The following is a 57671-nucleotide window of genomic DNA, read 5'->3' on the forward strand; positions in this document are numbered from 1 at the left end:
GTTATTAATGCTCATATACAGAAAATAATCGGTTAGATATTGAAAATGTTGGCTGCGAATTTCATCTTCGTCAAAACTAGCGGGTTTGGAGTTAATCTCCAGTATTGCTATCTGTCCAGCTTTATTAACAGCAACATCCAAAGAAAGTATTCCAAGCTGCAAATTCAGCTCTTTCTCCAGGGTTTGAGCTGCATAAATTAATGTTGTTTTTAAATAGTTATCAAACATAGTAAACTCTTCTTTATTCCATCTAAATACCTTGTACATAGTGTCTTTATATGAGGCTGCCTGGCCTCCATTAGGTATATGAGTTACGAAATGGTTGCGAGCCGCTATTCTTATGCCGCTCCGGTGAAAACCCATTCACCCTGCCCATTTTTTGTACCTGGCAGCGGATATCAAAAACCCGATCATCATCCCTGGCCATATCTATACCCTCTTGAATCAGATAATGGCCCGGTCTGACTTTCAAAGCCATTAAATGCGGAAACAAAGCTTCAGATGATTTTACGTATCTCCAGGTCCGGTTTTTGCCTTCCGCACGTGCATAAAGGAATCCACTATGGCTTTTTACTACCTTAACTATACCTACGCCTTTACTGCCTGATCGTGGTTTCAAAAAAACTTCATCATACTTATTTATGAACTTACGCAGGCTTTCTTTAGTAAATAAAGCGCTTTCCGGCATGTTTATAGGATGATTTTCACTCTTACTTAGAGCTTGATATACTTCCCATTTATCCAGGTAGCGGGTGTTAAATAATTTAACTCTATTGTCATTGATAAACTGCTGCAATATATGCGATACCAATTGCTGTTTTTCTATTCCCCGGTACATTACCCGGTTGTAAACGATATCGGGGAAAGGATAAATGCTGCGAACCCAACTGCGCGTTCCCGTGGGCGTGAACCCTGTAATGCGCCGCTTTTTCAAATCTACATCTTCGGGATAAAAGAAAAATAGTAGAATTCCTTTAGCATGAGCATGGGATGTAAGTTCTCTGAATATCCGGCTTTTTTGCCGCTTGGTATACCGTGGTTGATATGTTTACCGGTGGTCATTATTCCCACCTGGGGAAAGGAAAGCTTTGGAGGTGAAGGCACTTCTTCAATAGCGGGATCATTATATGGCATTTGCAGACTCCTTTTGAACCTTATTTAATGCCATAATATGAGTAAATGTATTAGCACGTGTCAGTAAAAATAAAAAGCAACAGTGGGACGTTCTTTTCTCTTCCCGCATAGCAGAAACCAAAAAGAACGTCCCACTGCTTCGCCTGTAGCTGCTTACTAATTAAACATTGAATCTAAAGTGAACGATATCCCCGTCTTTTACTGTATATTCCTTACCTTCAAGTCTAAACAGGCCCTTTTCCTTAACTGCAGTCATAGAACCCAATTCTTTAAGATCCTTGTATTCAACCACTTCAGCTCTTATAAAACCTCTTTCTATGTCTGAATGTATCTTGCCAGCAGCCCGGCGGGCAATGGCGCCTTTCTCAACCGTCCAGGCTTTTACCTCATCTTCACCTACGGTAAAGAAGGAAATCAATCCTAAGCGTTCATACATGGACCGGCTGATTTTTATTATCCCTGCTTCGTCTATGTTCATATCCTCAAGGAACAGTTGTTTTTCTTCTTCATCTAATTCAGCAATCTCTCTTTCGATAGCCGCAGACATTTCAATCACCGGAAGATTGCGTTGTTTACAATATGATAAGACTTCATCTCTTTGCGGAAAATCGTGACTGTGCATGTGTTCCTCAGACATATTGAGGCACACCAAAACAGGCTTTATGGTTAGGAATTGATAACTGAGCAGCAGTTCTTTTTGTTTATCATTCAGCTCAACACTGGATAAGGGTTTTTCATCTTCCAGGGCTGCCTGCAGTCTTTCCAGAACCTCCAATTCTTCCTGCATCTGATTTTTCTTTTTATTTCCGTTAATCCTTTCAATTCTTCTTTCAATCAAATCCAAATCGGATAATAATAATTCATAGTTTATCGTTTCAATACTTTTAATAGGGTTGATACTGTCACCAAATATGGGCACGCTGGGATTATCAAATACCCTTATTACCATAAGCAAAGCATCAGCCCGGCGTACGTTATCCAGAAATACTGATGAACTGCGTTCAGCTCCGGGGGATAGGCCGGGAATGTCCACTACTTCCATCTGGGCATAAGTAGTCTTTTTAGGTTTATACATTTTAGATAGATAATCAATGCGTTCATCAGGAATGCGCGCCATGGCTGTATTAGCTTTGCCGCCTCCTGCATGAGCCTTTGAAGCGCCTTCTGTCAGCAACTCAAATATAGTGGTTTTACCCACCATAGGCATACCTATTATTCCCAGCTGCAAAATTATCCCATTCCTTTCTTTATAATTGACTATAGGCAAGATACGTTAGTTAACATAATCTTTATTATTGATAACCTTAATATCGTATTTCAAAAAACCACTGACTATCTGTGTAAATCTGTGGCTATTTCCTTATCTTCACTTCAAATGAATCTCAGATAAAGCCAGAATCATGAAAATTCCTGTTACCGCTATACCTATGACCAATAGTATATGTGCACCGGTAGCGCTGAATTGAAACAACCGTCCTGCGTTCCCCATATTAAAGAAAAATAGTGCCACAGCCAGAACCAGCAGCAAAACAGTAAAGGGCGGCGCGCCCGAACCAGGAAAAAATACGGCCAGATACAGGGCAAAGATAGTCAGGAAGGCCAGGTTCAGCCGGTAAATGATGCGGTAGAAATCATCTTCGTACATATTCTCCCCCTTAATTTCGGGTCCATTTTATCCATATTCAATAATTTAACCTCTTTGCCCGATTTATTTGATATCATATCAAGCATCTTCTGGTAGTCATCTTTCTTGGGGGTTAGTCCATAAAACCCTTTACTGCTCTTAACATAAATAAATCCCTGCCAGGGATTCGCAGCGTACATTCTAATTGAACCAACGCCTTTGGCCATATAAAGTCCTACCATATAACCCGGCCAACTGGCTCCGAAAATGGAATATAGATTGCTCTGACCCTGAACATCAATTAGCTCTTCTATATCGTTCCAAGGAATATTTATTTTTCTAATTCCCCAATTTATATGCAGCCCGTCATCATCGATGCGGTATCCCATGTTTAGGGAGCTTAAAAAGATATAACCGAAAATTAACAGGAACAGATAGGCGGGGATTAAGAGCATAAGTTTTAGAGTGTGAAACTGAGCGTCTTGCAGTGAGAAATTGATTCCCCAGAAGCTAAATCCAAAGATCAGCGCCCCCCCAATTAAAGCAGTAAGGATTCCGCGTGTTTTTTCTAATTTAAATTCCATTCTTATACTCCCCCCAAATTATTAATAATTATATTCATAGAAACCGCGCCCGCTCTTTTTGCCAAAATACCCGGCACGAATCATGGTGGTAAACAGCGGGTGGGGACGATACTTAGAATCTCTGAATTCGCTGCAGAACACATCTATAATGGAATATAGGGTATCCAATCCGAAAAAATCTGCTATTTCCAGAGGTCCATATTTCATGCCGGCTCCCAATTTCATTGCCATATCAATATCATCGCGGCCGGCCATTCCATCACCCAGGACATGGATAGCTTCATTTATATAACACATTAAAATGCGGTTTACTATAAAACCCGGGCTTTCTCTTTTTACTACCACGCTTTGTTTGCTCATGCGATCGGCAAATTCGCTGGCTAATTCGAGAGTATTATCCGAAGTGTCCATACCTTTAACCAGTTCTACCAGTCGAGTTGACGGAACGGGATAAAAGAAATGCATGCCGATAACCTTGTCACGCCGATGGGTAGCGGCGGCTATTTCACTTATTGACAATGATGAAGTGTTGGTAGCCAGGATGGTATGTGACGGACATATACTGTCTAATTCGGCAAATATTTGCCTCTTAACCGCCATGTTTTCTACCACCGCTTCCAGAACTAAATCTACCTCTCTTACTTCGGCCAGATCTGTAGTTCCATGAATACGCCCCAGAATGCGATTCTTTTCATCTTGTTCTATGACCCCGTTTTGAACAGATTTTTCAAGACTTGCATCTATGGAGTCCAGGCCATCTTTAACCAGGCTCATCTGCAGGTCGCGCAGTATAACCAGGTATCCTGCCTGAGCTGCTTCCTGGGCAATCCCTGCACCCATAATCCCTGCTCCCAGAACTGCAATCTTCTCCACAATCAATCCCCTTCCCGGACTCAATTAATCTGGTGCTTGCTAAGTTTTTTGTATAATAGTGAACGGTGTATTTTAAGCAGACGAGCAGCCTCGTTACGGTTGCCATTTGAGCGTTCCAATGCCTCTATTATGGCGCTTTTTTCGGCCATAGAGACCATTTCCGCCAAACTGACATTCTCAAAACCACTATGGGTGCTTTCCATGATATTATCCCGAACTGATATACTATTGTACAATGACAAGTGTTCCGCCTTAATAATACCCATATCCTCTCCCAGGAAGTTGATAGCTCGTTCTAATATGTTTTCCAGTTCCCGCACGTTCCCGGGAAAATTGTAATTTATCAGTAATCGCCTGGCTTCATCGCTGATACCCCCTACCCTGATACCCAATCTGGACGATATTTTTTCAATAAGGTAATCAGTCATATAGGCTATATCTTCTTTGCGTTCTCTCAGCGGCGGCGTGTTTATGGTCACTACATTCAAACGGTAGTAAAGGTCCTCTCTGAATTTACCCCTTTTGACCAGTTCCATCAAGTCCTGGTTGGTCGCGGCGATAACCCTTACATCAACTTTGATGGTTTTGGTTCCGCCCAGCCGTTCGAATTCAAACTCTTGCAATACTCTGAGCAGTTTAGCCTGAACATTCATGTGCAGGTCGCCTACTTCATCGAGAAATATGGAGCCGCCGTCAGCAAGTTCAAATTTTCCTGGTTTTCCGGCTTTATCAGCTCCTGTAAAAGCCCCTTCGCAATAACCAAAAAGTTCGGATTCTATTAGGGATTCGGGAATAGCAGCGCAGTTTACTTTAATCAAAGGTTCCTTACAGCGGGGACTGGCATTATGAATAGCATGGGCCAGCAATTCCTTTCCGGTGCCGCTTTCGCCTTGAATCAGAACCGTGGAGGAGGTTTTGGCCGCCCGAGAAGCGGTATTTCTCAGCTGTTTCATCTGAGGCGACATGCCGATAATCTCGTTAAAGGTGTATTTACTGTCGCGGATAGTCTCTAATTCAGTGCGGTAGTATTCAATTCTCTTTTGAGCTATACCAAGCTGACGCGAAACTTCCTGAGCGCGGCGCGCGTCTGATAAAAGTTCACGCCCCAGGTTCTCCATCAAGGGTACGGTTTCTATGACATGTTTGCCCAGGATGATTTCAATTTCATCACCTAATATTTCATGTGCTGTTTTACTGACAGAAGAAATGTAACCCTTTTCGTCAATACCAATCATTGCGTTGCCGCGGCTGTCGAAGTTATATACTCCGTACAGCTTGTAGCATTCCTTGGACAGGGCGTTCAATAAGTCGGTGGCCAGAACCAATCCGATTAAAACCCCCTCATCGTTAATAACCGGATAATGATGGTAACCGGTATCAACAAAAAGCTTTATAGCTTCGGAAAGATCACGGTCAGGTTCAATGGTTACGATATTAGTCTGCATTAATTCTCCTACCGGTGTACTAAACAGATGCTGTTTTAGCAGGGCTCTGATAAGATGGGGCCGGGTAAATAAACCCCGTAATATTCTATTATCATCCACCACTGGAGCTCCGTAGAGTCTATGCTTTTCAATAAGGTAACAAACCCGCTGCAGGCTGTCATTAATATTAAACGCGCACACATCCCGCCGCATAATTTCACTGACGATCATAAAAACCAACCTTCCCTACTTGACCCAAAATACCCATTAAAACTTTATTCTATTTTATCTGTCGCCAAAACTTACTCCCACAGACCTGGCTACTCTAATCATGGAACCATTAGGGTCTACTTTGCGCAGGTCTTTTATGGCCTCCACAATAGGTACGTTTATTATTTCGTTGCCGCGCAGGCTTACCATAGTGCCATATTTTCCTGCCATGAGAGCATCCACTGCCGCTACTCCATAGCGAGTAGCCAGTATCCGGTCATAAGGAATTGGTGAACCGCCTCGCTGCAGATGTCCCAGCACCGTTACCCTAATCTCAATTTGACTTAACCGGCCGCCGATCTCTTCGGCTACTTTTTGTCCTATACCTCCCAAACGAATTGGGTCATGACTGGTAGGCACCAGGTTTTGTACCACCATTTCACCATTTTCAGGCGCTGCCCCTTCAGCAACTACTATAATACTGAACTTTTTACCCTGGCGGTATCTTTGGGTAATCTTTGCCACCACCGCATCAATGTTATAGGGTATTTCTGGTATTAATATGACATCGGCGCTCCCTGATAAACCGGCATGTAAAGCTATCCAACCGGCATAACGTCCCATTACTTCGAGGATCATAACCCGGTGATGGGACTCGGCTGTGGTGTGAAGTTTGTCCAGGGCATCGGAAGCGGTATCTACAGCGGTATTAAAACCAAAAGTAACATCTGTAGCCGCCAGATCATTATCTATTGTTTTAGGCACTCCTACGACTTTTACCCCTTTTTGTGCAAACTGATTGGCAATGTGCAGACTGCCGTCACCGCCTATTACGATTAATCCATCCAAACCAAGATTCCTCATATTATTCATGGCGCGTTCTGATTGATCGCTGGACTGGGGCTGTCCGGCTATATCGGTATAATAGTTGAACGGGTTGTCGCGGTTGGTTGTACCCAATATAGTGCCGCCGATGTGACTTATACCGGAAACCCGCCGCAGGTCAAGCTGTATATAGTTGTCTTCCACCAGGCCTTTGAAGCCATCAAGAAATCCAATTACCTCCAGTCCGTAATTTAAAATAGCCGATTTTGTTACTGCTCTGATTACCGAGTTAAGACCGGGACAATCACCGCCTCCGGTTATCAGTCCAATTTGATTTATTTCCTTCATCTATCTTACCTCCGTGATCATTTAATCAGCCATTTATAATATTATTTACATACCAGCGCGAAATAACAAGGTGGGATTCCCCACCTTGCAATACATATATTTATTTTCGGCATATGCTTCCGTATTCCTGCAAACTTGTAATGTATGGCTTACTATCTGCGGCTGTTTCAAAACCCCGCCAGGAAGACGCCATATTCGAGAGGACGTTTAAAGGTATTACGCATAACCCCGCGTGAAAACTCCGTTTCGGTTGTTTTGCGCGGTTTGGAGTTTACTTCAATTAAATAGGGGTTTCCGTTTTTATCGATGCCAATATCCAGTCCCAGTTCACCGAATATACTGCCGCTGGTTTTCTCCAGGGTCGTGGCTACCATGTGACATAGGTTCTTAATCAAGTGATTTTTTTCTTCAATAATATCTTTGCGTTGATACAAGTAGCGAAAAACCCTTTTGCTGGTTTCCGCCCTGCCGCCGCTATACAGATTTGAAATGCTGCTGCCTACAGGCGCTACCCGCACAAATTTCTTGCTGATTTGCCATTCACCTTTGCCGTCTTTTTGATATATGATGCGCAGGTCAAAGGGAGACCCACGATAAGTAGCCAGATTAAGTCCCTGCTGTACAATATAGGGTTTGTCTGCTCTTTGTTTCCTGGTTTTCTTCATAAAGTCTGCCGCATTGTCTGCCTGGCTTCTAAAACGTTTCTTTAGATGCAGCACATAATGCACACTTTTGTTTTCACCCAGGCTGGCCTTATATATTCCTAAACCCAGACTGCCGTTGCTAGGTTTTATAAAAACGCTTTTGTACTTATGAAGCATGTCATCTAAATTATCCGTTGTCAGCTCTCTGGTTTCAGGCAAATAATCGTGCAAGCGAATATTACTGTTCAGCATCTGATGCACCTTCCACTTGTTCAAGAAGTAAGGATTGAAATATTTCAAATGCGGCAGGGCGCATAGTTTTTGTTTGGTGCTTTTTATCCGGTTTTTGGCCTCGCTGACTCTGGTGGATACCCGGTCATAGACTACATCAGGCAAAGGATAGACAGCAGATACCCATACTCCGCGGTCAGGACTGGTTTGTTTATATACATAGCCACGGGTGGTAAGGTTAGACCAGTTTATCCCGTCGGGTGTGAATATATACACCTGTCCGGGCATGGTTTTGCCGGTATTGCTGAGAAATATTATATCGGCCTGAACGCTTGTAGGATCGAATTCCTCCCGATTAGGAACAAAGGTAGACAAAATGCCTATGGTAGGTCCAAGATGGATGTGCTGGTGGTAGTGATCATAACGAATTTTTAATGTCTTGCCTTTTTTTATATACAGGGCTTCAGCCAGTTCAGGTGATACTATATATAAACTCTTCTCCATATCATGGATTAGCAGCTGAGTATTTACTATTACGCTGCCAACCCTCACGTGTATATATCTTTCGTATGGTAAACCTAGTTTTTGGGCCAGAGCACTGGATACCGATATCTTTCCGATAGTTTCCATTGAATAGCAACACCTCAGTTTAATTATTTATGACCGGATTATTATTGGCCGCTGTTGGAGAAACCTGCCAGGTAGCGGCTGTACAGCATTGGTTTATCAATAGATAACTGACGGGTTTCTTTGTCCCCAATCAGGCTGAATACATGCCGGGCCGGTCTGGGGTTGGCCTCAATAAACCAAGCCTTGCCGTACTTATCAACACCGATGTCTATTCCCATCTCACCGCAGCGTCCCAAAGCAGCCTCCAAAAGACGTGCCGCCATAAGAGAAACCTCACTGATATTGCGCTGTATGAGGGCGGCTTTTTCATAATCGTTGAAACAGACCGCCAACATTTCCAGAACCTCTCGCCCATATCCTCCCCCAGAAATGTTACTGGTAATGGATCCGGTTCTCCCAACCCGGCAGGCCATACCCGTGGTTCCCCATGCGCCGCTATGGTCTTTTTGCACCATAACCCTCACATCAATTATGTTGCCATCACTGCGAATCAAGTCTATTTGATTTTGTACTATATAGAGCCTATTACCCATCAATGGGCGTAAACTGGACTGGAGAGCGCCGATTGTTGACACCTGGTGTTTTACATGGTTATTTTTGTTGGACTGCAGGTATTCATACCCCGCTCCGTTGCCTTTTCGGCTTACTTTTATAATATTTTTACCTTGAGCCCCATTAACGGGTTTCAAGTATATCGCCCGGTATCTGGAGAGCATATTCTCTATCTGGCGAAAACTGTTGACCAGTCTGGTTTCAGGCAAATATTGTGAAAATTCAGCGTTACGTTCTAGTATTCTATGGGTTTGCCACTTCCCCCCCATTCCGGCATTTATAAATTGAACACCTTGAGATTCCAGCTTCTTTCGAACTGTTGTTCTGACAGGTGAATGAAACTGCCCGCGTACATATACTACATTTGGTATGGGAAAAATCCCTTTGATCCATCCATTCTTACTATGACTGAAGCCAGTAATATTTAGATTATGCCAGTTAATACCTGAAGGACTAAAAACGTAGGCTATTTCACCAAATTTACGTGCGCTGGCCAAAAGCTGGGCCATAAAACCGGTTTGATTCCCGAAAGGCCGCTCCGCATTTTTCCGGTGATCAACCATTATTCCAACTACCGGACCCAGACGAAGCCCTTCGCAATCATTTTGCATTCCATAATTCCTGCCGCTATGCAGAAATAACCTGGTAATAGCAGCAGGATTCATGGTTATGACAAATTGATTCCTGGCGTTATCTGATACCCGGGCTTTCATTTTACGGTGATGTTTTCCCACAAAAATTTTTATACTTTCCATCTTTTCTATATCCAGGATCTCAGCTAAATCATAGCTGAAGTAAACATAATCAGCATCGATATTAACATTGCTTCGTATATTCACCATGGGGAAATCATACATTGGCGGTTCTCCTGGCATAATAAATTTGTATGATATCATATGAAAACAGTTCATTCTTTGCTAATATAAATACGAATTATGGGCTTTAAACAGAGAGGTATAGCCATGCTTCTTGTCAGCGCGTGTCTGTGCGGAATAAACTGTAAATATAATGGCGGCAACAACCGCCATCCCTTGTTTGTGGAATTAATGCAAAAAGGCGAATTGCTGCTGATATGTCCTGAACAGCTTGGCGGGCTGCCCATCCCCAGAAGCCCAAGTGAAATATGCAAAGGCACGGGTGAGGATGTTTTAAATGGCAATGCCAGGGTAATAAATAAAGAAGGACAGGATGTTAGCCAGGAATTTATCCATGGAGCCGAGTTAAGTCTGGAGATAGCTTTAAGAGAAGGCTTAAAAGCTGCCGTTTTGCGCGACCGCAGTCCTTCATGCGGCTGTGGTCTGGTATATGACGGCACATTCAGCTCTACCCTGCGTGAAGGTGATGGGGTAACTGCAGCCTTACTAAAAAAACATGGCATAGACGTGATCAGTGACGAGGAATTTCTGAAGCAGTTGAAAGAGAGGGATAAAAATGAAGGCGATAAGCTTTTTTCGGGAGGACTTGATTCACAGCTAGCGGTTTGTGTAATTAAGGAACAGAACATAGATGTGATAGCAATAAATTTTGTGACCCCTTTTTTTGGCGCCAGTGATCGGACTCGTAAGGCAGCCCAAGCCCTGGGGGTGGAATTCTATAACATAGATATTAGTGAGGAATATATTCCCGGGGTTTTAAAAAATCCCGTCTATGGTTATGGCAAGAATATGAATCCCTGCATTGACTGCCATGGTTTTATGTTGAAAAAGGCCGGAGATATGATGCCGACTTTCGGAGCCTCATTTCTTATTACCGGCGAGGTCCTAGGACAAAGACCAATGAGTCAGAACAAATCTTCCATGAATGCCGTGGAGAAAATTTCGGGCTACCGGGGGTACATAGTAAGACCTCTTTCAGGAAAATTGCTTCCTGCTACTGAACCTGAACTGCAAGGCTGGATCGACCGTGAGATGCTGCTTGATTTAAGCGGACGAGGACGAGGCCGACAGATGGAGCTGGCAGAACAATATGGGATAACAGACTATCCGTCACCTGCGGGAGGATGTTTGCTTACTGATGCCAATTACAGCGGGCGTCTCAGACAATATCTGCAGGTTTGCGGGAAACCAGGACGGCAGGAATTGGAAATACTCAAATATGGCAGGCATTTTTACCGTGATAATCTGCTGCTGGTAATAGGCAGAAACCATAGTGAAAACGAACGTATCCAAGAAAACACTCTGGATAGTGATACCTTATTAAAGGTTGCGGATCGTCCCGGTCCATTGGGATTAATTAGGCCTTTTGGAGCGATGAATACCAGCAATCTTGAATGGGCGGCCTCGTTAGTAGCGCGCTACAGTGATGCCAAAACCATGAATATAGCCCGGGTTAAAGTCTTTTCTCCTGTATGTGATGATGAACAGATATTAAATGTAGTACCGGCCAAGGATTGAAACGTGTCATGGTGCATTTTGACACATGACAAGACATCCGTTCCCTGTCATGCTCCTGCAAAGTGAAAAGTTTTGTCAGTCACAAGTGTCTATGTCTGAAAAATGCTTAGATCAATTTGCTTAAACATTTCCTGGTAGCCTTCGATATCAGGATGGCCCCCATCAGCCAGAAGCAGTTCTTTTTTTATATTTCCGTTGGCGTCGAAAAAGGCTGCCGCAAAATCAATTATCGGAATACCTTTTTCCGCTGCTAGTTCCCGCATCCAGGTACGAATTCTATGTACCATTTTTTCCCAGTATTCATTGTCTATTGCGGTTGGCAGTCCTAAAACCACTTTTATACCTGCATCCAGGGCTTTATTCACCATAATCCTAAGGTTATAGGTGATGCGGTCAAAAGACTCTCCGCATATAACATCATTGATTCCCCCCATTATAATTACATGAGTGGGATTATACTTTAACACTGCCCTGTCGAAGCGGTTCATCATATCCCATGTGGTATTGCCATTTATACCTTTGTTAATAATCTCGGCGTCTAATGCTTGACCAAGCATTTTAACCCATGATGCTTCTGGACCCCAGGGAAAACCATAAGTAATACTATCCCCCAGGCAAACGATCCTAAGTTTACTTTTACTATCGCTCATATTCACTGCTCCTAAAATTGGCGTTGATAAAAATCTGGCGTTTTCCACGTCCAATATTCATACACTGTAGTAAAGACCAGGTTCTGCTTCGTATACGCGTCCAACCTTCTGAAGTCTTTCCAGGTGTTTGATCAGCATCAGTTTTTCCCAGAATACCACAAAAGGCGTAGGATGCTGGATATATATGAGGTGGTGTTCAGCCATATCATGTATAGTAGCGGGTTTGTTTTTTAAAAATTCATAAATACGTTCATCGCGCCGGAAGATGCGATTTTTATACTCGGTAAGACGCGGCGCCGTGTCATTATATATTTTATTTACGTGACAAGATGTCAGACGAGGCGGATTAAGTTCAATAATCCTATCAATTGAATCTATCATTTGATCAGGATTAGCATAAATTTCTCCATACCATGGTCCAGCTTTGGTCAGGCACACGTCACCGGCAAACAGCAGTTCTTCTTCAGGAAAGAAAAAGACACAGTGCCCGGCGGAATGACCTGGAGTATGCATAACTAACGCTTTGGTGGAGCCGAAATCTATTATTTCTCCATCTTTTAATGTACCGTCTATATCACCGAGATGATCCATGCTTTCCGCGCTCAGTCCCAGCATATTTCCGGCTTGTACAAATTCATCACCGGGCATAATATCCATCCACATATCTATGGAATTGTAGTGAATAAAAGCCTCCGGACTTGCCAGGGCAGGGGCATCAAAGGGATGTATGTAAAACCTGGCATTGCAAAAAAGAGCATTTCCTCGGGTATGGTCATAATGATGGTGGGTATTTAGAACCATATCCACCTGTTCAGGATTGATTTCGGCCAAAGACCTGGGGTTTGCCCCCGTATCTATAATGGCTCGTATATCATCATTGATATAAATACAATTGCAGTAGGTAAAGCCTGTTTCGCTGATAACCATGCTGATTTTATCAGTAATTTTCCGCAGCATTAACCTCTCCCCCAAAAACAAAGCATATCTCTACATAGTCTTTATTTTTTCTCTCTAAAAACACAAGCCATTAACGAGCTTCTTCCAACCTCCTTATAACATCATCCAATTTTGAAATGTTCTCTCCATAGCCTGACCAGTCTCCTACTTTCAAACGCTGGTTAGCCTGATCATAATACTGCCGGGCCAGTTTTATGAGTTCATTTACGGTTTCTGTACCTGCTTCCACCCCTTCAGGAACATTTAAATTACCCTGTCCAGCAGTAATAGGAGAGCCTGATTGGAACAATCTTTGTAAGGCGCGGTCCAAGGTTGTTTCCATGACGATTTCATTACCGAACCCGGCAATAACCCGTTTTAGTTCCGGCAGTCTGCTGTTTTCAGCCTGCAGGTACAAAGGTTCAATATATAATATAGAATTATCCATAGGAATGACCAGCAGATTGCCGCGATATACCCTGGACCCGCGTTGATCCCAAAGACTTAGCTGTTGCGAGATTTCAGTGTTCTGATTAATGCGGGCTTCGACCTGTTCAGGCCCGTATATGGTTTCCTGCTTGGGGAAATCATATACCAGCAATTTACCATAGTTGTTTCCATCCATACGCGCGCACATCCAGGCAATCATGTTAGGCCGGTTTTTAGGTGTAAAGGGCAGCATTAATACGTATTCGGATTTATCCGAGCCAGGAAGACGCGTGACAATGTAATAGGGCTCAACTTCTTTCCTGTCCTTGCCCACAACCTCCACAGGCGTCAACCACGGGTCTTCTTTGTTATAGAATACATATGGATCTGTCATATGGTAGGTTTTATAAATATCGGTTTGAACCTTGTACATATCTTCAGGGTAGCGAATATGAGAGCGCAGCCCTTCAGGCATTCCGCTCAAGGGGTGGAAAAAGCCAGGGAATATTTTTTCGTAGCTTTTTATGATCGGATCACTGTTATCAGCTATATAGAAATTCATTTCGCCGGTATAAGCATCGCAGGTAATCTTCACAGCATTGCGCAGATAGTTGTTGCCATAGTCATCAAATGGCTGCGAGTAAGGATATTTATCGGTCACGGTATAGGCGTCCAGCATCCAGAACAGCCTGCCTTCCGGGCTGATTACGATATAAGGATCACCATCATAACTAAGATAGGGAGCAATTTTCTGCGCACGTTTCGTAATGTTTCTGAACATTAAAACCTGACTGCTGTTGTTTAAATCTGAGGAAAGCAACATCTTATAGTCTTTTAATGCCCAGGCTAACAACAAACGCCGCCCGAACGAATCGATTTTTATACCGTTTTTGCCTTTATAAAAGCTGTAAACATTCTTATCTCCCAGCGGATAATTAAATTCCTTTTGAGCGGTATTTACGAAAACATAAGAATTAGCAACCTCTCCAAAGTAAATTTCCGGACGGGTTACTTTCAGATCAGCGGAAAACCGCGGGGGTATGTCTTTTATATAGTATTGCGGAAACCCTTCTTCCGCGACTTCGGTTACCGGACTGGCTACAATGCCATAACCGTGGGTATACATCAATTTCTCATTTATCCAGGTTCGAGCTGTTGCAGGCAAACCATCCTGGTCTATCTCTCGAGCGGATAACATAACCTGACGATAACGTCCCTCAATGTTATAGCGGTCAATATCAACATCTTCAAATACATAGTACGGTCTTAATTCCTGCAGGTTTTTATAAGTAGTCCGGAGAGGTTCCCAATCCCATAAACGGATGTTTTGCACCGTGTCCTGGTTTCTGGCGCTGGTTATATCAAGCGAGTAATCGATATTAAAATGGCGCGTTTCAGCCTTATCGAGAGCATAAGCCTGGCGGGTAAACTTGATGGCATTTTCAATGTAAGGCTTTTCCTTATTGAATTCGTTAGGCTGCACAACCAGTTTTTGCAGTATAGCCGGGTAAAATCCGTTTAAAACCACTGCCAAAACCAGCCAGGCGCCCAGGCTGATCAAGATCCAACTCAAGCGTTTAATAAACAGATTAGCCAGAACAATCAAAGCTACCAGCAGTGACACTGCCATAAGAACCTTATAGGCAAGAAGACGGCCGTAAATATCTGAATAGGTTGCGCCATAGACTAGACCAGATGACGAAAACAGAATATCGTAAGCCGCCAGTTTATATCCCCAGGCTTTAAGCCCCAGTATGGCGGTTATCAGTAAAGCACATGACCCTTGGCGAAGGAGAACTGATTCCACTCCCCGAAAAAACCTCCAGTGAAGCATCAATAAGATATACTACCACCACTGCAACCGTTAATAAGAGTAATAAAGACATTAGAGTATCGTATATAAAATGGTAGAAAGATAAATTAAAGAAATAGAAGGATAGATTCTTGTTGAAAATGGGGTCGATGATTCCGGTGGTTACCCGATTGAAATACTGCTGAACTACAATCCATTTATCAGCTGCCGCAGAACTCAGAATTAAAGCGGCTAATAGACTAATTCCCAGGAAAACCAGGGTGGAGTTACGTCCCTGCATAAAGCTGCGCCAGGGTGTTCTTTCTTCTTCCAGGTATATTATTTCCCGGCCTTCTTCGGTTTCAGCCGGACGTTCGTCCTTTTGGGCGTGATGCCTGCGGGTCAAATTGAGGTTGATATAGAAGATTATAAAGGTAACTACAAATATCAGAAGGTATAATCCTACTTTATTAAATATGATGGTAGTGAATATCTGCCCGTAGTTTAAGGAATCAAACCATAACCATTCAGTATATAACCCTACCAAAACCGATAATATGCTTAATACAATTATAATTATTGCTATCCTGGCCAGGCCTCGATTACTCTTTTGTTCCTTCGCCATGCAGGCACCCCCACTATTCGTATACTTTCTTTAATAGTGTATCTTTACGCAGTTCCTGGCAAGTACAAATTCCCTCAGCTGGCAATATTCTCAGGCACTCCATAATTAAGCTGGCCATATTAAGCGCTTCATTATTAAATATATCAGTCAACTCTTCATGTTGCCAGGGACTTACTATGCCTTCGGCATAATTTACCACCATATATAGTCCAGCATAGCAAGCTCCAATTTCCCGAGCCAGATAAACCTCGGGACAAAGACTCTGCCCCACCAGATCTCCTCCGGCCATCTTGAACATATTTACTTCAGCTGGACTCTCAAAATGCCTGCCATCGGTATTAACATATATTCCCCGATCAAAGACCCGCTTATTCCAATATTTTTCCGCAGTATCCAGGATAATCTTTCTGATACGCGGGCACAGCGCTTCACGCATGATCATCAGGTAGCGTTCTCCCAAACCCACATCTTTGCGCATGGATACATCAATATAATCATGTGGTATAACTAAATCACGGGGTCTGAGCAAGTGGTTAATAGCTCCAACCCCGCCTTCGGCGATTATTTTTTTCACTCCTGCTGACTGCAATACCCAGAAAACCTGGCGGGAAGCATCGGCCCGGCTTACACCCCTGCGCCAGCCATGCATTCGACAGGTCAGGATTTTTCGCGGCTCTGCTTCTGTTTCTAAACTAAGCAATATAAATTCTGGGCTGTCGCCAAAAGGGGTTTGAAAGATCATTCCTGCCTTCTCGGTCTTAACCCAGTCCAAACCCAGGTCTTTTGTAATATCCAGACTTAAGGTGCTCGACCCGCCAATAAAAGCAAAGTCGCAACGTGGAATTTCCATAACCAGTCCCCCTGAAAGATAGTAGCCGCTGATAACATTGATAACACTGATTTACAAAGATTTCTTTTTAGGATTTCAACTTTCGCCGTTAATATATTTTGCGGCATAACCGAAAGGGTGATTACGAACGCAGCGAAGCGCTGTTTCTCTTCGCTTTTAGACTGCCGCGTCGCTGACGCATCACGCAATGATAAGAACGTGAATCATTGCTAATCTGTGTAAATCTGTGATTAATTTATCCGTACACTTCAATAATTCCGTATTCGGTGTCGCGCAGGGCGGGGATGCGACCGGCACCCCTGATCAGGCTGATCATTTCCTCGCGGCTCATTTTATAGACCAGCCCTGCAGACCGTACCACATTTTCCTCGATCATAATACTGCCCAAATCATCACCACCAAATAATAACGAAAGCTGACCGATGGCTTTACCCTGAGTAAGCCATGAACACTGTATATGATCAAAATTATCCAGATACAAACGTGCCAGCGATAAAAACCTTAAGTATTCCAGGGAAGAAATCTTAGTGCCTAATAATTCATTATTTCTGGGCTGATAAGTCCAAGGAATAAATGCCCTGAATCCCCCTGTTTCATCCTGTAAATCGCGAATAACTTTAAGATGGTGCAAGCGATGTTCCAATTTGTCAACGCTGCCCATCATCATAGTGGCAGTAGTTTTCATCCCAATTTGGTGGGCAGTTCGCATTACTTCCAGCCATTCCGCCACCTTGATTTTTTGGGGGCTTATGTAGCTGCGCACATCATCATGCAAAACCTCGGCGCCGCCTCCGGGCAGGGAATCCAGCCCTGCGTCCTGCAGTTTCAGCAAGGTTTCACGAATAGATAAACTTGATATTTTGGCTATATTAACGATTTCGGGTGCGGTCAATGAATGGATACATATATCGAACCTGGCCTTTATGCTGCTGAACATTTCTATAAAGTAATCAATCTTGAGGTCTTCATTCAAGCCGCCCTGGATCATCAGCTGGGATGCTCCCAGTTGCAGCGCTTCTTCTATCTTTGCAAACATGCTCTCTTTATCCAGCACATAAGCGTCAGCATCTTCTCTGGAACGGTAGAAGGCGCAGAACTTGCATTTACATGAACAAATATTCGTGTAGTTTATATTGCGGTCAATGACAAAAGTGGCTATGTTATTGGAAAACCGTTGTTCTCTGATCAGATTCGCCGCCCTGCCCAGGGCCAAAATGTCAGCTTCCAAATAAAGTTGGATAAACTCGGTTTCACTCATGCGTTGACCATTGATTATCCGCTGCAGTATATCTTCGTAACGCAATGCGTCCTCCCTATTCTATAGTTCCAATACTTGCAGGGGCGGAACCTCATCAATAATGCCTTGATTTTCAGCCTGTTTATAATATTCTAAGAGACCGTCCTGTTTGCGCTGGTCAAAATCAAAACTCAAATGGCGGAAATAATCGACCAGATAATCTGCCCCGAAATCCTCCCACTGGGATGCTTTACGGGCTACGTCCTCAATATTGTCGAGGCTGAATTGTATGGAATCCACAAATGTCTGCCTAATCATTCTAAGTTCTTCCATATGATTGACCGCCCATTCTTTTCGAATAGCCCAAACCGCAAATACCATGGGCAAACCCGTAAATTCTTTCCAAACCTGACCCAGGTCGTAAATATGCAGGCGGTCTTCATTTTTATACCTGGCCCTGAGAGCATCATCCCCAATTAACAGCGCCGCATCGGCTTCCATCAGCATGGCACGCAATTCGGGGGCAGAATTAAAGTATTCTGGTACTATTTTGTAAAAACGCGACATGATGATGCGCAGCAAGGCTTTAGAAGTGGCAGATATGTTCGTCAAGGCAATCTTTTTTTGGTGCAGGTCTTCAATAGGTAATTTGGAAAAGAGGTAGATGCTTTTAACTTCTCCATCTGCACTGATAGAAATATCCGGCATCAACACGTAATCTTGATAACTTCTGGCATAAGCAATAGACGGCACTGGCGCCAAATCTAGCAGGTTTTGCCGCAGCATCCGGTTCAGGTCGGTAGGATTGCCCTTGATGAGATCAATTTCCAGCAGGAATTTCTTTTCTATCAAACCATAGAACAATGGAAAACAATTAATAAACTGAATATGTCCAACTCTGGGCCGCATGGTCTGTCTCCTTTAAATAATTATTTTTGCTCAGATTTTCCAGCTGACCAGTTATAGGCAGCAAACGGGTTGTCATTGCCAGCCCTCTTTTATGTGGTTGCGAGCATAGCGATGTATTCTTCCCCTCGCCACGACATATCAGATTTCTTGGCTATCTGTGCAGCTGTCTGTATCTGTCTAATATGTCCTAATCACATTATAAAGCGTATCTCTTTCAGTGGGTATATAGCCGGATTCCTTGATAAGAGCTACTATTTCTTCCTTGGTGATTCCTTTCTGAGTCTGGGCTCCGGCTGCGTGCATAATCCTTTCCTCGATTACCGTGCCGTCAATATCATCGGCCCCAAAATCCAGAGCTAATTGCGCAATGGGCAGTCCAAGCATTATCCAGAAGGCTTTAATATGATCAATATTGTCCAGCATTAAACGGGAAATAGCCAGTGTCTTTAAATCATCAATAGCGCTGGTTCTTTTCATGTGAGCCAAATTAGTGTTTTCCGGCAGGAAAGGCAAGGGAATGAATGATTGAAAACCCGGAGCCGTATCTTGCAATTCGCGCAGCTTAATAAGATGATCAATACGATCTTCCAGGGTTTCTATATGACCAAACAGCATGGTACAGTTTGTTTTGATGCCTAATTCATGAGCAGTCAGGTGAACTTGCAGCCATTCATCACTATTGGCCTTGCGCGGACATAATTGGCTGCGTATTTTGTCATTTAGTATTTCCGCGCCTCCGCCAGGCAGGGAACCCAAACCGGCTGCTTTTAGTGTCGAAAGCACTTCACGGATGCTGAGACCGCTAATCTGTGTAAAGTAGAATATCTCTACCGCCGTAAAACCTTGAATATGAATCTGGGGGAATTCCTCATGGAATTTACGTACTATATCCACGTAATATGAAAATGGCATAGTAGGATGAAGGGAACTAACGATATGAAACTCCGTTATTCCGTAATCAACCGCCTCGGCCCCATAAGCAAAAGCCTCTTCTGCGTTCATTACATAGGGGTCTCCCGATCCGTTTTCATCAACTCCAAAGGCACAGAATTCACAGCGAGATACACAGATATTACTTAGATTGATATGGCGGTTTACATTGAAATAAACATTCCTGCCCGACACCTCATGTTTTTTCCTTCGAGCCAGACCTGCCAGCCATAGAATATCATCGCACGCATATAGAGCCAGTCCATCCTCACGAGTCAGGCGCTGTTTATTATTAACCTTTTCCTCAATGTCAGTCAGAATTTTATCCATTCCGCATCTCCTCTTAGTAACATAGGACAATTATAGCAAATTAACCGCAAATACTTAATTGCGTTTTAGGGTTATTGTCATTTATAAAACCCCATCTTCTGTTTAGATTGATTAACATTTGTTTAATAGAATGCCAATATAAAAAGCCCCGGTATCCAACCAGGGCTTGAAATATAATATACAGGTTTTATTCCATGGCCAAATTTATCAGCATTTCCACCAAATCATCGTATTCTATCCCTTGAGCCTTTGCGGCATCAGGTACCAGACTCATGTCAGTCATACCAGGAATCGTGTTGACTTCAAGTACGAAAGGATTGCCCTGTTTATCAACAATAATATCTATGCGTGAAAAGCCGCGGCATCCCATAGCTTTATAGGTTGCCGCCGTAATCTGTTTTACCTTTTCACATACATCCTGGCTTATACGAGCCGGAATAATGTGCTCGCACATACCCGGGGTATATTTGGATTCATAATCATAGAAATCGTTTTTAGAGATGATTTCTATTACCGGCAGTACCTGAGCTCATCATTACCTATCACCGCCACTGTAAGCAAATCGCCATCGATAAATTTTTCCACCAATATTTCATTATCAAGTCTAAAAGCATCCTCTACTGCCTCCTGCAAACCGCTTTCCAGCTTTACGATATGAGTGCCGATACTCGAACCCTGCGTGGCCGGTTTTACAACTAGAGGAAGGCCAAATTTTTCTATAAGTGATTTTAATACCAAACCATCACGTGTAAATGCCTTTTTGCTGAGTATGACAAAGTCAGGAGTAGGAAGCCCTTCATAAATAAACATCTTCTTGCTGATGATTTTATTCATACATATAGCGCTGCATGCTACCCCCGAACCTGTGTAGGGAATACCCAGCAGTTCCAAATACCCCTGCACTGTACCATCTTCCCCGTTCTTCCCATGCAGGGCAATAAAAACTACATCCGGTGATATTCTTTCGATTTCACTCAGTTTATTTTCGGCAAGATCCAATTTTTCAGCTTCAAATCCCTTTCTAAGCAACGCCTGGTATACGCCTTCACCGCTCTTGAGAGATACCTCTCTTTCTTCTGAAGTACCACCCAGAAGAACCAGTACCCGGGTCATTGTCTTCACCGCCCCTTATTATTGCTATATAATTATTACTCCTAAAAACATTATTCCTTACAGTCTCGTGATATACCAAATCAAAAACATAAGCATTTCGTAACAAATTAAATAATACTCCTAATACCAAACCGCTTCAAGAGTAGCAGCCGCAGGATGAAATATTATCGTTGTCGCATTATAGCTCAACTGCGAGAGTTATGTTGCTGAATTATCTTGCTGCAACTACTATGCTCAGTTAAAAGGCTACCCTGTCTGGCATTAAATTATTTCCAAACCCTAAAATAACCTTGTTAAACTATTGCAATTTTGCTACAATAGTTTGGCAGGCAAATTCCGTCTCCTGGAGCGGCGATATAATTACTATCTCTGGTCTCAGCCGCCCAAATGCGCTGGTATTATGCGGAATGCCTAAAACTCAGGGGAGTAGCTCAATTGGCAGAGCATCGGTCTCCAAAACCGAGGGCTGGGGGTTCGAGACCTCTCTCCCCTGCCATAAGAAATATAGCAACCGCGCAGACGCGCGGTTATCTTATAAATCCCGGAGCAAATGTCTGGGATTATATTTTTTCTGTAATATAACAATATATAACGAATATAACGATTAGCCCTTAGTTTTGATTTAATAATGAAAAAACCCATTGCGGTATGAGTTCCAGAGGCAGTTGTTTTTCGACGGCGCCTATATCAAATGCCACCTTGGGCATACCATAAACCACACAGGTTTCTTCATTTTGGCCGATCGTTCTGGCTCCCTTTTGCCGCATAGCCAACAGTCCTTTAGCGCCATCACTTCCCATACCGGTAAGGATTATCCCTATCGCGCTGCTGCCCACATTATCAGCTGCGGAATTAAACAGTACATCCACAGATGGGCAATGACCATTAACCTTTTCTCCGCTTTTACATTCCACCTTGTATTTGCTTCCCGATTTTCTTATCCTCATATGATAATCACCCGCAGCGATAAGAGCTCGGCCCGAATACACTTCGTCCCCGTTCTGCGCCTCTTTCACTTCCATTGAACATGAATCATGCAGCCTTTTGGCATACATATTAGTAAACCGAGCCGGCATATGTTGTACAATAACAATACCGGGTGTATCTGCCGGGAATGTTTTCATCAGCTGAAAAATGGCTTCTGTTCCGCCAGTAGAAGCGCCAATAGCAATAATCTTTTCTGTGTTCCCCAGGTTTAATCGTCCCATTGGTTTAACAACATTTAAATCTTTTTTCCAGTGTCCGACTTTAGCCGTTGAGGCTATCTTGATTTTTATTATCAATTCATTAATCATGGCTTCCCAACTTTGATTTTTAGACATATCCGGCTTGGACACAAAATCAACCGCCCCGGCGTTCAAGGCTTCGAATACTTTTTCGCTTAAGCCGCTAATCATCACTACCGGGATGGGAAATTGGGGCATCAGCCTACGCAGAAATTCTATGCCGTTCATTCTGGGCATTTCCACGTCCAGCGTCATGACATCAGGTTCATATTGCAAAATTTTATCCCGAGCGGTAAAAGGGTTCGAGGCTGCAGCTACTACTTCCAAAGCCGGATCGCTGGATATTCCCCGAACCAGTATTTCCCGGAAGAAAAATGAGTCGTCTACAACCAATACTTTTATTTTCTTACAATTTTGCAAACGCCCTACTCCTTCCTGTAAACATCCGGCATTACATACCGGTAATTGCTTTCACCACGGTTAATGGGCTCCGTAGTAATTTACACATAAATTGAGTTAACAACCTGCGAGATCTGACATGACTATCAAATAAAACTCCTGCTTATAGCTATTCGATTATAACTACGGTTTTTTATTATCCCAGATTACCTTACGCCCCAGTGACTCTGCGAGCGGCCTCACCGGTACCCACGAGGTGTTATTATAAATAACCCCTGGTATTATGCTGCTTCCCGTAACAATATTAACAGATCCTGGAGGGGCCGCCGGTATAGTTGTATTTATCGGCGGGATAATTACAGCCCGCATATCCTCATGCCACTCTACTTCTTTTTCAAGAGCCTCGGCCAGCTTGCGTACTGGCGCATAAACCTGGTTATTAATCAACAATCCGTGTATTTCCGGTTTTGTTATCTTAATTTTAATTGCCGGGTACTGAGAAGCAGGGTCGGCAAGATCTTTAAACAACCTTTCCCATGAAAATCCGGGGCCGGGATCATGTTGGCGATTTACCGAATCTATGCGGTAATGTCCTATGATGTGGTCTCTATCTGCTGGTATATTATATTTTTCAATAATATGTCGGTGCAGCCAGAGGCTGGCCTGATACTGAGCCTCGGTCAGCGCCTGCCCGCCCAGAGCCTCATGTTCAATTCCCACAGTATAATAATTGGGATTGCTGCCATCGTATAAAGTCCAGTCAGGTTTATTGACTATGCCGGCATGCCAAGCCGTATCCTCATCTTTAACCATCTGAAATATTTCGCCCTTGCGTGTAACAAGGTAATGGGCTGATGCTTTAGATATCGGATTGCATAACCAGGAGAGTGCGCCTTCAGCTGATCCCGCGGTAATATGGTCTACGATGGCTAAAATTCTTCTATTGTGTCTTCCGCGGCTATAATTAGGAGATTGAATAAATGTTACCTCCACATTAAACATCCTTTCTATGTGTTTAAAATGTGTTATAACGAGTAAATGTTTTCTTCCATTTTCATTTACGTAGCAAAGAGAAGAACGTGGGGGAAGATTGTGAAAGTTGAGCTATATTCTGATAGAAGATTGACCTTTTTATGGGTAAACATAAAACAGGCATTTATTGTATTCGCAGCACAATAAACGAATGGTTAATCTGGTGCAAATAATATTACCTGCTACCATAATATGGCCTTATACCTTTTTCTGCAACTCGGGATTTTTCGTTTTATTTTGGTGTGCGTGTTGATGTGCAAGTAATAATTCTATTTTATATTTGCAGTGCTTGCTGCCATAGTGAGGTTTTCCTGGCGTAGAATTTCAATAATTCCCAGATTGATAATCTGCCGGTTAGCGAGGTAGTCTTCTCCCTGATTGCCAACCGTAAAACAACTAACCAGAATATCTATACTTGATGCTGAAAGTATCTCCAGATTGACTTTAATGCCGTCTTCCTGCAAACCAGGTGTATTCAGTAATAATTGCCTTATCTTGTCCATACATGATAGTATTTTTTCTGCCGGTGTATCTGCAGCCAGACTGACATAGAAGCTGATTTTGCGTTTGTCCATTCGCGACAGGTTGGTAATGGGCTCATTAGCCAGAGTGGCATTAGGAACCGTCACCAGTGATTGGTCCCCGGCGCGTATTTTGGTGCTGCGAAACGAAATGTCCTCTACTTTTCCCTGCACTCTGGGAGTAGAGATGTTCTCGCCCAGAATAAAAGGTTTTTCCATAATCAGGACTATGCCGGCAAAAAGGTTAGCCAACATTTCCCGGGCCGCCAGGGCCACCGCGAGCCCCCCAGACCGAGACCAGCAATGAAACCGTTTACTTCGTATCCCCATTCGTTGGCTACCAGTACAATCACCAGGGCTATGATTATAAAACGCAGTAGCTTTGAAAAGAACGGCAGCAAAATAATATCAAGGTGTAGATTGTTCCTTATTTCTTCAGAAAAAAGGGAATCGATAGCGCACAGATCGTAAAAACCCATCCCTAAAATAATAATTAATAATGAACGGCATATTTGACCCGTCATTATATCTGCCGATTGGGTCAACGGCAGATAACGAATGGCTAAATAAATACCTAAAAGATAAACTAAATAACGCAGGGGTTTTACAAATGCGGCCAGGAAATTTCCTAGTCCGGCTATACCCCTATTCTCAGCTTCTCTGATAAATCTGCGCAGTACAAAAGTACAGATTTTTTCTGCTACGGCAGTAATCAGTAAAATTGCTGCCGCACCTAACAAATAACCCAGTAGGGGATACAGGCTAATTTCTAATTGTAAACCTGTAAGCAACTCATTCACGATAACTTCCTGCCCTTTAATCAGTTCTTGACTTTGAAAGTATTAATAGTAACTACCCGGGTAAGAATTATATTAATACTAACCGGGGGGTCGTATTTTGCATAAAGTTCGTTCACTGTTTGCCTTGCTGCTTATGTCTGTCTTTTTGCTGGTACTTTCTTGTTGCGGATTGCTGATTAGTGATAATTCATTATATATTATGGCAATATTTCTAACCAGTCTTGCTGCAACTTATATTTGTTATACCCTCTATGATTTAAGGGTATTGCCCAAGTCAGAAACTCGCCAGGAGTATTACTTCTATTTTATTGACAGCAGCCCCCAGTCACAAGACGTACTATATCAACAATTAAAAAGAAGGGCATAAAAAGAGAGCTTTTCAGCTCTCTTTTTTAAATCAGTTTATTTGTCCTTTTCTTCTCTCTCCTGACGGGCTTTCTCTATTATCTTTTCGGCATTCTGAGCCGGTACTTCTTCATAGTGGGAAAATTCCATTCTGAACTTGCCGCGTCCCTGAGTCATGGATTTAAGATCAATGGTATATCGGGCCATTTCTCCCTGGGGAACCTGCGCTTTGATAACCTGTTTCTTCCCTGCCGGTTCCATACCCATAACCCGTCCGCGTTTGCTGTTCAAGTCACCGATAATGTCGCCCATATAAGCCTCGGGTACTTCTATTTCTACATTCATAATAGGTTCTAAAAGCACCGGTTTGGCCATTTCCACGCCTTTACGGAAGGCCAGCCTGGCTGCCAGCTTGAAAGCCATTTCCGAAGAATCTACGGAATGATATGAACCATCATATAGAGTTGCTTTTAAGTTGGTTACGGGATATCCAGCCAGCACGCCTTCTTCCATGGCTTCAATCAAGCCTTTTTCGACCGCGGGGAAGTAGTTGCGCGGCACGGATCCACCGAAAACATTTTCTTCGAAAATAAATTCTCCTTCATCAGTCGGTTCGAATTTAATCCATACATGGCCGTACTGTCCATGACCACCGGTCTGTTTTTTGTGTTTGCCTTCGCATTCAACAGTGCCGCGAATAGTTTCACGATAGGGAATGCGCATTTCCCGACTGACCACATCCACACCAAATTTACGACTCAACTTGTCAATAATGATATCAACATGAGTATCACCCATGCTCTTAAGAATAGTCTGTTTGGTTTCCGTATTCTTTTCAACCTTAATGGTGGGGTCTTCTTCCAGAATTCTCTGCAAAGCTCCGCTTAATTTATCTTCGTCACCTTTACTCTTGGGTTCAATAGCCATATTTAGAGTTGGTTCCGGGAAAACAATTGGATCAAAGATTACGGGGTTAGTTTTTACTGTCAACGTATCACCGGTGCTTGTTACAGCCAGTTTTGCTACCGCAGCAATATCCCCGGCAAAAATCTCCGGCACCGCAGCCTGTTCCTTGCCGGTCATAATAAGTATTTGCCCGATTTTTTCTTCTTTTTCTTTATTAGCATTATACACAGGGGTGTCGCTCTTCATTTGTCCGGTATAGAGACGGAACATAGTCAAACGGCGATATACGGATCGGCAATAGTCTTAAAAACCTGGGCTGCCATGGGTTCGGTTTCAATATTTTTTCCCTTGATCATAATATTGGTATCTGGAGCAGCCGCGCAATCTACCACAAAATCCAGCAGGGGTTTTACTGCCATATTGTTTGTAGCACAACCGCAGAATACGAATACGGCTGAGCCGCTGGCAGCAGCCTTTTGAATTCCTGCTCTAACTTCATCGTCAGTCAGTTCTTCCCCTTCGAGGTATTTATTGATAAGGTCATCATCAGCTTCGGCTGCTGCTTCTACCAAGGCCTCTTTATAGAGCGCTACATCATCTGTCATATCCGCAGGAATTTCTTGAACCGTTACCTTACCGGAACCAGCTTCGAAAATCAAAGCCTTCATGCTTATCAGGTCAACTACACCTTTAAAAGTATCTGCGGATCCTATAGGCAGTTGAACAGGCACAATCTGACCCGACAGCTTGTTCTTCATGTCATCAATAACCTTATAAAAATCTGCATTTTCACGATCCATGCGATTAATAAACGCCATTTTGGGAATATCCGGGAAATCATCCCAGATTACTTCAGTCTGTACTTCCACACCGGCTGTAGCTGATAGCACCATAACCAGAGAATCAACAACCCTGGAAGCGGCTATTACCTCAAAGTAGAAATCGGCATAACCAGGGGTATCCAGAACATTTATCTTATGGTCCCTGTATTCGCAGGGAACCAGAGCTGTGCTGATGGTAATCTTCTTTTTTATCTCTTCGGGCAGAAAGTCAGCCACGGTGTTTCCGTCATCAGTCCTTCCCAGCCTCTTGGTAGCCCCTGTATTAAAAAGCATAGCTTCAGCCAGTGAAGTCTTTCCTGTTCCTCCATGTCCCACAAGGGCAATATTACGAATCTTGCTGGTAGGGTATACCTTCATCAAACAACCTCCTCAAAAAATTCTATACCGTAAAAATGGTACTATACTTTGCTTAAAGTAGCAAAACCTTTTTAACCTCAAAACACCGGTATTTTTACTTCTTATTTTTTCCCATCATATAGAAGAGCCAGTAGAGTATTCCGGCTGATACTGCAAATATTAGAATCTGGTAAATAAACAAGCCTTTAAAAACATCAAATAACAGTGTAAATACCAGGGCCAGAGCCAGCGGAAATATAAACGCCTGGCTAATGGATTTATCCGGATAAGATGGGTTCATCCTTTTGTTGCGAATATATCCAATGTTCAGGAGCAAAAAAAAGATAACCGCGTTAATCAGGAAACTAAAAATGGTCATAATTTATCTCCCGGCAGATCAAGATAGGAAGCAAAAGAGGTTCGATATTCCTTGATCAGCTTGTAATCAGTTAAATCCAGGTGAATAGGAGTTATACTGATATATTCCTGCCTAACTGCCAGTACATCCGAATCCTCTTCCTGTGGTTCATCTACCACGCCGCCTCCAAGCCAATAGTAGGTATTGCCGCGAGGATCCTTACGTTCATCAAAGAGATTGTCATAGTTTCTAACCCCCAGCCTTGTAATCCTGCTGCCTTTGATTTGTGCCGGTTCAAGGGCGGGTATATTAATATTAATAAGAGTTTTCCTTTCCAATCCATGTTTCATAACCAGATTTATAAATTCCCTGCAAAAATGAGCGGCAAACGTAAAATCCATTTCCGCTTGATAGGAATTAAGAGACACAGCTATGGAAGGGATGCCCAATAACACTCCTTCGGCGGCGGCGGATACAGTACCGGAATAGAGGACATCCGTGCCAGATTGGGCCCATGGTTAATCCCGGATACAACTAAATCCACTGGCTCATCGATCAAACGATTAACCGCCAGCTTTACACAGTCGACCGGTGTTCCCCCTACGGTCCAGGAAGCCTTAATGCCGGGAAAATTGTTAGGCACAACTTTAATCGGTTCAAAAACGGTTATAGAATGCCCGGTACCGCTTCTTTCACGATCAGGCGCCACCATATAAATCTCGCAATAGGACCCAGGGCCTTAGCCAGGGCATGAATCCCCCGGCATAAATGCCATCATCATTGGTTAATAGTATTCTCATTCAAAACTAACCCCCCGGGGCAATAGCTTAATATGACCCGGAGGCCAGTAGGTTACAAAGGCTTTGCCTTTTAAACGGTCCTGTGTGAGCCAGGCGTTCCAGTAGTGACTGTCAAAACTGTGGTTACGATTATCCCCCATTACGAACAAACCGTTGGGAGGCACAATTACCGGTCCGTATTCATAATTGAGAGCTTCATCAACATATGGCTCTTTCAGTGGTTTATCGTTTATATAAACCTTACCGTTTTTCATTTCCACCTTTTCCCCGGGTAACCCTATCACCCTTTTTATGTAATCGTTGGTAGCATTGATCGCTGCAGGAGGTTCAAAAACCACAATATCTCCTTTGGGGCTTTTTAAAATAGTAAACAAATTTGCATACCATTACCCTATCTTGTTCAACTATAGTGGGAATCATAGAACCCGTAGGAATAATGCGGCCTTCAATTACAAATGTACGTAAAATCATGGCCAAAACAAACGCAATAACTACTATGCTGACTATTTCCTTAATAAAATCTCGAAATTCTTTGCTCATATTAATCTCACCATCAGACCTCATACACTGTTAAGGTCATTTCCTTCTTTTCTTTATCTTGTTTTAGTCCAAACATAATATTCTTGTCCTTTAAGGTCTTGTTGAGAAAATCAACCACTTGCACAAGTTCCCAATTAGCAGGAAAAGTTCTGGCTGCGATTAATTCCAGCTTACCTTTGTCCTCCAAGAACATCTCCCCTTTCCCTGTATTATTGTAATTTAACCCCTATTGCTTAACAAGCTGGCTATACCGCTCGGACTTTACAGCGTGCATCGTTTATCTGTTCTAATTCCCTGATATAACGCAGCATAATATTTTCAGCCAGCGAACTGATATCTTGAATGCCAAGTTCAGTTAAGCCGCTGGTATCTACAGGGGTTCCGGCACTTTCAATATTCAGTCCCACATGAATTAAGGTCGATACAGTGGTAGCCGTGGCGATAGAAACAGATAGTTTATTTTTATGAATATAGATATTATCCCCTCTGCGGGTGGCAGGTACAGAATGCTGTAAAAGCTCTTCTAAAATACACACCATAAATAAACGCTGGCGATAGATACCCAGGTCGAGATCGTTACAAAAATGTTCAATAATAAAATTAAGCATCAGCGGCGAATAGATATAACTGTTTTCCTTCACTTCACTAATATCAATCATTTTGTCTCGCGGCACATTAACTTCGCCTTTAAAGGCGACCACCGCATCGCCCAGGATGCCAAAACGGCTGTAAATCCAATGTGCTCTCAATTCTTCACCGGTATAGTTAATTCTTTCATCAACATATAAAGTTTTCATAAATCAGCTTCCCTCGCTTTCATTAGCAAAATATTTCAAGTTTGGTTTACATGTAGTATACTTAATGAGACCATACATTATAGATTTTACCATCAAATCATGTATTAAAAAATGCAGATGTAATTTAATTGTATATTCCCATTTTATTTCTCATGCAATAATGCAAATCTGAGTCCCTGTCCATATAATTACCGCTCCCTGCAAGGTTTTGCACTAATGCAAAACTGCAATGCAATAATGCAACATTATTTCCCACCTTAATACAAAATACCCGCCCGCCACAAATTATAATTTCCCCGATTAAAAAATCCAAACTTGCCAGAACTGCCTCTGCCGCTATTTTTGAAATTAATTTACCATGGATAAACGGCATGCCTGTCTATAATTACAAAGTATGGCATGCTTTTTGCATTTAAAATGGCTAGATACACAAAAAGCAAAACCATTATTGGGGAGGTGAATCAGAAGTTGAACTGATGTAAGGCTGATTGTTAAGTTGTTTTTCAATCATATTTATCAAGGTGCCTGGCCCAGTTTAAAATCTGAATTCACTCAGCTTATTAACCTGTTAAAAATAATAATTTTGGGGGGCGAATTTATGGCAGTTATTTTATCTCAAAACCTATTATTGGACCAGTACAGAGAAAAACTGGTCAGCGCTGATGAAGCAGTAAAAATAGTTAAATCAGGCGATTGGGTGCATTACGGCGAATTTGCTATGCAGGCTAAAGATCTTGATGCCGCACTGGCCCGCCGGGTTAACGAACTCGAAGACGTCAAGATTCGTTGTGTTACCGTAACCTTTATGCCTGAAGTGGTTAAAGTTGACCCTGAACGCAAGCATTTTCGTTTCCATGACTGGCATTTTTCTCCGGTTTCCCGGATGCTGCAAGGGCAAAACCTTTGCAATTACATTCCCCTGACCTATCACGAAGGGCGCAAATTAATCGAAGATTATACTCCTATTGATGTTGCTTTCATATGTGTGGCGCCTATGGACGCTAACGGATACTTTAATATCGGCACTTCAAACTCTGTTACATCTTATATAGCAGATAAAGCCAAAAAGCTAGTCGTAGAAGTCAACACTTCAGTTCCCGTATGTCTGGGCGGAAACGGAGAAAGTATTCATATTTCACAGGTTGATTATATTGTTGAAAGCCAGACTAATCCCAAACTCTTTAGCACGAACCCTCCTCCGGCCACAGAAATAGACGTTAAAATAGCCGAAATTGTTATGAGCCTTATGGAAGATGGCAGCTGTCTGCAGCTTGGTATCGGAGCTATGCCTAATGTAGTGGGCGGATTAATAGCTAAATCCGATTTAAAAGATATTGGTGTACACACAGAAATGCTGGTTGATTCATATGTGGATATGTATGAATCGGGACGCATTACCGGCAGATTGAAAAACATCGATAAAGGGAAAATGGTATACACCTTCGCAATGGGATCACAGAAGCTATATGATTTTATGGATAATAATCCTGTTTGCGCCAGTTATCCCGTTAGTTACACTAACGATCCCTTTATAATCGCGCAAAACGATAAAGTATTCGCCGTCAACAACGCTCTGGAAGTTGACCTGTACAGCCAGGTGGCTTCCGAAGCTTCAGGCTCTAAACAAATATCAGGTACCGGCGGACAGTTGGACTTCATTTACGCTTCGTTCCGTTCCAAAGGCGGCAAAGGACTTATATGTTTAAGTTCTACCGCAAAAATGAAAGACGGCACAGTAAAATCCAGAATCGTTCCAACCTTAAGCCCTGGTACCATAGTCACCGTTCCCCGCTCCATCAATTTCTATGTAGTGACTGAATATGGCTACGCTATAATGAAGGCCAAAACCACCTGGCAGCGGGCTGAAGAACTGGTCAATATAGCTCATCCGGACTTCAGGGACGAACTCATTAAGGAAGCTGAAAAGAACAAGATCTGGGTTCGTTCGAACAAACTTGAATGTTGAGATTCCCCCAAAATTTATAACGTTCTTCTTTTCTACCCGCAGGCGGCCATCTGGGCTCCTGCCTTTTTTTATTTTGTATACTTTACCTGGTATTTGTTAGCCTTGCGCGATATGGTGGAGGCATCAACCTCTAAAAGCTGCGCAGCCCGATTGCAAGAACTGGTGACAGCGAAGGTTTTCTCCAGCAATTGTTTTTCCAAGCTCTCCACCGCCTTTTTTAATGGCACAATAGAATTGACACTTACCGGCTGGTTATTATCCCGCTTAATAGATTCGTTGCCGGTAAGGATATAGCCTGGCAGGTGTGATTGATCTATAACTTCCGTACTTGTGGTTACCACCAGTCTTTCGATCAGGTTCTCCAATTGTCTTATATTACCCGGCCAGTTGTAGAGCATCAGCATTTCTATAGCTTCAGGGCTGATAACTTTTTTCATATTGTAGCGTTCATTGTACCGGCCCAGGAAATGTTTTATAAGCGGCGGAATATCTTCCCTCCTGTCTCGAAGCGGAGGTACATATATTGGAACTACATTTAAACGGTAAAATAAATCTTCGCGAAATTCGCCTCTGGAAACCATTTCTTCCAGTTCCTTATTGGTTATAGCGATAATGCGCACATCAATTTTTATAGGTTTGGTTCCACCAACCCTCAGAATTTCTCTTTGCTGCAAAGCTCGCAGCAATTTAACCTGCAGGTGCAAAGGAATATCTCCAATTTCATCAAGAAGTAATGTGCCTCCATGAGCTAATTCAAAAAGGCCAGGCTTGCCTTCCTTTTTAGCCCCGGTAAATGCACCCGGGTCATAACCGAACAACTCTGATTCCAGAAGGTTGTCAGGGATAGCCGCACAATTAAGTTTTACAAAAGGCCCTTCGCGTCGGCTGCTGTTGCGTTGTATAAGTTCACCGATTATTTCTTTGCCCACCCCGGATTCACCTGAGATCAAAACGGTTGAATCCACTTCAGCCACTTTGAGCGCCTGGTACACTATGTGTTCCATTTCCTTGTTCTTATAAATCAGATCTCCGGAAAGACGGGCCTTCAGGGTATTCATCTGGAATTCGAAATGATCTTTTAATCCTTCTAATTGTTCAACTCTTTGTTTCAGCATATTTAATTCGCTGATATCACGCACACTGGTGACAATTCTAAAAATGTTGCCCTGTTGATCGAAAACCGGCGTAGCGCTCACCAGAAGGGTTGTACCGGTAACGGTTGTTAATGTAGTGGTTACAGGGGCCTTTTGTTCGAGAACCAGCAGAGAAGCTGACCGGGATAAAATACCTTCTTCAACCAGTTCATTCATGGATTTATTCAGGAGTTCTTCCTCCCCTAACCCGGTCATGCGTTTAATGGCTTTATTAATCCGCAAGGTTATGCCCTTGCCGTCGGTAATATATAAACCATCGAATGAAGAATCTATAATAGCATTCATCTCATTATTAAGGTTTTTAACATATTCAAGTTCCTGGGTAACACTTTCCAATTCGGATACATCATACAGTACAGCTACGGCGCCGGTGATTTCGCCATTTTTAATGATAGGCGCGCGGTTAGTGATAAAGGAATTCTTCCCTATGCGTATTCGTTTGCCGAATTCACATTTACCGCTCTCTACAATGTCATATAAATGGCTTTCAGGAATAATATCGTTTATAAATGTACCCAGCACATCTGATGAATGCAGGCCGGTGTACCTTTCGGCGGACTGGTTCCACATGCGGATAATGCCGTCACGATCTATTGAAACAATGGGATTATAAGCGGAATTAATGAGGGTTTCAAGTTGACCTGACATGTCATCAATGATTTCATTTAAGGCTACCATTATGTCTGATTTAGTTATAATGCCAACCAGTTCGCCATTGTCCACCACCGGGTAGCGTCCGGTATACATTATATCAACATCGGTAATCTGTTCATCAGGGTTTAGAGTTTTAACTTCCGGGCTCATAAAAAACCGTATGGGTTTATTCATGTCGGTGCCATTGCTTATAGCGCGAATCAGATGGGTTTTTGTAAGGAGGCCTATGATCTTCCCTTTGTCTATTACCGGAGCTCCATCGATTCTTTTCTGCAGAAACAAATCGGCAGTCTGTTTTAGAGTGTCATCGGGATGCAGGTGAATAATATTGGTGCTCATAAAGTTTTTTATTTTCAAATCATTTTCCCCCTCATGACTGTCTTGAATACCGTTGGGTTGACAGCAACAGACAGACTTCTCTCTATAACTTTAAATAATATTGAAAAGCAACATTTATAAGCCGATTTATTTTGTTGTTTTACTCCTTTCTTCTTTTGTAACCGTGACTAATGTCACCGATAGATTAGCAATTGATAATTGGTTATAATTAATTATAAACCGAAAATTCTAAAGAATATATATTTTTGAGGTGATACATATGTTAGATGATGGAGTTTTTTACGAGCGCAGTTATAATTGTCCGGTCTGTTCCAAAATATTTAAATCATGGGCTATCCGTAGTTCAAAGGTTAATGTAGAAAGAAGAGAGCCGGATTTTCACACGATATATAAAGGGGTTAGTCCTCTTCACTACACCATCGTAGTATGTCCCTCGTGTTATTATGCCGCATCCAATAACCTGTTCGGCCAGGAAATACCTGACAGAATTGTCCAGCAGCTCGCTCAGGCTCTCCCCAAAATCATCCCTGCCGATAACCCTGATTTTTGCCATGAAAGAGACCTTACTCTGGCCCTGCGGTCATATCAACTCGGCATCCGCTCCGCCCAGCTGCGCAAAGCCCGTCCTGGCGAATTGGCCGGTTTGCTGCTTGGGGCTGCCTGGATGGCCAGAGAAAAAGGTGACGTGGAATTACAGAAGGAATATGTAACGCAGGCCCTACAGTCATATCTCGAAGCCTTTAACCGTGATTTCAGATCTATCGGTAATATGAGCGATGTTCAAGCCACATACTTAATTGGGGAATTGTACAGGCAGACCGGGAACGCCAGTGAAGCGATAACCTGGTTTAATAAAACCATTTTCAATAAAAATATTAAGCAATATCCGCAAATTGAAAAAATTGCCCGTGAACAATGGGCGCTGGCTCGGGAAATGGCTGGAGAACAAGTCCCTGTTCAGGAAAAGTCTTCTTCTTGTGAAATACCAGCTGATGAAAATACCTCTTCACCACCTAAGCAAGAAGAACAGACAACCGCGGCCAGGGTGCGCAAACGCAGCAGTATGCAATTAAATGCCAGTCTTTATACTGAACAGATTGAATGGCTGAATCGCATTGTCAACAAGGGTTATGATTATTCAAAATCCTTGACCAGCCGAGAACAAGTCTTAAGGGCATTGCTCGATGCGGTTATGGAAAAATGGGGAGATGATGTTCCTTATGCCTTTAAAAATGAAGAAGAACTACAAAAGGAATTTGTGAAAAAGCTGGAATAACATAATTCGCAATCATTCAACCAATACAATGTCTCCCTTATCAAGCATATAGAGGTATGATTCTTTTACCTTCATTTTAAGTATGCTCTCCAGGGCCTGACGATATATGGCTATTTGGGCACGATAACTCTGCATAATGCTTGCTTTTTCTCCCAGGCCGGTCTTATAATCTACCAGGACTAATTCATTGCCTTCACGGAAATACAGGTCAATAACCCCTTGCAGCAGGAGTTTATCATTGCAATCTTGCGCTTCCTCGTTTTGCAGGAATTGATCAGCGCTAATTACCAGATTGAACGGCTTCTCTCTCCAAACCTCATCAGCCCGCATCACCCTTTGTCCCAAATCTGACCTGAAAAATTGCAGCAGATTATGAATATTTACAATATCAGCTTCTTCAGGGCGAAGGATTTCTCGTTCAACCATTTTATCCAGCTGATATTTTATATCCTCTTCACAATCTAGCTGTTTAAAATGCAAATGCTGCAGAACCAGATGATTTATACTTCCTCGTTGGGATGCCGATATAATCGGCAATGAGATATTCGTTTTTATTGGTTTTTAAACTAATAAAACGAATTTCCTCCTGTTTGCCCTGTTGGCTTAATTGGGTAGCTGATATTTTGGAAGGCAAATTTACAGCCAGTCTATGGGGATAGGTCCATTCCAGACGACGGAACGCTTCTGCGGCTTCTCCCGCCATTTTCGCCTGGTCATCCATTACAACAGCCGCAACTTCCTGAATAATTTCTTCAATAGCCGTTTTTTCTTTGTCTGCATCCATATTCTCGTATATTTTAATTATCCAGCTTGAGCCGTCTGCCCACAGTGAGTCATATGCTGATTCCAATCCTGCCATTTCCCTCAGCCGGGAACCATCAGCATGTTTCATCAATACTGGACCTATCCAATCCATGAAGCTCACAGCCCGGGCGAGACTGTTTACAGATGGTTCACGGCTCCATTTCGCACATTTGTTAGGCAAATCGGAAACTGATGCAAATAAAATCAACTTGCTTTCTGCTCTGGTCATGGCCACATACAAAACCCTCATCTCTTCAGAAAGGCTTTCCAGGGCAATCTTCTTGCTGATTATCATCCGCGGCAGGGTATCCGTGTAGGTTCTGAGATCTGGTTTCACCAGCCTTGGCCCCAGACCGAGTTCACGATGTAACAGCACAACCGAACGGCTGTCGCTCATATTGAACTGTTGTCCTAACCCCGCAACTATTACCACCGGAAATTCCAGGCCTTTACTCTTGTGAATACTCATTATGCGAACCACGTTATCATTTTCGCCCAGAACGCGGGCCATTCCCATGTCACCGCTGCTGCTCTGCAGTTTATCTACATATTTCAAAAAATTATATAGTCCCCGCATAGAACTTTCCTGGAACTGTCTGGCCCGATCAAGCAGAATACGCAGATTCGCCTGGCGCTGTACTCCCCCCGGCATTGCTCCGCAGTAATTAAAGTAGGCGGTTTCACTTAATAGTTTCCATATAAATTCGTCCACTGGCATCCAGCGAGATTCCTTTTTCCATTCAGCTAATTTATTCCAAAATGCAGCCAATTTTTGACTCAGCGTATCGTCATTCTGCACCAGATATTCTTCAAGGGCCTGGTAAAAGAAACCCTCTCTACAGCACATCCTGATCTGTATCATTTCATCCAGAGTAAACTCAGCCAGAGGAGAACGCATCACACTAAGAAGCGCTATGTCCTGATAACGGTTGTCAATTAACCGCAGCAGATTCATGATAATACTTATTTCAACTGATGCAAAATAGCCGCTGCCGACATCGGCATAAACAGGTATGCCCTCGGCCAGAAGCACTTCCGTGAAAACCGGCGCCCATCTTCCCGTAGCTCGCAGGAGAATAACCATATCCTTATATTCTAGGAGACGGTATTTTTGCTGGCGCACATCCCAAAGGGGTTCTTGCAGAAGTTTTTTAATTCTCTGGGCCACAGCTGCAGCTTCTCTTTGCATATGGTCAAGCGGGAGTTCCTCACTCTCGTCAAGTTCCTGCTTTTTCTCCAGCAGGTGGACTTCTACTGCTTCGCCCTGTTCTCCTCCTTCAATCCCCCGGTATAACCTGGCTCGTTCATCATAGCTTACTTCACCCAGGTTTTCAGACATAATAGCCCCGAAGAGATAATTTACCGCATCAATTACAGGCTGGGCACTGCGAAAATTAGTCTTAAGATCTATGCGCCGGTCTCTTTCGCCCGGCTTAGGGCTGTAGGCCGCCATCTTGGCTAAAAACAAAGTAGGGTCAGCCAGCCTGAAGCGATAGATACTCTGTTTTACATCTCCAACCAGGAACAGGTTATCTTCGCGTTTTATATAATTAATAATGGTTTCCTGCACCAAATTACTGTCCTGATATTCATCAACGAATATATAGCTGAACCGTTCCCGATATTCCCGCTGTACTTCGGGATTTGCCAAAATCCGCAGGGCATAATGTTCCAAATCATTAAAATCTATCAGGTCTTTTTCTGCTTTTTTATCCTCGTATAACCCGGTAAATTCCTCAAGCACCGACAGAAGGTACTGCAGACAAGGATAAATCTCCCGCATATCGTTCAGCAATGCACTAGGGGATTTGGAAAATATTTTACCCCCTATCTCATTTATCAGGTCTTTACCCTCTTGTCGATATTGCTTGGTTAGTGCGGTCAAATCAGGATCGGCATCCTTATTTACTTTTTTTAATCTCATTGTCTCCGCCTGGTTGATAAAATTATAGAAACCATCCAGGTCAGAATGCTTAAGCAAATGGAGCATATGTTGCGCATTTTGCAGGTCACAAACCAATGCTTCCATATATGGATACGGGCCAGACGGCATCTGGCTTAGGGTAATGGCTTCTTGAAATCTTTCACAAGCTTCCTCTAACATAGATATCAGCTGGGGTTTTAATACCATCATCCAACGACTTCTCATAAAATTATCTCTATCCAGGTTATATTCTTCCACCTTCTGGCTGAGCCACTCCAGAGGCGCCGGCTGGCTCTGAATAAAATTATATAATCGTAAGATCAGATCCTGCAGGCCCTGGTCGCTGCGACTGGTGCTGAACCTTTCGACCAGTTCCAGAAACAAAGGATCATTCTTTTCATATTCCATCTCCATTAAGACTTCTGCGACTTCCAGTTTCAATAACTCACTTTCGGCGCATCGGCGATGCGAAACTGCGGATCGAGATTGACCAGATAGAAATAGGTTCTTAACACTTCCGTGCAAAATGCGTGTATGGTGCTGATAGAAGCCCGACCCAGCAGCATAAGCTGGCGGCGCAGGTGTTGCTCGTCTGAATTCCCCTTCGCAAGTTCGGCTATGATGGCCGCACTTATTCTCTCACGCATCTCACCGGCTGCGGCCTGCGTAAAGGTAACCACCAGCATGCGGTCGATATCAAGCTTATCCTCATTTTTATCTTCCACCAGCAAGTTAATTATACGCTCGACCAGAACAGCGGTTTTCCCTGATCCGGCCGCGGCTGATACCAGCAGGTTGCAGCTGCGGTTTTGTATGGCTTCTCTCTGTTCGTCAGTCCATCCCATTATTCTTCAGCCTCCTGCACTGGCCTGACCAGCAGATTTATAATTTCTTCCCGCTTGAGGCTGCGAAGGTTTCGATAGCGATTATCCTCAAACAACGGGTCAAACTGGCATATGGACTTGTAATTGCAATAAATACAGGCACTGCCTTTTTCGTTTCTAACCGGATTGATTCTGACCCTTCCTTGTATAATTTCCAAACCCATTTTTTTAACCAGTTCCCGCATATGCTGCAATAAGGCCGCGAATTCAGATTCTTCCAGAACTGACGACTGGCGGTGCACCTCACCATTACTGGTTATAGCGGCTGGTATAATGTGCGAGCCCGTATCAGCATTAGCGTCCATGGCCCTGATGATACGTACGTCTTTCAGCAAAACGCCATCCATTTTTAATTTTTGGGCAATCTGCTTTTCGACCTCTTCCATAATATCCTTATCACTTTTAACCAGAGGATCATCAATTTTAAAATAAAATACTCCGGCAGGATTAAGTCTTTCTCTGCCTATTTGCTGCGGTGCATTCAGAACCGCCTGCAGGTATAAAAGGAGCTGCAGGCTCAATCCGTTATAAGCGTCAGCCAAATCGAATGATTTACCACCGGTTTTGTAATCAATTATTCGTACAAAACTCTCCTTTGCATCATCAAATATGTCCACACGGTCAATACGTCCTTCCAGATAGAGCATTTCTCCATTGGGCAACTCGATTTCTAAAGCCGGCAACGCCCGTCCTGTTCCAAAGCCTAACTCAACAGCCACAGGTTGAAAATCACCAGCCTTTATATGTTGAACCAGAATCCAAGCGGTTCTGCGCCCTACCCTTTGTAAACGCTTTAGAAGGTATCGATAACGGTGAGTGCTGGCAAAAACACCATCAGCCAGTTCCGGTGCCAGTTCTTCCATTACCTGATCCATCAAAACATCACTGTCTTCCCTATCTAATCCCTGCCATGTCATATCAGCACTCCGAATCTTCTGCGCATAACTCATCAAAGCATTATGAAACAAAAGGCCGATATCGGGGCTGGCTACTTCATACAGTTTGCGTTCTCCCGGTGATAATCCGTAACTAATAAAATGGGCAAAGGGACAGCTGGCATACTGCTCCAGGCGGGAAACGCTGGAACGCAGCGGGCTGCCGTAGAGTTTTCTCGCCACCTGCATCCCCATATCATCAACCTGGTTATGATATGTAAACGCTGGCAAAACGTGCTCCCTGTATCCTTGCCATTCCTCATTAATACCATACCAATCCCATACATCGTCCCAGAATTGGTATATCGGTTTCCCGTCCAGAGCCATTCTCATCCTGTTTACAGCGTACTTAAAAGTACTGCGCGGGGTGGAGATCATTTTAAACTGCTGTTCTCTGGTGTCCATCAGATCAGTAATGGTTATCAAACCCGGGAACAAAGACTTTATGCGTTCTGCCAAAAGGGACGGACGCAGGGCCCTGCCTTCTGAATCAGCCAAGGCATAACTTAAAAACAATTCATGGCAGGGCTTGCTGAATACGTTATATATTAGATAATCCTCCTGCAGGCTGCGCAATTCATGGTTAAGCCCGATTTGCAGGCCCAATGATTCAAGCCGCATTTTTTCTTCATCTGATAAGAGCTTTTCTTCCCGGCCCTTTTTCGGCAGAACCCCATCGTTTAATCCCAGCACGAACAGCGCTTTTATATCATGACTTTTTGATCGTTGTATACTGCCTACCAAAACCTGGTCTACGGTAGTAGGTATAATACCGAGTTCCACCGAAATGAACCCAGCCTCCAAAACCTGTCGGTATTCCTTTAAGGCAGCCTCCTGTTCCCCCAGTATCTCACTGATTTGCTGCAGGCTTTCGACTACCGCATTCCAAATCTGAGTATTCTCATTAACCAGATCATATTGCTTCTTATCCCGCATTCGTTCAATTTCACCCGCCAGGCGCACAGGAATCTCCATGGATTCAAGGTAGTTAAATATGATTTTGTTTATGCTGGCATAATCGCGGGCGGAGGCCAGGTTCTCCTCCAGCCGCAGCAGCGGTTCCATTAACAGCCGGCGGCAGTAATTCAAATAATCCAGATTGGCAGGATCTCCAGCTTTAAAATCTTCTTTCAACAGAGAACCCTTTATGCCATAACGCAGCAGATAATTCTCCAAAATGTCACAGGCTCCGTCATCCAGAAATGTGAACCCGGTGCGGCAATACCTGGCCAAATCCTCATAGCGGTAATTGCGTTGAATAAGATCCAATGAAGCCAGTATGAACTGAATTAAGGGGTGATCTACGATTTCCCTTTTCTCATCCATAAAATAAGGAATGTCGTATTCATTAAAAACACGTTTAATCAGCGGGCCGTAATTGCCAATATCCTGACATATCACCGCCATCTGGTTCCAACGCAGTTCATTGTCCCGGGCCAGGGCCACTATTTGCGCCGCCAGATTCTCCACTTCCATCACCATATTGCTGGAAGCAAATAGATGTATATGTTCCGGTTTTTCATCATACTTTCTGCCTGGAAAAACGTAAAGTTGTTTTTCCAGATGAATTATTTCAGGTGATTTCCGCAATTGTGAATCGTTATGCGCAACCCAGATTACTTCCTCTTTTATTCCCAGAACCGCAGCCATCTCTTTGATTTTTCTCAAACAGCGCGTTGATATAGTAAAGAGATCTTTGTCTTTCGAGTCCTCGGGCGGAGCGATAGTCAGACTGATGCTAAATTCCCGGCAATGCTGCATCAGTTTTTCCACCACCCGCAGGCTCTGTGGAGAAATGGTAGTGAAATTATCCATCCAGATGCGAGATTCACGAAAATAACTGCTTTCTTCAAGTTTTTCAATAAAGAAATTTATGTAATCTTCCATGTCAAGGTAGTGTCCACTGAGATATTTCGCCATTTCTTCGTATATAACGGCGATATCATTGAGCTTCATATATAAGGTGCTTTTGGTTTCAATCGCTGTCATTTTATCAAGGAGGTCTGCCGGACTTATATTGTATTGCTTCATTTCCGCAATTATTTCACTGCATTTAAGCACGAACCCGTCCTGCAGCGCAGCCGGTTTAAAAATAGTAAGTTTATGGCGATTCTGATTTATCACCCTTCTCAAAATCATATTTTTTCCCTGTTCATTTAAAAGGGTTCTGGTCAAACCTCCGACATCATTAAAAATCCGGCTGGCCATACGTGTGAAGCTTAAGACCTCTACCTGCATAATTCCGGGCAGCTCAAGCTTCTCCATCAAGTCCCGCTCCGCTTGTAATGTATATTGTTCAGGGACTAGCAGTATCAGAGGATCGTCCCCATTATCCAGATAATATTTTATTTCATTCATAACCAGGCGGGTCTTACCCTGACCGGCTCTTCCCAGAATGTAACGCAGGCTCATACACATCCCTCCGCAAGCCATCTCTGGGAAAATTATATCACTGTGCCTGTCAAGTCGCTGTCACTGAAATTACAAGATTAATTATTTTTCAGTCCATCAACAGAATTCGTGCTCCTACAGCCAGTAATGCTACACCTAGCAAGTCAATATAATGAAATTCATATTTTTTCATGCCGAATAGGCCCAGCCCGTCCACCAACAAAGCAGTTAAAATCTGGGCTACAATTATAGCTGTGGTAGCGTTTCCCACTCCAATTTTAGGCATGGTTATAACCACCGCAAAAATTATTATTACATTCAAAATACCGCCCAGGTACGCATACCAGGGAACTGATGCCATTTTAGAAAAAGCGTTGAATCCGCTCCCCACTATAAGAAATATAATAAGCACTGTTATAGTGCCTATGATGTGTACTATTAAAGTTGATTGCCACACTCCCAGAATTTTACCCAGGGCAGCATTAAATGTGCCCTGTAATGCCATGGCCGCGCCTGAAAGGGCTGCTATGACCAGATAATACCAGTTAAACATCAGCCGGATTACCTCCATATTTTTGGCTTATTGTCCAACTATACGAATATATTTATGCAAAAAAATAAGGTTAATGGCCACAGACAAACACAGATGGATGCCATATACTTTTTCGAGGTGACAGGGGGACGGTTCTCTTGACACCATTTTGAAATGGTGTCAAGAGAACCGTCCCCCTGTCACCTCCCCCTGTCACCTAAACAAAAGTTGCCAGGGCGATAACGATCATTCCCGCCCAAAAGCCCCACCACCGGGTTTTCGTTCCTCTGCCCCGGGCTTGCGGCCATAATTGGAAAATTACCAGGTATATCATGACCCCTGATGCAAAGCCTAACAATAACGGCATAAAGCGCGGCACGCTAGCGGCTACCATACATCCCAGCAGTGTTCCCAGGGGAGTAATCAATCCTACTAAAAAGGTCTGGTTAAATATCTTAAGTCGTCTCATCCCGCCCATTAATAACGGAGCAGCTATAGCCATGCCTTCGGGAATATTATGTATAGCAATGCCCATGGCTATGACCATGCCAGTTCGGGCCTTCATCTCACTTCCTAGTGCTATGGCCATTCCTTCAGGCAGATCGTGCAGAGCGATACCAAGCATTACCAGGTAGCCCAAAGCGAACAGTGAATCATGGGTTGACACCCGATGCATAATTATGTGGTCAAATAGGGCCAGAGCAAGAACGCCCACTCCAATTCCCATACAAGCCAGACCGCGAGAAGTGTACAGCAGAGCGGATGGCAGCATGTCAAAAAAGACAACCGCCACCATTACTCCCGAAGCCAAGCCCAAAAAAAGGCCAGGCCCCGATCACTCCAATTGCGTTTGAAGAACAGTAATAATGCTCCAACACAAGTACATAGACCAGCTACTATGCTCATCACAAAGACATTTTCAACCGGCATATTTCCACCACCAACCAGAAATCCACCTGTCATTATGTCTATGAGCAGACCACGGGGCGTATTCAAATATTAAAAGTATATTCTTTTCTGTGCCATCATCCGTGGATTCCGAAATTGAGCACAATATAAACCCAAAAATCGGTAACAATCTGTGTTAATCTATGACGATTATCTTTTCATCCAATGTAATAAGCACGTCATTTCCATCATATTCTAGTTGCATAGGAGGTGCTGTTAATGAATAAAAGTGTTTCTATCGAAATTAAAGGTCTGGGTAAATCATTAATCGTATCGATTGTTTTATCTTTGTTGATTGCGGGCCTGGTCTATTATTCAGGAATCAAAGAAACCCTGCTGCCTACTCTGGCCAATATTGTGTTGATAATCAGCGTATTTTGGGGAGCATGTTATGTAAGCAAAGATTACGGCAGCAAAGGACTTGTCCGCGGTCTTGCCATGGGGGTAGCCTTTTTTATTCTCATGCTTATAGCAACATTTGTATTTGATTCTTCACTGGTAAGCACAAAGGCTTTTGTTTCAAACTTGTTCATATGCCTAATCTCGGGTGCTCTGGGCGGAATAGTGGGCATAGGCCTGAGTGATAAAGCCATCTAGCTTTTGCGGGCAGGATCGAGAAAACAACGCGGACTGCGCGGGTAAAACATGGCGGTGCCTGGACATATGCTGCCAAACATAACTATACGCCCATAATACCAGCCCCAGAATTATTAATATCAGACCCAAGCGCAGGCGCAATCCCCGCATTGTTTCTCAGCACCCATAAAAAAGGAGTAGCCGCGGCTGCTCCTTTTTATTATCCCCATATTTTCATGAGAACATTTCTTAAGAAATTCGGAATACGAAAATAATAAACGCGCATTGATTAATCCCCCTTCATATTATTAATTCCTTCTGGAGTGGTTACGGTTTATATTATGTAGGGATTTATCAAATGGTTACATTTCTATTAATAATGTTTATGTCATATTTAAAAATTGCTGCAATGACGACGTTAATAACTCGCCACTTATTGTCTCCTGTTGTTTGATGGGAATGCTGTTTTTAAAAACAGTCCCGTATGATTTACGATCCAATCGACTATCTAAAACTACTACCGCACCCTGGTCTTTTTCGCTGCGAATCAGCCTTCCCGTCCCCTGCTTAAAACGCACTGCGGCATCAGGCAGCATGAAATGCTGAAAGCTGTTTTTCTTATTCATTTGGCAATATAATTCACCGGCGCACACATAAGGGTCACCCGGAGAGCGGAAAGGTAGTTTGGCAATGACTACACATCGCAGTAAATCCCCTTTTAAATCTATCCCCTCCCAGAAGGTTTCCAAACCCATAAGAACGGCCTTTGAGGAAGACATAAACTCTTCCATCAAGAAAGCAAATTCCCCATCTTCATACTGCGCCAGGAGGCGGATACCGGCTTGTTCACAAAATGGGCGGATCTTCGCTGCCGTCTCCTGCAGTTGTTTGCGGGAGGTAAACAAAGCCATGGTTGCGCCGCCGGTGGCTGCGATAATATCTTGCAGCCTTTCCGTTAAAATCTTATTATAAGCAGGATGAAGCGGATCGGGCATATTATCCACCGTATATAATCGGGCCTGTTTTTCGTAATCAAAAGGTGAATGTTCGAGGAGAGTTCGCAGCCTGTCCTCCTTTTTGTAAGGCAGTAGACCGCTGCGTTCGATAAAATAAGAAAAATCTTCTTCAACAGCCAGCGTGGCTGAGAGCATAACCAAACTGTTCAGGCGGTCATAAATGCGTTCCTGTAAAGAAAGCCCGATATTGACGAGGGAAGAGGCAACAGCCACGGCTATTCCTTGTTTCAATTCCAGCCACATAATCCGGCCCCGTTTTTCCAATTCCTCTTCAAATACGAAGCAACCTGTATCTGATGTTTCCTGCAAAGCCTGAATAATGTTATCCAACTGCCCTCTGTCATTATCGTCTTCAATTTCTTTGCTGAGGTTGCGCAAAACCAGCAGCAACAGATTGATATTTTCCTGCCAGGCAAAATACCGGTCCATTACGTCCTCAAACCAGGGAGTGCGCAAATCAGCAGGCTTTAAAACCTTTGCATTCTCGTTTTCCTTCCCTGACCCAGGAAATGATCCCAGAATATTAAAAAGTCCCTGATTTTCATATGCAAATCGTTCCAGGGCAGAAGCAGCTTCAGTCAGCAACATGGCTAAATGGGCATATTTGCTGCGTAAATGCTGCAGGTATCCTTTTTCGCGTTTCTTTTCCTTACTGGCCAGGAAGCGCAGCAGATCGTTGATTTCATAATATGAAAGGCGGAGAGAAAGCTTATCGAAGGCCTCACGGTCAAAGGCATGTGCTTCATCAATGATCAAGTGGTGGTATTCGGGCAAGATGCTGTGTTCAACCAGGGTATCCGCCAGGAGCAGCGCATGATTTGCCACTATCAGATCAGCCTTTTCCAGGCTTCTCAGCATCTTGATGCGAAAACAGCGATTTGAATACGGGCAGTTATCCCTTAAACAGGTGCGGCGTTCAGCGGCCACCAACGGCCAGTGCTGCATGATGTCACCCGGCAAACCCAGTTCTTTTCGATCACCGCTGCGGGTTTTCTGTGTCCACACCAGTATTTTTTCAACAAATGAAAGTTCGGAAGCGTCCAGACCGATTTTACCTGAAATAACTGCCTGGTATTTATTCCAGCACAGGTAATTTTCCCGCCCTTTGACTTCGACGTAACGGCATTCTATCCCTATGACCTTAATAATTTCAGGAATATCCTTTTCCACCAGCTGTTGCTGCAGAGCCTTGGTGCGAGTGGAAATAAGCACCTTCTTTCCCATTCGTTTAGCCCATAATATTGCCGGTACCAGGTAGGCATAGGTTTTACCCACTCCGGTTCCAGCCTCAGATACCAGGAACTCACTATTAATAAAAACCTCAGATATCTCTCGCGCCAGATTGACCTGCTCAAGGCGAAAGGCATAACCATTAATTGCCTGAGACAGTCTGCCCTCTGGCATAAAATATGCCGCTATATCTTCACTTTTAAAAGAATCCATTCCCCAACCCCACTAATAACATTAACCACAGATTATTACGGATTTTCATAAGCGCCATGCTTTGACATTTGCGTGTAATCTATAGCCAACTTTCTAAAACTGTCACCTGATTTTTCTTGCCAACTTTTTTAACATCATATATCCTGTCGACCTTTACCCCTTTGGTATTAAGAATGTTCAGATAGTCTTCACGATTTTCACAGGGAAGCTTTACCGACAGGCCGCAGCTGCTGGAAATCTCACGCAGGGTAGGAACAACAACAAAAATAGCCTGGGCAGTCTTTAGTTCCTTTTCGGCTTTCAGGGCATAAGAAGTTGTGGCAAATGTAAACAAACAGTATTCGGTCATATTTATAATATCAACGGGCATGTAATTGCTCCGATCATTTAAACTCTATAATTCCCGTACGATAGAATGTACCTTTGCTATCAGCCACAAGCTTCTCGCCGGCATAAACCTCAGCACGGACAAAAACCAGGTTTCTGCCTGCCTTTAGAACCTGTCCGCGGGCTACTATCCTGTCGCCATTACTAGCCGCAGCTATAAAAGCCGTAGAACAATCAGCTGTCACCCCTTTAATTCCCAGGCTTCTTACCGCATTACCCATAGCCGCATCCGCTATACACATGTAAAGGCCACCGTGAACAGCCCCCAGCGGATTACTATGCTTAGATTCAGCGATAGTATCCAATTCTGCCATACCTGGCCCCAGTTTATTTACTTTAATTCCCAGCAGACTATAAAAAGGTGTTTCATTAATCGAATGATTAATATAATCAAAAAGCCGCGGATCAATACCTAAATTTTCCATGTTCTCCGTTCTTCTCCTCCAGTTCACGATCTTGATTATTATAACATTAAAAAACGCTGTAAAAACCTAATAAAACTGTTTTAATCAATCTCTCCGGGCAAAAACTATACACAAAAGCTCAGGAGGTTTCAATATGAAATTATCAAGATGTAGAAATGTTATTATAAAAATTCTTATTACCACTCTAATTATAACCATTTCCTCATTTTGTTTTTCCGGTTGTGACAGAAAAAAAGAAGTACCTCATGTTAAGAATTCGCCGCCGGCAGAAAAAAAGCTGCCCCCAAAATGGTATATTCGTTTTTCTGTGAAAGACCAGCGCAGTACTGCCTATACAGAGGAATCCGGGGCTCCAAAAGCCGCTAATGGCCAGCCCTATTTTTTGGGAGGCATAGCCGTACACCCGCGCTACCCAATAAATGACGGCGGCAGTCCGCTGGAACCCATATTGCCCTTTGGCACAGTCATATATTTAAGCAAACCCGTAACAATTCAAGGACAACAATACAATTCGTTAACTGTAATGGATACAGGTGATGTTTATCACGGGCTCTGGCCAGGCTACCCTTATTGGATCGATATCTTCCACGGCACATCTAATTATTATAATGTCAAAGAAGCTCGTGATTATGGCATTCCCCTAATTGATTATTACTGGTATGAAGAATGGAAATAAATCTTGAAAAATCGGTTTCCATGGAAATATAGATAAAAATATGTTTAAATAGTTTCGGACAGGACTTGTTGTTCAAAACTGCTGGATTTCATGAGGAGAGTTTTTATGCCTCAAAGTTTATATATCGATCATGCTCTGAAAACCTATCGAAACGGTAATTTTTATGATATTTGCGATCCAGTCGTAATCGAAACCCAGGTAGATATTTTTCTCAATGATACCAAAATAGCCAGTCTGGCCTGCTCGCCGGTTAATCTAGAAGAACTGGCCGTAGGTTTTTTAAGCAGCGAAGGTTTGATACTGGGCAGTGCAGATCTTTTGAAAATTGAATCAGGTCCCCATAATCAGATTTTTATATATACTGCTTCAAAGCTGCCGCCTCAGAAAACTAATGCAGACCGCTTTATTAATACCTGTATGAGTGCAGGCGGAAACAACGATGAGGTTTTACTCTTAGATTCTCCTGTTACTTTCCGCGCTGATGATCTCTTGAAATTGATCAGCACTTTAAACGATACATCTTATACCTTTCAAAAAACGGGCGGTGTTCATAGTGCCGGGCTAGGTTATAAAGATAATCTTTTGGTCCGTTTTGAGGATATAGGCAGACACAATGCGGTTGATAAGACTTTCGGTTTTGCTTGTATTAATCATATTAACTTGCAGGATAAGTGTCTGGTTCTCAGCGGAAGAATAGCCGGAGAAATACTGATTAAAGCAGCCCGCAACCATGTTTCTCTGGTGCTTTCACGCTCTGCCCCGACTCTAAAATCTGTTCAACTGGCTGATAAATTAGGTCTGACCATAGTAGGATTTGCCCGTGGGGATAGATTCAACCTCTATACCCACTATGAACGGATTATTGTGTAAGGGCAATCAGTTTTGCATTAATAACGAAAGGTAGAAACAGTTATGATCCATATGTCAGCATTGTCGGATATTCAAACTCAGGCAAGACAACCATTGTATCAGGTTTAGTTCATATATTGACCGCCAAGGGTTATAAAGTCGCAGTGATAAAACATGCGGCTCATGGTTACAGCAGAGATATTCCGGGCAAAGATTCATTTCAGCATTTTGCAGCTGGAGCGCAGCAAGTAATTGTAGCAGGACCAGACAGTATAACTCTGCATAAACGCTATAGTCATGCCCCTAATCTTCAAGAAGTACTGGAATTAATTACTGAAGTGGATTTGATCATAGTAGAAGGTTATAAAAACGAGCCAGGACCAAAAATAGAAATTGTAAACAGTGACGATCAGGTAATTAAACTGACCAAATCAAATGAATTAATTGCTATCATTAGTGAAGAAAAACTAAATTATTCCATGCCCTGTTATAATCCTGCTCAACTTGAGCAAATAGCTGAATTTATCGCGGCTTCGTTTTTGACACAACAGGTAAAAGCATAATTCTTAGGTAAGATAAAATATGCCCCTGGTCTATAAAAAACCAGGTGCATATTATTATAGTTATAATTACTCAAGAGCATCTGATTCCTTTACTAATAACAAATAGTGTCTGATACTATCTCTCTCAGCTTCAGCTATAAAATCGATAAAGGCCGTCATGTCCATAAAAACACTGGCTTCCTCCAAGCAATCCAGGTAAGCTTCTTTTACAAAGCGATTAATAATCGCCGGGACATAAGAATCCTTCAAAAAAGAATAATTCATTAAAAGACGTGCTGTTCTTCCATTCCCATCCGCAAACGGGTGAATCAGAGCGATTTGAAAATGCAACCAGGCCGCTCGCTCGATAGGATGCAGTTCATGAATCCTGGCATTGTATTCCTCAACAACTCCATGAACCAGTTCAGGGACATCAATATGTTCCGGCGGAGTATAGCTGCTCCCAACTATTTCTATTTCAACATCGCGGTATTTCCCGGCTTCTTGTGCACAGGTCCTTTTCATCACAAGTTTATGTACATCGCGTATAAACATTTCACTCAGCGGCATTTTACTCTGTACATAAGCTTCAACATAATCTATGGCTTCCTTGTGGTCTAATATCTCATAATGTTCTTTAGCAGTTTTGCCAGGGATATTCTGCCCGGCAAGAACCATCCTGGTTTCTTCAAGGCTTATACTATTACCTTCCAAAACCAGTGAATGATATGTCATTTCCGCATCCATATATTCTTTTACGATTTTATTAATTGACTCCGGCAATGGCCTATATGCGTCAAGGGCTTTCTTAATCGTGTCTATTTCCAAAATGCATCTGGTGTTCAATAGCGCAACCCCCGGAAATGTGTTTGTATTTCATAATTCGTTGCAGACTCCCTTTGTCTATTATATTTTTTAATTCTATTATTCTCCAGTTATTTTTTGGTCAAATCCTTGCCTTTAAATCCACGCGCCCACGCGGGGCGCGACTTGCTATTACTTCTTCATCGTTCAGCCATCCAAAGTTTCAATCCACGCACCCACGCGGGGCGCGACATAAGTAACTTGGTAATAGCCATCAATTCCGGGATGTTTCAATCCACGCGCCCACGCGGGGCGCGACATGCCTAGTAGTTGTGACGAATGTGTCTGTTCTGTTTCAATCCACGCGCCCACGCGGGGCGCGACGGTGTAAATAGGCGGATAGACGAGCTTGAAAAAGTTTCAATCCACGCGCCCACGCGGGGCGCGACAGTATAGCAGCTGATAATAAACTTTTAGTTGTAAGTTTCAATCCACGCGCCCACGCGGGGCGCGACAACTCGCGAAAAAGTAAAGCTTGAAGGGAAGGACGTTTCAATCCACGCGCCCACGCGGGGCGCGACCCCAGCGCATTTATTCGCTGTTCAATACCAACCAGTTTCAATCCACGCGCCCACGCGGGGCGCGACCTCTAACCAATGGTGATCATACCATTTGGTAGGTTTCAATCCACGCGCCCACGCGGGGCGCGACAGCCAACGCGCCATTCTATACGTCCGAGGACATGTTTCAATCCACGCGCCCACGCGGGGCGCGACAAGAATATGTTGCGAAAATGGTTGAGATATTCAGAGTTTCAATCCACGCGCCCACGCGGGGCGCGACGCCTATGGCGGCGGCTACTCCCGCCACAACCAGTTTCAATCCACGCGCCCACGCGGGGCGCGACAGGCAGAACAATCGCTGCTGACCGGGTGCTCGCTGTTTCAATCCACGCGCCCACGCGGGGCGCGACCGGACAGAGCAGCGTTAGTGCCATGGAGCATTGAGTTTCAATCCACGCGCCCACGCGGGGCGCGACGGCCGTGTGTCAGCTCCGGGCAGCCGGGATGTGTTTCAATCCACGCGCCCACGCGGGGCGCGACTGACCGTTCACAGCGTAAAGCTCACTTAAGCGTTGGTTTCAATCCACGCGCCCACGCGGGGCGCGACCTCCCACTTTTACCTGTGATGGGACATGGCAAAGTTTCAATCCACGCGCCCACGCGGGGCGCGACCTAAGGCCCCGCATTACCGGCTGACACACCTTCTCGTTTCAATCCACGCGCCCACGCGGGGCGCGACTAGGATTGTCTGCTCCGGGATCCAGGCAGACTACGTGTTTCAATCCACGCGCCCACGCGGGGCGCGACGCCGCTCGTCGATACCCAGCGGCAGGTCAGCATAGTTTCAATCCACGCGCCCACGCGGGGCGCGACAGGTATTGGATGTAGCGCAGCCGCTACGATAGTTGTTTCAATCCACGCGCCCACGCGGGGCGCGACGCTGGTCAGTATGAATTGCCGCCCGTTTCTAGTGTTTCAATCCACGCGCCCACGCGGGGCGCGACTTCATCCCACTCGTCCTTCTTGGTGCGAAACCCGGTTTCAATCCACGCGCCCACGCGGGGCGCGACAGCTTCTCAATGGCCTGTTTTTCTGCTATAAAACGTTTCAATCCACGCGCCCACGCGGGGCGCGACTGTTGCTCGTACCTCCATTCTCTTCTTGTACTTTGTTTCAATCCACGCGCCCACGCGGGGCGCGACACCTCCCCGGGAGGGCCCCAGGCATGGAAGATAGTTTCAATCCACGCGCCCACGCGGGGCGCGACTCCTAATTTCCTGCGCAACCGTGAGTTTTAGGGGTTTCAATCCACGCGCCCACGCGGGGCGCGACCTGCCGCCGCCTCGCTTAGCATGGCCGTGCTCGAGTTTCAATCCACGCGCCCACGCGGGGCGCGACGAGCAGGTGCCGGTACTCGGACCGGATTACCGGAGTTTCAATCCACGCGCCCACGCGGGGCGCGACTCCGCGAGGTAAAACGGGTACTACGGAAGGATGGTTTCAATCCACGCGCCCACGCGGGGCGCGACGATGGTCAAAAAAAAGTAGTTTTGCCAGTAAATCGTTTCAATCCACGCGCCCACGCGGGGCGCGACTAGGTGGGGTATCACCTTGAGCGCAGACAAAAAAAGTTTCAATCCACGCGCCCACGCGGGGCGCGACGCGGCGGTTGGGATCATGTATCGGTATCATTCCCGTTTCAATCCACGCGCCCACGCGGGGCGCGACTCCATCGTTTTCCTCCTTTCAGCTTCTTTCCGCAGTTTCAATCCACGCGCCCACGCGGGGCGCGACACATGCTGTAAGCCAGGGCGGGGGCAGGCATGATGTTTCAATCCACGCGCCCACGCGGGGCGCGACCCGGACAATGCCCGGACTCGCCCCGGTAGAACTAGGTTTCAATCCACGCGCCCACGCGGGGCGCGACGCGCTTCGCACCACGCCGTGGCAGCCTGGATTCTCCGTTTCAATCCACGCGCCCACGCGGGGCGCGACCAGGAGTGGTGCGCCAGATAATCCAGGGAGGCAATGTTTCAATCCACGCGCCCACGCGGGGCGCGACCTCGAAGAATGGAGCCGCTGATATTCCAACACTTGTTTCAATCCACGCGCCCACGCGGGGCGCGACAACCAAATATATACATCATTCTGCCGAATGATGTTTCAATCCACGCGCCCACGCGGGGCGCGACATCTCTATTATGCCTATATCAAGGCTGTGGAGGGTTTCAATCCACGCGCCCACGCGGGGCGCGACTGCAAATACCAAGACCGCAATTGTCCGGGGCAACGGTTTCAATCCACGCGCCCACGCGGGGCGCGACGGGCTTATTTGGTGGGAATACAATATAGAGGTGGTGGTTTCAATCCACGCGCCCACGCGGGGCGCGACACCGGCTTTTTCTATGCCCGGAAATAGCTTGACGTTTCAATCCACGCGCCCACGCGGGGCGCGACTATAGGTGTTTCTCAAACTAGCCACCTTCTTTCAGTTTCAATCCACGCGCCCACGCGGGGCGCGACGAGGACCCGGTATCTGATGTAATCACCAAGGACATGTTTCAATCCACGCGCCCACGCGGGGCGCGACCCGCCAGAAGCGTAATCGTCACCGGGGATAATTGTTTCAATCCACGCGCCCACGCGGGGCGCGACCATGAATACCCATGCTATGGCTGACCAGATAGCTGAGTTTCAATCCACGCGCCACGCGGGGCGCGACACTATCCTGAGTTTGATATTTACGTGCAGGCCGGTTTCAATCCACGCGCCCACGCGGGGCGCGACCCAGCCAGCCGGAGGAACAGCAACCTGAACAGCAGCGTTTCAATCCACGCGCCCACGCGGGGCGCGACGAGCTTATTGGAGTGTTTTGTTGCAAAGAAATAGCAGTTTCAATCCACGCGCCACGCGGGGCGCGACCTCAACCCCGGAACCGTGGGAACACCAGAAAGGAGTTTCAATCCACGCGCCCACGCGGGGCGCGACCCTGGAGATAGGCGAGTTCCTCGGGGTCAAACTTGTTTCAATCCACGCGCCCACGCGGGGCGCGACAAGATTCAGGAGTATAAAGATACATTGGCCAAAAAGTTTCAATCCACGCGCCCACGCGGGGCGCGACTATCCCCGAGGAATTGCTGCCGTTCTCCGAGCCGGTTTCAATCCACGCGCCCACGCGGGGCGCGACCCTTAGTCCGGCATCAAACATAATCTCCATGCCCGTTTCAATCCACGCGCCCACGCGGGGCGCGACGAATATCAGTTTATCGTCGAACTGCGGCACCAGGTTTCAATCCACGCGCCCACGCGGGGCGCGACGCTCCTAAACCGTTTCCAGTAGTCCGGTATCTCAGTTTCAATCCACGCGCCACGCGGGGCGCGACGGGAGTGCAAACGATTTGTCAATGAGTTTCCCCGTGTTTCAATCCACGCGCCACGCGGGGCGCGACCTTTTCTGCATCACAGTATCCAAGCACCAGACGTGTTTCAATCCACGCGCCCACGCGGGGCGCGACCCAAAGCAGGATTCGTACTTACCGCTGATATAATAGTTTCAATCCACGCGCCCACGCGGGGCGCGACTGCGACCTTTCAATCGCACTATTTTCGGTATTTATAACATTACTTTGGGCGAACCTAATGTAAAATTAAAAACTTCCCGCACTAAGTATGTTATTTTTCTATTTAACACCTCAATATACCCTGCCCGCGAAATCAATACCGATAAAACCTTATTAAATTGAGAAAGAACTGTGTTTTAACAGGTTCAGCAGATTTGAGCACCTGGGGTTCGCACGGCTTTAGATCATCAATATACCCTCAGGATCATAAGATTCTGCTATACCTATATGCTCTACGCGCCTTTTCCAGTTGTTCCCCAAAAAGTAGAAGCGGATGCTATCCTGTGAAGGTCCATAATTTTCTCTAAATTGTTTTTTAACCGCGTAAATTGTGCCGGGTCAAGCAAACATTCAAAAACGGACTTCTGCACCCTTTGTCCATGATTTACACATTGTTTTGCCACCTGGCGCAGTCTTTTTTGCCCTTCTAGCGTACTGGTGTTTACATCATAAGTAATAAGAACCATCATGTCGGCAGCCCTCCATTCTGGTATGGTACACTTGATTATCGGCCATCATTTCCAGAGGAAAACAGGGTAACCATCTATATCCCCCCGAAGGTACCTGGCTAATAACAAGGCTTGTACATAAGGTATTAACCCTACCGGAATCTTTTCATTAAGGTAGGGATGGATTATCTCCTCGCGTTTCCGTTTTTGCCAGGCAACCAATACCTCATCCCTGGTTTCCTTATTCATAGTAACCCCGCCGCTTTCATCTTTACTGAAACCGTTCGCTCGAATCTGCTTCCGGTTTATTAGGGATAAGGCTAAACGATCCGCCAGAACTGGCCTCAGTTCCTCCATAATGTCAAGCGCCAAACTGGGCCGGCCTGGCCGGTCCCGGTGCAAATACCCAACTGCCGGGTCCAGGCCGACTGTTTCTAATGCCGACCTCGCCTCATGAGCCAATAACGTATATAAAAATGACAACAAAGCGTTCATATTGTCCAGGGGGGGCCTGCGGCTTCTTCCCGAAAGCGAAAATGACTCCTTGTCCTCCAGTACCAGGTTAGAAAAACAGGAAAAATAAAGTTGGGCAGCTTCTCCCTCGATTCCCCGCACCACATCGACATCATGGCATGTTTTCAGGCGGTTTAATTGATTGGCCATTCTATCGACTGCCGCGGTCAGGGCAGCTGTATCTACCTTATCACCATGGTCTCTTAACGCCCGCCGTAAGACAGATCGGCAGTTTGCCACCTTGCCCAATACGCAGGTTGCGGCTATGCTGGCCGACAATTCGGGGTTATCAGCCGTACGATATTGTTTGCGCCTTAACAGGACGTTGCCGGAAACCGGTCCCTCCACCCTGGCCAGGAACTTACCGTTCGGGGTAAGAAAAGACATGGTTACGCCCCTTTCCGCACAAAGGGCCATTAACGCCGGGCTGGCACCGGTATAACCAAAACAGACAATCCCCTCTAATATATGAACGGGAACTCGTTTTGTCTCTACCTCGCCCAGGCGTACCACAACATTTTCCGCGTCTCGTGTCAAATAAGCGTCGGGACTTGTTACATACAAAACATTCAACAGTTTACGCATTATGATTTCTCTTTCCAGGAAATACTAATGTCATCAACCGGCTGTTGCTCAATATAATCTTGAACAGGTCTATACTGTCGAGTTAACTCCGGCAAACAAACATCCTGCATAGAGCACAGGCTGCACCGTACCCCTTTGCCCGCTGCCGGGGTAAGGCCGGCATTATATGCCATGTGCATCCGTCGGGAAAGGTCTATGACCCTGGAGCAAATTTTTTCATCAAAAGTGATTTCCACCCGGTGTCTGGTCTGGCCGTAGTACAGGAAACCTTTCTCAACAGCCGCCCCTGTCATTTCTTCCAGGCAAATGGCCTGGGCGCACAGCTGCACCACGTCCCGGTCGTCCTTTTTAGGGCGCCCGCGCTTGTACTCAACCGGCACAGGTCTATAATACCCTGCCCTTCCTGGCAGCCTGGCCCCATTGCCTTCGCTGTCCGGCGCCAGGGGATGGAATTCCACCATGTCAGCTATTCCCCACAGTCCCAGTTGATATGATTTCAGCGGCAGCGAGCGCGCATATACTACTCCATCGCGATACTCCTTATATTCGGGATTATGTACCTTTTCATGCAAGATTTGCCCTTCTGCCGTCCGCTGATTCTCCTGCCACTGCTGCTCCAGGTGGATGAGTCCCCACTGCCTTTCGCAAAAGGCAAAGTGCTGGATAGCGGACAAGGGGATGAGGTCCTCTTCGGTATAGTTATTTTTATTCAAACCAATCATGATATTCTATCCCATCTGGCAATGGTTCTTTGCTTACAGTTACCTGGTAATCATCAATGGACCGTGCGGGCTTCGTTTTATTTTTCCTGTCAACACTAATTCGATTAAACAATTTATGTGCGGGAGCATTTCCCAGGCCTTTTTCATCGGAATGACTAAAAATATACAATCCTCGGGTAGTCATTTCTCCTCTAGCTGCAGAACGGTCTTGTTCAAACATGTTAGCCAACGCTGACCATAATAAATTGAGATCTTTATCGTCAATGGGATTACCTTCTGTGGTCAATCTCGCTGCCAGGTTGGGGTTATAAAAGCCATGAGCCCTGTATAAGCCGTAAGGCACAATAGGTTTTCTCCCCATTTCGGTTTGCTTTTTTGGGGCATCGGATTCTCTGGTAATTGCGACTCGCGTAATACTAACATCTAAAGGAAATATAGGGTCAATAGATTTGGCAAATGTTATCTGTACCGGTCCTCTCACCTGGCCGGCATTTGTACCGACAGTAAGTACCGCGCCAA

48 protein-coding genes, 1 tRNA gene, 6 pseudogenes and 2 CRISPR repeat arrays (1 of these 57 running past the window's edge) are annotated in these 57671 nt (G+C 44.5%); of the genes and pseudogenes, 10 read left to right on the forward strand and 45 right to left on the reverse strand.

The annotated features are described in order from the left end of the window. The 11 genes from JCM14374_RS07465 to JCM14374_RS07515 form a co-directional block, all read right to left on the reverse strand. Window positions 1–363, reverse strand: a 363-nt coding sequence (locus JCM14374_RS07465; RefSeq protein WP_157049022.1) for a YheC/YheD family protein, incomplete at its 3' end; no start/stop codon positions are given. Next, complete coding sequence (locus tag JCM14374_RS07470; RefSeq protein ID WP_054695554.1) at window positions 299–934, reverse strand: YheC/YheD family protein; 636 nt, start codon at window positions 932–934, stop codon at window positions 299–301. The genes JCM14374_RS07465 and JCM14374_RS07470, both read right to left, overlap by 65 nt. A gap of 2 nt (window positions 935–936) precedes the next feature. Next, a complete protein-coding gene (locus tag JCM14374_RS07475; RefSeq protein ID WP_054695556.1) occupies window positions 937–1134 on the reverse strand; it encodes a hypothetical protein in 198 nt (65 codons plus the stop codon). Window positions 1135–1294: 160 nt separating this feature from the next. Beyond that, window positions 1295–2362, reverse strand: coding sequence for a redox-regulated ATPase YchF (ychF, locus tag JCM14374_RS07480; protein ID WP_054695559.1), 1068 nt, complete (start codon window positions 2360–2362; stop codon window positions 1295–1297). A gap of 138 nt (window positions 2363–2500) precedes the next feature. Beyond that, window positions 2501–2779, reverse strand: coding sequence for a hypothetical protein (locus tag JCM14374_RS07485; protein WP_054695562.1), 279 nt, complete (start codon window positions 2777–2779; stop codon window positions 2501–2503). Beyond that, window positions 2740–3342 carry a PH domain-containing protein gene (locus tag JCM14374_RS07490; RefSeq protein ID WP_054695565.1) on the reverse strand — a complete coding sequence of 201 codons (603 nt, stop codon included), beginning with the start codon at window positions 3340–3342 and terminating at the stop codon, window positions 2740–2742. The genes JCM14374_RS07485 and JCM14374_RS07490 overlap by 40 nt, the downstream gene beginning before the upstream one ends. Before the next feature lie 21 nt (window positions 3343–3363). Further along, entirely contained in the window at window positions 3364–4215 is an 852-nt protein-coding gene (locus JCM14374_RS07495; RefSeq protein ID WP_054695568.1) for a 3-hydroxyacyl-CoA dehydrogenase family protein, read from the reverse strand. Between the two features lie 20 nt (window positions 4216–4235). After that, complete coding sequence (locus JCM14374_RS07500; protein ID WP_054695571.1) at window positions 4236–5870, reverse strand: sigma-54-dependent Fis family transcriptional regulator; 1635 nt, start codon at window positions 5868–5870, stop codon at window positions 4236–4238. Between the two features lie 54 nt (window positions 5871–5924). Beyond that, window positions 5925–7022, reverse strand: coding sequence for a 6-phosphofructokinase (locus JCM14374_RS07505; protein ID WP_172674185.1), 1098 nt, complete (start codon window positions 7020–7022; stop codon window positions 5925–5927). A 167-nt stretch (window positions 7023–7189) separates the two neighbouring features. Then, the gene (locus JCM14374_RS07510) at window positions 7190–8527 is read right to left on the reverse strand and encodes a YheC/YheD family endospore coat-associated protein (RefSeq protein WP_054695576.1); all 1338 of its coding nucleotides are present in this window, start codon (window positions 8525–8527) and stop codon (window positions 7190–7192) included. Between the two features lie 41 nt (window positions 8528–8568). Then, entirely contained in the window at window positions 8569–9936 is a 1368-nt protein-coding gene (locus JCM14374_RS07515; RefSeq protein WP_054695579.1) for a YheC/YheD family endospore coat-associated protein, read from the reverse strand. A gap of 105 nt (window positions 9937–10041) precedes the next feature. On the opposite strand from JCM14374_RS07515, the pseudogene JCM14374_RS15955 reads away from it, so the two are divergent. Together JCM14374_RS15955 and JCM14374_RS07520 are read left to right on the forward strand one after the other, a co-directional pair. Continuing rightward, window positions 10042–10485 (forward strand): annotated as a pseudogene (locus JCM14374_RS15955) (2-thiouracil desulfurase family protein); the annotation flags it as partial. Beyond that, window positions 10462–11472: a tRNA 4-thiouridine(8) synthase ThiI gene (locus JCM14374_RS07520; protein ID WP_278279254.1), complete on the forward strand. Its 1011-nt coding sequence runs from the start codon at window positions 10462–10464 to the stop codon at window positions 11470–11472. The pseudogene JCM14374_RS15955 and the gene JCM14374_RS07520, both read left to right, overlap by 24 nt. Before the next feature lie 89 nt (window positions 11473–11561). Here the strand turns inward: JCM14374_RS07520 and JCM14374_RS07525 are convergent, their stop codons facing one another. The 9 genes and pseudogenes from JCM14374_RS07525 to JCM14374_RS07560 form a co-directional block, all read right to left on the reverse strand. Beyond that, window positions 11562–12122 carry an SGNH/GDSL hydrolase family protein gene (locus JCM14374_RS07525; protein ID WP_054695582.1) on the reverse strand — a complete coding sequence of 187 codons (561 nt, stop codon included), beginning with the start codon at window positions 12120–12122 and terminating at the stop codon, window positions 11562–11564. Between the two features lie 57 nt (window positions 12123–12179). After that, window positions 12180–13079, reverse strand: coding sequence for an MBL fold metallo-hydrolase (locus JCM14374_RS07530; protein ID WP_054695585.1), 900 nt, complete (start codon window positions 13077–13079; stop codon window positions 12180–12182). A 70-nt stretch (window positions 13080–13149) separates the two neighbouring features. Then, a complete protein-coding gene (locus JCM14374_RS07535; protein WP_278279250.1) occupies window positions 13150–15294 on the reverse strand; it encodes a UPF0182 family membrane protein in 2145 nt (714 codons plus the stop codon). After that, window positions 15230–15904, reverse strand: a complete 675-nt coding sequence (locus tag JCM14374_RS15245) for a UPF0182 family protein (protein WP_278279251.1) — start codon at window positions 15902–15904, stop codon at window positions 15230–15232. The genes JCM14374_RS07535 and JCM14374_RS15245 overlap by 65 nt, the downstream gene beginning before the upstream one ends. 13 nt (window positions 15905–15917) lie before the next feature. Continuing rightward, window positions 15918–16754 (reverse strand): MTAP family purine nucleoside phosphorylase, encoded by an 837-nt coding sequence (locus JCM14374_RS07540; RefSeq protein ID WP_054695588.1) that lies wholly within the window; start codon window positions 16752–16754, stop codon window positions 15918–15920. 235 nt (window positions 16755–16989) lie between these two features. Continuing rightward, a complete protein-coding gene (mqnC, locus tag JCM14374_RS07545) occupies window positions 16990–18057 on the reverse strand; it encodes a cyclic dehypoxanthinyl futalosine synthase (RefSeq protein WP_242848882.1) in 1068 nt (355 codons plus the stop codon). A 15-nt stretch (window positions 18058–18072) separates the two neighbouring features. Beyond that, a complete protein-coding gene (locus JCM14374_RS07550) occupies window positions 18073–18900 on the reverse strand; it encodes a menaquinone biosynthetic enzyme MqnA/MqnD family protein (RefSeq protein WP_054695591.1) in 828 nt (275 codons plus the stop codon). A 177-nt stretch (window positions 18901–19077) separates the two neighbouring features. Next, complete coding sequence (mqnE, locus tag JCM14374_RS07555; protein WP_054695595.1) at window positions 19078–20160, reverse strand: aminofutalosine synthase MqnE; 1083 nt, start codon at window positions 20158–20160, stop codon at window positions 19078–19080. 187 nt (window positions 20161–20347) lie between these two features. Then, window positions 20348–21273: pseudogene (locus JCM14374_RS07560) on the reverse strand (D-alanine--D-alanine ligase). A gap of 420 nt (window positions 21274–21693) precedes the next feature. On the opposite strand from JCM14374_RS07560, the gene JCM14374_RS07565 reads away from it, so the two are divergent. Beyond that, window positions 21694–21769 (forward strand) — tRNA-Trp (locus tag JCM14374_RS07565). A gap of 115 nt (window positions 21770–21884) precedes the next feature. On the opposite strand, the gene JCM14374_RS07570 is transcribed toward JCM14374_RS07565, so the two are convergent. The 4 genes from JCM14374_RS07570 to JCM14374_RS07585 form a co-directional block, all read right to left on the reverse strand. After that, a complete protein-coding gene (locus JCM14374_RS07570) occupies window positions 21885–22919 on the reverse strand; it encodes a protein-glutamate methylesterase/protein-glutamine glutaminase (RefSeq protein WP_054695598.1) in 1035 nt (344 codons plus the stop codon). Between the two features lie 162 nt (window positions 22920–23081). Next, a complete protein-coding gene (locus JCM14374_RS07575) occupies window positions 23082–23891 on the reverse strand; it encodes an N-acetylmuramoyl-L-alanine amidase (RefSeq protein ID WP_054695600.1) in 810 nt (269 codons plus the stop codon). A 308-nt stretch (window positions 23892–24199) separates the two neighbouring features. After that, window positions 24200–24706 carry a mechanosensitive ion channel family protein gene (locus tag JCM14374_RS07580; RefSeq protein WP_172674186.1) on the reverse strand — a complete coding sequence of 169 codons (507 nt, stop codon included), beginning with the start codon at window positions 24704–24706 and terminating at the stop codon, window positions 24200–24202. Then, complete coding sequence (locus JCM14374_RS07585) at window positions 24679–25251, reverse strand: mechanosensitive ion channel family protein (RefSeq protein WP_054695606.1); 573 nt, start codon at window positions 25249–25251, stop codon at window positions 24679–24681. Before JCM14374_RS07585 ends, JCM14374_RS07580 begins: the two co-directional genes overlap by 28 nt. Before the next feature lie 97 nt (window positions 25252–25348). Here JCM14374_RS07585 and JCM14374_RS07590 point away from each other — a divergent pair, with 97 nt between their 5' ends. Then, window positions 25349–25618 (forward strand): hypothetical protein, encoded by a 270-nt coding sequence (locus JCM14374_RS07590; RefSeq protein WP_054695609.1) that lies wholly within the window; start codon window positions 25349–25351, stop codon window positions 25616–25618. Window positions 25619–25653: 35 nt separating this feature from the next. Here the strand turns inward: JCM14374_RS07590 and fusA are convergent. The 6 genes and pseudogenes from fusA to JCM14374_RS07620 all read right to left on the reverse strand — a co-directional run bounded on the left by fusA (window position 25654) and on the right by JCM14374_RS07620 (window position 30175). After that, a pseudogene (fusA, locus tag JCM14374_RS07595) lies at window positions 25654–27701 on the reverse strand (elongation factor G). A gap of 94 nt (window positions 27702–27795) precedes the next feature. Then, window positions 27796–28059: a hypothetical protein gene (locus JCM14374_RS07600; RefSeq protein WP_054695611.1), complete on the reverse strand. Its 264-nt coding sequence runs from the start codon at window positions 28057–28059 to the stop codon at window positions 27796–27798. After that, window positions 28056–28750 (reverse strand): annotated as a pseudogene (gene surE / locus JCM14374_RS07605) (5'/3'-nucleotidase SurE). Before surE ends, JCM14374_RS07600 begins: the two are co-directional and overlap by 4 nt. 84 nt (window positions 28751–28834) lie before the next feature. Continuing rightward, window positions 28835–29402 (reverse strand): annotated as a pseudogene (gene lepB / locus JCM14374_RS07610) (signal peptidase I). Continuing rightward, window positions 29392–29571 (reverse strand): YpmA family protein, encoded by a 180-nt coding sequence (locus JCM14374_RS07615; RefSeq protein ID WP_054695615.1) that lies wholly within the window; start codon window positions 29569–29571, stop codon window positions 29392–29394. Before JCM14374_RS07615 ends, lepB begins: the two are co-directional and overlap by 11 nt. 52 nt (window positions 29572–29623) lie before the next feature. Continuing rightward, on the reverse strand, window positions 29624–30175 hold the full coding sequence (locus JCM14374_RS07620) for a DUF366 family protein (RefSeq protein WP_054695618.1): 552 nt from the start codon (window positions 30173–30175) through the stop codon (window positions 29624–29626). A 598-nt stretch (window positions 30176–30773) separates the two neighbouring features. Here JCM14374_RS07620 and JCM14374_RS07630 point away from each other — a divergent pair. Beyond that, window positions 30774–32141, forward strand: coding sequence for an acetyl-CoA hydrolase/transferase family protein (locus JCM14374_RS07630; RefSeq protein ID WP_054695778.1), 1368 nt, complete (start codon window positions 30774–30776; stop codon window positions 32139–32141). Between the two features lie 68 nt (window positions 32142–32209). On the opposite strand, the gene JCM14374_RS07635 is transcribed toward JCM14374_RS07630, so the two are convergent. Further along, window positions 32210–34306, reverse strand: coding sequence for a sigma 54-interacting transcriptional regulator (locus tag JCM14374_RS07635; RefSeq protein WP_054695624.1), 2097 nt, complete (start codon window positions 34304–34306; stop codon window positions 32210–32212). A gap of 241 nt (window positions 34307–34547) precedes the next feature. Here JCM14374_RS07635 and JCM14374_RS07640 point away from each other — a divergent pair, with 241 nt between their 5' ends. Next, window positions 34548–35564, forward strand: a complete 1017-nt coding sequence (locus JCM14374_RS07640; RefSeq protein WP_054695626.1) for a DUF2225 domain-containing protein — start codon at window positions 34548–34550, stop codon at window positions 35562–35564. 12 nt (window positions 35565–35576) lie between these two features. Here JCM14374_RS07640 and JCM14374_RS07645 read toward each other — a convergent pair whose 3' ends face one another. From JCM14374_RS07645 to JCM14374_RS07670, 6 genes are all read right to left on the reverse strand, one after another. After that, window positions 35577–36044 (reverse strand): PD-(D/E)XK nuclease family protein, encoded by a 468-nt coding sequence (locus tag JCM14374_RS07645; protein ID WP_054695628.1) that lies wholly within the window; start codon window positions 36042–36044, stop codon window positions 35577–35579. Further along, entirely contained in the window at window positions 36034–38733 is a 2700-nt protein-coding gene (gene addA, locus JCM14374_RS07650) for a helicase-exonuclease AddAB subunit AddA (RefSeq protein WP_054695631.1), read from the reverse strand. Before addA ends, JCM14374_RS07645 begins: the two co-directional genes overlap by 11 nt. Then, window positions 38730–39137 carry a UvrD-helicase domain-containing protein gene (locus JCM14374_RS07655; protein ID WP_054695634.1) on the reverse strand — a complete coding sequence of 136 codons (408 nt, stop codon included), beginning with the start codon at window positions 39135–39137 and terminating at the stop codon, window positions 38730–38732. Before JCM14374_RS07655 ends, addA begins: the two co-directional genes overlap by 4 nt. Next, entirely contained in the window at window positions 39137–42523 is a 3387-nt protein-coding gene (gene addB, locus JCM14374_RS07660; protein ID WP_054695636.1) for a helicase-exonuclease AddAB subunit AddB, read from the reverse strand. Before addB ends, JCM14374_RS07655 begins: the two co-directional genes overlap by 1 nt. 88 nt (window positions 42524–42611) lie before the next feature. Then, on the reverse strand, window positions 42612–43055 hold the full coding sequence (locus JCM14374_RS07665) for a DMT family transporter (RefSeq protein WP_054695639.1): 444 nt from the start codon (window positions 43053–43055) through the stop codon (window positions 42612–42614). A 196-nt stretch (window positions 43056–43251) separates the two neighbouring features. Beyond that, a complete protein-coding gene (locus tag JCM14374_RS07670; RefSeq protein ID WP_157049023.1) occupies window positions 43252–43845 on the reverse strand; it encodes a ZIP family metal transporter in 594 nt (197 codons plus the stop codon). Between the two features lie 356 nt (window positions 43846–44201). Here JCM14374_RS07670 and JCM14374_RS07675 point away from each other — a divergent pair, with 356 nt between their 5' ends. Next, window positions 44202–44579 (forward strand): TIGR04086 family membrane protein, encoded by a 378-nt coding sequence (locus JCM14374_RS07675; protein ID WP_054695644.1) that lies wholly within the window; start codon window positions 44202–44204, stop codon window positions 44577–44579. Between the two features lie 362 nt (window positions 44580–44941). Here JCM14374_RS07675 and JCM14374_RS07680 read toward each other — a convergent pair whose 3' ends face one another. The 3 genes from JCM14374_RS07680 to JCM14374_RS07690 all read right to left on the reverse strand — a co-directional run bounded on the left by JCM14374_RS07680 (window position 44942) and on the right by JCM14374_RS07690 (window position 47829). Further along, on the reverse strand, window positions 44942–47017 hold the full coding sequence (locus tag JCM14374_RS07680) for an ATP-dependent DNA helicase (protein ID WP_054695647.1): 2076 nt from the start codon (window positions 47015–47017) through the stop codon (window positions 44942–44944). A gap of 79 nt (window positions 47018–47096) precedes the next feature. Next, window positions 47097–47387 (reverse strand): putative Se/S carrier protein, encoded by a 291-nt coding sequence (locus tag JCM14374_RS07685; protein ID WP_054695652.1) that lies wholly within the window; start codon window positions 47385–47387, stop codon window positions 47097–47099. 13 nt (window positions 47388–47400) lie between these two features. Next, window positions 47401–47829, reverse strand: coding sequence for a PaaI family thioesterase (locus JCM14374_RS07690; RefSeq protein WP_054695653.1), 429 nt, complete (start codon window positions 47827–47829; stop codon window positions 47401–47403). 133 nt (window positions 47830–47962) lie between these two features. On the opposite strand from JCM14374_RS07690, the gene JCM14374_RS07695 reads away from it, so the two are divergent. The 3 genes from JCM14374_RS07695 (at window position 47963) to mobB (ending at window position 49917) form a co-directional block, all read left to right on the forward strand. After that, window positions 47963–48505 carry a DUF8837 domain-containing protein gene (locus JCM14374_RS07695; protein ID WP_054695656.1) on the forward strand — a complete coding sequence of 181 codons (543 nt, stop codon included), beginning with the start codon at window positions 47963–47965 and terminating at the stop codon, window positions 48503–48505. A gap of 105 nt (window positions 48506–48610) precedes the next feature. Continuing rightward, window positions 48611–49375, forward strand: coding sequence for a formate dehydrogenase accessory sulfurtransferase FdhD (fdhD, locus tag JCM14374_RS07700; RefSeq protein WP_054695658.1), 765 nt, complete (start codon window positions 48611–48613; stop codon window positions 49373–49375). A 59-nt stretch (window positions 49376–49434) separates the two neighbouring features. Next, window positions 49435–49917, forward strand: coding sequence for a molybdopterin-guanine dinucleotide biosynthesis protein B (mobB, locus tag JCM14374_RS07705; RefSeq protein WP_278279255.1), 483 nt, complete (start codon window positions 49435–49437; stop codon window positions 49915–49917). A 66-nt stretch (window positions 49918–49983) separates the two neighbouring features. Here mobB and JCM14374_RS07710 read toward each other — a convergent pair whose 3' ends face one another. From JCM14374_RS07710 to cas7c, 5 genes and pseudogenes are all read right to left on the reverse strand, one after another. After that, on the reverse strand, window positions 49984–50742 hold the full coding sequence (locus JCM14374_RS07710; protein WP_054695665.1) for a Fic family protein: 759 nt from the start codon (window positions 50740–50742) through the stop codon (window positions 49984–49986). A 112-nt stretch (window positions 50743–50854) separates the two neighbouring features. Continuing rightward, window positions 50855–53919: direct repeats of the CRISPR family, unit length 32 nt; unit sequence GTTTCAATCCACGCGCCCACGCGGGGCGCGAC. A 300-nt stretch (window positions 53920–54219) separates the two neighbouring features. Continuing rightward, window positions 54220–54582: direct repeats of the CRISPR family, unit length 32 nt; unit sequence GTTTCAATCCACGCGCCCACGCGGGGCGCGAC. Between the two features lie 481 nt (window positions 54583–55063). Continuing rightward, window positions 55064–55353: pseudogene (gene cas2, locus JCM14374_RS07715) on the reverse strand (CRISPR-associated endonuclease Cas2). A 45-nt stretch (window positions 55354–55398) separates the two neighbouring features. Then, entirely contained in the window at window positions 55399–56430 is a 1032-nt protein-coding gene (gene cas1c, locus JCM14374_RS07720) for a type I-C CRISPR-associated endonuclease Cas1c (RefSeq protein ID WP_054695668.1), read from the reverse strand. After that, window positions 56430–57143 (reverse strand): CRISPR-associated protein Cas4, encoded by a 714-nt coding sequence (cas4, locus tag JCM14374_RS07725; protein WP_242848884.1) that lies wholly within the window; start codon window positions 57141–57143, stop codon window positions 56430–56432. Before cas4 ends, cas1c begins: the two co-directional genes overlap by 1 nt. Further along, window positions 57136–57671, reverse strand: the 3' end of a protein-coding gene (gene cas7c, locus JCM14374_RS07730) for a type I-C CRISPR-associated protein Cas7/Csd2 (RefSeq protein ID WP_054695673.1). 568 nt of this gene lie beyond the right edge of the window; 536 of the gene's 1104 nt are visible here — the last part of the coding sequence; its start codon lies beyond the right edge, outside the window; the stop codon is at window positions 57136–57138. Before cas7c ends, cas4 begins: the two co-directional genes overlap by 8 nt.

Origin of the sequence: Syntrophomonas palmitatica JCM 14374, from assembly GCF_001311885.1 — a bacterium.
Classification (GTDB): Bacteria; Bacillota; Syntrophomonadia; order Syntrophomonadales; family Syntrophomonadaceae; genus Syntrophomonas_A; species Syntrophomonas_A palmitatica.

Bases quoted from the DNA above. Each gene is read 5' to 3' on its own strand.
- JCM14374_RS07475 (WP_054695556.1), bottom strand. From the start codon at position 1,134: ATGCCATATAATGATCCCGCTATTGAAGAAGTGCCTTCACCTCCAAAG.
- JCM14374_RS07485 (WP_054695562.1), bottom strand. From the start codon at position 2,779: ATGTACGAAGATGATTTCTACCGCATCATTTACCGGCTGAACCTGGCC.
- JCM14374_RS07490 (WP_054695565.1), bottom strand. From the start codon at position 3,342: ATGGAATTTAAATTAGAAAAAACACGCGGAATCCTTACTGCTTTAATT.
- JCM14374_RS07500 (WP_054695571.1), bottom strand. From the start codon at position 5,870: ATGATCGTCAGTGAAATTATGCGGCGGGATGTGTGCGCGTTTAATATT.
- JCM14374_RS07505 (WP_172674185.1), bottom strand. From the start codon at position 7,022: ATGAAGGAAATAAATCAAATTGGACTGATAACCGGAGGCGGTGATTGT.
- JCM14374_RS07510 (WP_054695576.1), bottom strand. From the start codon at position 8,527: ATGGAAACTATCGGAAAGATATCGGTATCCAGTGCTCTGGCCCAAAAA.
- JCM14374_RS07515 (WP_054695579.1), bottom strand. From the start codon at position 9,936: ATGTATGATTTCCCCATGGTGAATATACGAAGCAATGTTAATATCGAT.
- JCM14374_RS07525 (WP_054695582.1), bottom strand. From the start codon at position 12,122: ATGAGCGATAGTAAAAGTAAACTTAGGATCGTTTGCCTGGGGGATAGT.
- JCM14374_RS07530 (WP_054695585.1), bottom strand. From the start codon at position 13,079: ATGCTGCGGAAAATTACTGATAAAATCAGCATGGTTATCAGCGAAACA.
- JCM14374_RS15245 (WP_278279251.1), bottom strand. From the start codon at position 15,904: ATGGCGAAGGAACAAAAGAGTAATCGAGGCCTGGCCAGGATAGCAATA.
- JCM14374_RS07540 (WP_054695588.1), bottom strand. From the start codon at position 16,754: ATGGAAATTCCACGTTGCGACTTTGCTTTTATTGGCGGGTCGAGCACC.
- JCM14374_RS07550 (WP_054695591.1), bottom strand. From the start codon at position 18,900: ATGCGGCCCAGAGTTGGACATATTCAGTTTATTAATTGTTTTCCATTG.
- mqnE (WP_054695595.1), bottom strand. From the start codon at position 20,160: ATGGATAAAATTCTGACTGACATTGAGGAAAAGGTTAATAATAAACAG.
- JCM14374_RS07580 (WP_172674186.1), bottom strand. From the start codon at position 24,706: ATGTTGGCTAACCTTTTTGCCGGCATAGTCCTGATTATGGAAAAACCT.
- JCM14374_RS07600 (WP_054695611.1), bottom strand. From the start codon at position 28,059: ATGACCATTTTTAGTTTCCTGATTAACGCGGTTATCTTTTTTTTGCTC.
- JCM14374_RS07615 (WP_054695615.1), bottom strand. From the start codon at position 29,571: ATGTTCTTGGAGGACAAAGGTAAGCTGGAATTAATCGCAGCCAGAACT.
- JCM14374_RS07620 (WP_054695618.1), bottom strand. From the start codon at position 30,175: ATGAAAACTTTATATGTTGATGAAAGAATTAACTATACCGGTGAAGAA.
- JCM14374_RS07630 (WP_054695778.1), top strand. From the start codon at position 30,774: ATGGCAGTTATTTTATCTCAAAACCTATTATTGGACCAGTACAGAGAA.
- JCM14374_RS07640 (WP_054695626.1), top strand. From the start codon at position 34,548: ATGTTAGATGATGGAGTTTTTTACGAGCGCAGTTATAATTGTCCGGTC.
- JCM14374_RS07655 (WP_054695634.1), bottom strand. From the start codon at position 39,137: ATGGGATGGACTGACGAACAGAGAGAAGCCATACAAAACCGCAGCTGC.
- addB (WP_054695636.1), bottom strand. From the start codon at position 42,523: ATGAGCCTGCGTTACATTCTGGGAAGAGCCGGTCAGGGTAAGACCCGC.
- JCM14374_RS07665 (WP_054695639.1), bottom strand. From the start codon at position 43,055: ATGTTTAACTGGTATTATCTGGTCATAGCAGCCCTTTCAGGCGCGGCC.
- JCM14374_RS07675 (WP_054695644.1), top strand. From the start codon at position 44,202: ATGAATAAAAGTGTTTCTATCGAAATTAAAGGTCTGGGTAAATCATTA.
- JCM14374_RS07680 (WP_054695647.1), bottom strand. From the start codon at position 47,017: ATGGATTCTTTTAAAAGTGAAGATATAGCGGCATATTTTATGCCAGAG.
- JCM14374_RS07685 (WP_054695652.1), bottom strand. From the start codon at position 47,387: ATGCCCGTTGATATTATAAATATGACCGAATACTGTTTGTTTACATTT.
- JCM14374_RS07690 (WP_054695653.1), bottom strand. From the start codon at position 47,829: ATGGAAAATTTAGGTATTGATCCGCGGCTTTTTGATTATATTAATCAT.
- JCM14374_RS07695 (WP_054695656.1), top strand. From the start codon at position 47,963: ATGAAATTATCAAGATGTAGAAATGTTATTATAAAAATTCTTATTACC.
- fdhD (WP_054695658.1), top strand. From the start codon at position 48,611: ATGCCTCAAAGTTTATATATCGATCATGCTCTGAAAACCTATCGAAAC.
- cas1c (WP_054695668.1), bottom strand. From the start codon at position 56,430: ATGCGTAAACTGTTGAATGTTTTGTATGTAACAAGTCCCGACGCTTAT.